The following is a 57,671-nucleotide window of genomic DNA, read 5'->3' as shown; positions in this document are numbered from 1 at the left end:
AGCACGACGCTCTTGTAGGAGCGATCTTGCTCGCGAAGACTGGCTCGACCCTTCGCCATTTGTGGCGCGCCCTGATGAGGCTACTCCAGGAATATTCGCTAGCGGCGAGATACCGATAAATCCGCTTTGTGGAACCTAACTCCGAAGACAAATTGCACGCACAGCGTCACAGAAATCCGGTATAGTACGCGCCGGCTGAAACACAGCCTGCGTTCAGGTACTGCAACACACGAAGCGCTGCTTCGGCTGCTGTCCGCTTCTCGCGGCTGTCCTTGACGATTCATCATTCATTACGTTTTCGCAAACCCCGCCGACCAGGCTGCCAGGGTGACCTTCGGGTTTTGCATGGCATGCGCAGCTTCGGAACATGGGTCTTTGCGGAGCATCAGGAAAAGACCCATGACCCAAGAAATCGGCGGCTTTGCCGCACTCGGTATTCATCCCTCCGTACTCGCTGCAGTCATCGCAGTGGGCTACGAAGAGCCTTCGGCAATCCAGAGCCAGGCTATCCCGGTAATTCTCGGTGGCCACGACATGATCGGCCAAGCCCAGACCGGTACCGGCAAGACCGCCGCCTTCGCGCTGCCCATTCTGTCGAAGATCGATCCCGCTCGTAAGGAAGTACAGGCGCTTATTCTCGCGCCAACCCGCGAACTGGCGCTGCAGGTTGCCACCGCGTTCGAAACCTATGCCAAGCAGATGCCTGGCTTGACCGTGGTCGCCGTCTACGGCGGCGCTCCGATGGGTCCGCAGCTTAAGGCCATCCGTCAGGGCGCGCAGGTCATCGTCGCTACACCTGGCCGCCTGGTCGACCATCTGAGCCGCAACAGCGCACTGCTCGGCACCATTCAGTACCTCGTACTCGACGAAGCTGACGAGATGCTCAAGCTGGGCTTCATGGACGACCTCGAAGTCATCTTCGAAGCCATGCCGGAAAGCCGTCAGACCGTGCTGTTCTCCGCGACCCTGCCGCACTCGATTCGCGCAATCGCCGAGAAGCACTTGCGCGAGCCGCAGCACATCAAGGTCGCTACCAAGACCCAGACAGTGACCGCCATCGAGCAGGCACACCTGATGGTCCATGCTGATCAGAAGATTGCTGCCGTGCTGCGCCTGCTCGAAGTTGAAGACTTCGACGCACTAATCGCTTTCGTGCGCACTAAGCAGGCAACTCTGGACCTTGCCGCCGCATTGGAAGCCAAGGGCTACAAGGCTGCGGCATTGAACGGCGACATCGCCCAGAACCAGCGTGAGCGCGTGATCGAGTCCCTCAAGGACGGTCGTCTGGACATCGTGGTCGCCACAGACGTTGCTGCTCGCGGCCTGGACGTATCGCGTATTACTCACGTATTCAACGTGGACATGCCCTACGATCCGGAGTCCTACGTACACCGTATCGGTCGTACTGGCCGTGCCGGTCGTGAAGGTCGCGCATTGCTGCTGGTCACCCCGCGTGAGCGCCGCATGCTGCAGGTCATCGAGCGTGTAACCAACCAGAAAGTAGCCGAAGCCCGCCTGCCGAACGGCCAGCAAGTGCTCGAGGCGCGGATCAAGAAGCTCACCAACAGTCTTTCACCGCTGGTAGCGGATGCCGAAGCCAGTCATGGCGAACTGCTCGACAAGCTGGTCGCGGATATCGGTTGCAGCCCGCGCGCACTCGCCGCTGCGCTGCTGCGCAAGGCCACTAACGGCCAGGCGTTGACCTTGGCTGAAGTGGAAAAAGAGCAGCCGCTGGTCCCGACCAGTAGCCCGCGTGAGCGCTCCGATCGTCCTGAGCGTAGCGGCGACCGCGAGCGTCGTGCTCCGATTCCCTTGGCCGAAGGCCGCGCCCGCTGCCGTACAGCATTGGGTGCCCGCGACGGCATCGCCGCGCGCAACCTGCTCGGCGCCATCCTCAACGAAGGCGGCCTGGCCCGCGAAGACATCGGCCGCATCCAGGTACGCGACAGCTTCAGCCTGGTCGAGCTGCCGGAAGAAGGTCTGGAGCGCCTGCTTGGCAAACTCAAGGACACCCGTGTCGGCGGTAAGCAACTCAAGCTGCGTCGCTATCGCGAAGATTGATGCTTGGATGTAGCGGCACGCGATGAGGCTGGGCCTCGTCAGAAATAGAAAGGGTGGACTTCGGTCCACCCTTTTTTTTGCGCTCAACTCGTTGAAGCGAGAACGGTAGGGTGGATCACGCTTCAACGATCCACCAAGCAAGTCGACGCCACCGCTGCGGCTTACGGTGAATTAAAAAAACGTCACCCACCCTACGGTAATTGCCCGGTTTTCGGCTGGCTTGTGCCACGCGAATGAACCCGTCGCCCCCGGAACGACTTGTACCGCTAGCGGAAGGGTAGGGTGAATCGCGCTTCACCCTACCGCGAGCCAAAAGCTAAACGTCCGAACCCTACACCGTATTCAAAAACCTGACCCAAACGTTCAGGCTGTTCAAACTCTGAACAACATGCTACAAACGAGCGCAACCTAATTGATCTAGCCGCTTGAAAACGAAGGGAAAACCATGACCAAGTCGGAGTTGATCGAACGCATCGTCACCCAACAAGGCCTTCTTTCGTCCAAGGATGTTGAGCTGGCCATCAAGACCATGCTCGAACAGATGGCCCAGGCACTGGCCACCGGCGACCGCATCGAAATCCGCGGCTTCGGCAGTTTTTCCCTCCACTATCGCGCCCCCCGCGTCGGCCGAAATCCCAAAACCGGCCAATCCGTCCCGCTTGACGGCAAGTTCGTCCCGCATTTCAAGCCGGGGAAGGAGTTGCGGGATAGGGTCAATGAAGAAGAATAGTTCTTGTTAAATGGAAGTGTTCATTCGCTAGCTTATATAAAAATGCCGCAGGTCAGCGTCTTAACAATAATTCGCTGTTTGGTTTGGCAATTTTTACTCTCCGTGGCAGTATGCGCCGTTTTTATTTAGCGCGTCCCTTGGAGGGGATTCATGCAGGAAACAGGAAGCTACGCCGCCCACACCCGAGATGACGAAATCGACCTAGTGGAGTTGGTCAAAGCGCTATGGTCTCAGAAACTCATCATTGTCTGCGCCACGATTGCAGGCGCAGCGATAGCCTTGGCATACGCGCTGTTTTCAACGCCTGTTTACGAGGCAAAGGCTACCGTCCTTCCCCCGTTGCTCTCTGACATCGCTTCCTACAACGCCGGCAGAACGGAGTCTTCAGAGAATCAATCCCAGCTCAAGCCGTTCACAGTCGATGAGGTTTATGCGGTATTCACTCGTAATTTAAGATCTCTTTCTCTTCGGCGAGACTTTTTCAAGGACGTTTACATTCCCTCGTTACCAGAAGGTGCTCGGACCGCCCCACGAGACCAGCTTTGGTCAAAGTTCAACGAGATCGTGTCGATCAGGACGCCCGATAAGCAGCGTACTGAACTAGTCGAGGTCGCCGTACAACAAAGTGAACCGGACCAAGCAGCTGCCTGGGCGAATGAGCTGATCAGCCGCGCCTCAGAGGCCTCTGAGCGTGACATGCAACTTAACGTGTCGAGCGAGCTGGACATTCGTATTCGCTCCGTCGAACGCCGAATTGCGTCTTTGCGGAGCACCGCTCAGCAGCGGCGTGAAGACCGTATCGCTATTTTGAAAGAGGCATTGGTCGTGGCTAGGGCAGTCGGTATGGATAGCCCACAGGTAACCGCTGGCCGAACATCTTCAAACGAGGAGCTTTCAGAGTTTATCGATGGCAGCTTGACCTATATGCGGGGCGCTAAAGCAATCGAAGCAGAAATGAAGGTGCTAGAGGCCCGCGAGTCTGACGACCCCTTTATCCCCGAGTTGCGTAGTTCCCAGGAGCAGCTCTCTTTTCTAAAGACAGTAGAGGTGCGACCAGAGAACGTATCAGTGTTCACCTTGGACAGCGTCGCGGAAGTACCTGAAACGCCCATCAAGCCAAAGAAGTCGTTAATCGTCGCGCTTGGAATCGTTCTCGGTGGGATGCTCGGGGTGTTCGTTGCGCTGATTAGGGTGTTAATCCGTCGCGGCAGGTGAAGTTCGCTTCATTCCTTCAAAGAATCGGGTTAGCAGTTCGCTCACAGCTAACGCAACGTTAATGGAATAACTATGTACTATCCTCAAATAGAACATCACGGCGCCAAGGAAGGCGTTACCGGCTCCTGTCATCAACTGCGCATGAATGCCGGCACCAGCCTGCTGATCGACTGTGGCCTGTTCCAGGGCAAAGACGCTTCGATTCCTGATGACCCTGGCGCGGATCGCCTCTCCATAGAGTTTTCGCTGGACACTATAAAAGCGCTGGTGGCCACCCATGTGCACATCGACCACGTCGGGCGCATCCTCTACCTGCTGGCGGCAGGCTTCGATGGCCCCATCCTATGTAGCGAGCCTTCCGCCAAACTCCTGCCGATCGTGCTGGAAGATGCCTTCAAGTTAGGCTTCAGCCGTGACCGGGCAAGGATCGAGAAATACATCCAGCTCGTAGAGCAGCGGATCATCGCGCTGCCTTATGAACAGTGGTTCACCCTGACGGATACGGACGAGCTGCTGGCTCGCATACGGCTGCAGCGTGCAGGGCATATTCTGGGCTCTGCCTACGTCGAGGTCGATCTGGCCTACCCGCTAACAGGAGAGAGCAAGCGCGTCGTTTTTTCTGGCGACCTCGGCGCGCCGCACGCACCGTTTCTGATGCCGCCCGAGCCACCGGAGCGCGCCGACATTCTGGTATTGGAAAGCACCTACGGCGACCGCCTCCACGAAGACCGCAGCAACCGCCGCCATCGGCTCGAAGCCGTCATCGAGAAAGCGCTGGAAAATCAAGGCACCGTCCTGATCCCTGCTTTCAGCATCGGACGAACTCAACAACTGCTATACGAACTCGAAGACATCATCCAGAGCAAGCAAAGCGCCAAGCCCGCCCCTGTAGGGGCGACCTCGCTCGCCAATCACGCCGCAACGCCGTCTGACGAACCCAACTGGCCCGAACTCCCCATCATCCTCGACTCGCCCCTCGCAAGCCGCTTCACCGAGGCCTACCGAAGTCTAAAATCCTTCTGGAACGAAGAGGCCCGCGAACGCATCCAATCCGGACGCCGCCCGTTGGCCTTCGAACAGCTCATTACAATAGACAGCCACGGTGATCATCAGCGCATCGTTAAACATCTGGCCCAGACTGCACGCCCAGCCATCGTCATTGCCGGTGGTGGCATGTGTAGCGGCGGTCGCATCCTCAATTACCTAAAGGCCATGCTGGGGGATAAGCGGCACAACGTATTGTTCGTTGGTTACCAAGCCCAAGGGACCCCCGGACATGCCATCCAGACCTACGGGCCGAAGGGCGGCTATGTAGACCTGGATGGCGAACGCATCGACATTCGCGCTGGCATTACCAGCATCGGCGGCTATTCGGCACATGCGGACCAGAAAGGATTGGTGGAGTTTGTGACCGGGATGCAGCAGTGGCCGACAGAGATAAGGGTGGTGCATGGGGAGCAAAATGCCAAGCAAGCGCTGGCCGACACGCTGAAGGCTCGCTATGCAGAGACCGAAAATCAGATGAAGCTACAGCTGTGAGCGTTTAAGGACAAGTCACTCGCTGAGTGGCTCTTTACCCAGCGTCGTTTGTGGATAGTCTTGTTAGTCGTCAAAGGAAATTTGAATAGTGAAGATTCTCGTAACCGGCGGAGCCGGTTTTATCGGCTCGGCTTTGATCCGATACATCATCGGCAGGACGAACGTCTCGGTAGTCAACCTTGACAAGTTGACCTACGCCGGCAACCTCGAGTCCTTAGACGATGTCTGCGATAACGAGCGCTACGCCTTCGAGCACGTCGATATTTGCGACCGTGCCGAACTCGACCGGGTTTTCCTCGAGCATCAGCCTGACGCAGTAATGCACCTTGCCGCTGAGTCTCATGTTGATCGCTCCATTGATGGTCCGGCAGCTTTTATCGAAACTAATATCATTGGTACGTATACCCTGCTGGAAGCCGCCCGCCTGTATTGGCAAGAGATGAACGACAGCCGAAAGGCAGCCTTCCGCTTCCACCACATCTCCACTGACGAAGTGTATGGAGATCTGGAAGGCCCGGAAGACCTTTTCACTGAGTCCACGCCATACGCGCCAAGCTCACCGTATTCAGCGAGCAAAGCAAGTTCCGATCATCTGGTCCGGGCCTGGCAGCGTACGTATGGCTTGCCGGTACTGATCACAAACTGCTCTAACAACTACGGACCGTACCACTTCCCTGAGAAGCTCATCCCGTTGATCATCCTCAATGCCTTAGAGGGCAGGCCGCTTCCGGTTTACGGCAAAGGAGATCAGATACGCGACTGGCTCTACGTCGAAGACCACGCTCGTGCTTTGTACAAAGTGATCACCGAAGGGCAGGTTGGCGAGACCTACAATATTGGCGGCCACAATGAGAAACAGAACATCGAAGTTGTCCAGATACTCTGCAGTCTACTTGATGAACTCCGCCCTGTAGCGGGGAATACATATGCCAGCCACCTAACCACCTACAAAGACCTCATCACCCACGTCCAGGACCGTCCCGGCCATGACCTGCGCTACGCCATTGACGCCAGCAAGATCCAGCGTGAACTCGGTTGGACGCCGGAAGAAAGCTTCGAGACTGGCATTCGCAAAACAGTTGAATGGTATCTGGCAAACACCGGCTGGATTGAGCACATCAAGACTGGTGCTTATCAGGGATGGCTTGAGAGAAATTACAGCCATAGGCCTGCAAACCCATGAAGATCCTCCTTCTCGGTAAAAATGGGCAGGTAGGCTGGGAGTTACAGCGCGCGCTCGCGCCGATAGGTAGAGTGGTGGCGCTTGACCGCGAGGGCGGAGATGGCCTCTGTGGTGATCTGGCGGACATTGAGGGGTTGCGCCTTACCATTAAAAGTGTGCAGCCAGACATCATTGTCAACGCAGCAGCCTATACCGCAGTCGATAAAGCCGAAAACGAGGAGGCTAAGGCGCTGCAGATAAACCATGAGGCGCCCAAATTTCTCGCCGAAGAAATGCTACAACTCAATGGTTGGCTTGTGCATTATTCGACCGATTATGTTTTTGATGGAAGTGGTGAAAAACCTTGGCGCGAAGACGACGCTACTGCCCCATTGAGTATTTATGGCAAGAGTAAGTTGCTCGGCGAGCAGGCTATAGAATCATCGGGCTGTAAGCACGTGATTTTTCGCACTAGCTGGGTGTACGGCGCACATGGAAACAACTTCGCTAAAACCATGCTGCGCTTGGCGGGTGAGCGGGATCATCTTCAAGTGATAGATGACCAGATTGGAGCACCAACAGGCGCTGATCTCCTAGCCGATGTAACAGCTCACGCGCTGCATCGCGCGGTGGCCATGCCCGAGTTGGCGGGGCTTTACCATCTTACCTCCGCTGGTGAAACCTCCTGGTATGACTATGCGCGCTTTATCGTGAGTAGCGCTCTAAGTCATGGAATAAAGCTCAAGATAGAAAATATTTCACCTATTAGCACCAGCGAATATCAAACCTGCGCCCAGCGGCCGCGAAACTCCCGTTTGGATACCCGAAAATTAGTATCTAATTTCGGATTGCATCTACCGATGTGGCAAGACGGCATAACGCGGCTCTTAAAAGAAGTGAGTGGGAACAGACAATGACCCAGCGTAAAGGCATTCTTCTCGCCGGTGGCTCCGGCACCCGACTGCATCCGATCACTCTCGGTGTCTCCAAGCAGCTATTACCAATCTATGATAAGCCAATGGTCTATTACCCTCTTTCTGTGCTGATGCTAGCAGGAATCCGTGAAATTCTGATTATCAGCACTCCGGATGACTTGCCGAGTTACCAGAAGCTGTTCGGTGATGGAAAGCAGTTTGGCATCAATCTCTCGTATGCGGTGCAGCCATCACCGGATGGATTAGCGCAGGCATTCCTTATTGGAGAAGAATTCATCGGTAATGACGCCTGCTGCCTGATTCTCGGAGATAATATCTTTTACGGGCAACACTTCTCTGAAAACCTGAAAGCTGCCAACTCTCGCATCGATGGCGCAACAGTATTCGGTTATCACGTATCTGACCCTGAGCGATTCGGTGTAGTCGAATTCGATCAGCAGGGGCGGGCGATCAGTATCGAAGAGAAGCCCACAAAGCCAAAGTCGAATTATGCTGTTACTGGCTTGTATTTTTACGATAACCGTGTGGTTGATATCGCCAAGTCAATTAAGCCCTCTGCTCGTGGTGAGTTAGAAGTAACCGATATCAACCGCTTTTATATGGAAAATCAAACTTTAAGGGTAGAAATGTTGGGGCGCGGCTTCGCGTGGCTGGATACCGGAACGCATGAGGCCTTGTTAGAGGCGGGACATTTCGTTCATACCATCGAGCAACGCCAGGGTTTAAAGGTCGCTTGCCTGGAGGAAATAGCCTTTCGCCAAGACTGGATAGGCTCAGACCAGCTGGCTGACCAGGCAAGACGTCTAGAGAAGACAGCTTACGGAAGATATCTTATGACATTATTGTGCGAGCCTTAATAAGTTAAAGCGATGGCGTATCTGACACAGCTAGATAGAGTGATTGGATATCGTTTTATATGTGGTCAAGAAGAATAACGGGCGTCAACGTATATAACACGGCCTGACATGTGTCGGTTTCTACAAACACTAGTCTGGCGTTAGGATTTAAAATCACCTATGATTAACACTAATGAATTCCTGGTGACGGTTGTTGTTCCTACCCATAACCGTTCTAAATACGCGATTTCATGCATAAAGAGCGTCCTTGAGATCGCTTCGGAACAGCTACAGATCGCAGTGCACGATACAAGCGATGATGAGGGTTTGTTAAGGCAGTGGGCTGAAAAGCAAACTGATCCGCGGTTGAAATATGTTCACTGGAAAGAACGGCTTTCAATGACGGATAATCATGAGCGGGCTCTGGATTTAGCTGATGGTTTATATGTCTGTTTAATTGGTGATGACGACACTGTGTCAAGTAAGATCATCGATGCTGCCATTTATGCTGAATCGAAAGGGTTGACGGTACTATCGCCAATAATTAAAGCCTCGTACTATTGGCCAGACTTTCGCTCACGATTTTATGGAGACGCACATGCTGGTCGTATCTATGTCGAGCCCTTTGATGCGCGTATACAAAGCTTCAGTGTAGCTAACCATCTGCATAGAGCTCTTTTATTAGCGTGCCAAGGTACCGAATTTTTGCCCAGACTATACCATGGGCTAGTCTTGAGGCAGACATTAAATGAGTTGCAGAGGAGCTACGGCAAAGTGTTTTTTGGCACGAGCCCGGATGTTTCCGCCGCACTGTTGTTATCTCTTAAAGGGGGCACTTATCACGTTGTTGACTACCCATTTACGATGCCGGGCGGCGCAGGCGGCAGCAATAGTGGACGCAGTGCAAGTGGCCAGCATAAGGGGAATCTGAATGAGGATGCTCATATAAAGCCATTTCGTAATCTTGTGTGGCCTGACGTCATCCCTAAATTCTTTAGTGTCGAAACGGTATGGGCTCAAGCAGCATGGGATACGCTATTAAATACACAAAATGACGCGCTGCTTGAAGAGTTTAATCTGGCAAGATTGTATGTGCTGTGCCTCTTTAGGCACCCCGCATATTGGCGTCTAACTACCTCCTCCTGGAAAAGAGCTAGGAAGTCTGAACACCCCAAGGCACAGGTGAACAATTTTATTAAAGAGTGCTTCAAATTTATATTGGAGCGTACTCGCGCGCTTGCTCTACGATTTAAGGACCCATCTCCGCGTAACGGCAAAAGGGTTCTGGCGGTTGTTGAAGATGTTCAACTTGCACGAAAAGAGCTTGACGATTATCTTTCTGTCGAAGCAAAAAGAATCGGAGGATAGTCGTGCTGGGAATTTATAATGCGACGAAATAGCCTTAGAAAGTTGTTATTGGCCAACTTTTCGGGGCGCATTGTTTATGCAATCTCTAGTCTTGCTGCGCTGCCGCTTTTGGAAAAATATATTGGAGTAGAAGGCGTTGGGCTAGTTGGATTCTTTAACACGCTCCTGATGGTTATCATGGTTCTCGAAGGAGGGTTGACGAGCAATGTCATAAACTTAATCGCTAAGGTAAATTCCAAAGCTGCGCTATCAGCACGTTACGTGTTGTACGGTTTTCAAATCACAAACTCGTACCTTGTAGCCTTCTTGATTTTAGGTTTGATATGTGTGATCGGCGTTCACTTTAGTTCGTCGTTCTTAGCTACTAAATGGCTTGAAGTAGATAACGTTCCTGTTTCGGAGGTTGTTGCTTCAGTGAGGTGGATGGGTATATTCATAGGAGCAAATTTCATCGTTATTGCCGCCCAGGCTGTATTGATAGGGCGTGAAATGCAGGTGCCTCTGAATGTTCTTTATATAGTGTTTTCGTTATCTCGCACTCTCGGTATGGTGGTGTTCTTTTGGGCTGTTGAAAATTCTGCAGGTCCGTTAGCTTATTTCAAGCTTCAGGTTTTATGTCAATTCGCTTACTTAATTGGTTTGCTAGCATTGATCTATGGCCGGGAGCAATGGCGAGTTTTCCTTCAAGCAAAACCTAGTTTTCGCTTTTTTGTAGATGGTTCCAGTTACAGTAGAGATATCTTATTGCTGTCGCTGACATCTATGATCGTCGTTCAATTTGACAAATTTTACTTGTCCGGCTCTGTGCCCCTTACAGAATTCGCGGCTTACACTTTGGCAGCGACGATGGCGAATTTCCCATATGTCATATCTTCGTCACTGTATTCAGTTTTGTTTCCGAGATTTACCGTGCAGCTTGATATAGGGTGCTATCAAAAAGTAGATGACTTATACAGGGCGGCGCTATGTGGTGTTGCAATAATAATGTCGGTCCTATGTGTGTCAGTTTGGCTTTTTTCTATTCACCCCTTAAGGTTAATGTTCAGTCGTGACTTGGCGAACGACATTTATAACGTATTGCCGGTGTTAATCTTGGGGGTCTCGATACAGTCCTTATTGATGGTACCGTTTGCGTTACAGCTAGCTAGTCGTTGGAGTGCGCTTGCACTGCGCATGAACTTGTTCCTGGTTCCAATCTTTATAGCTCTACTGCCGGTTTTGGTAGAAAGATATGGTGCGCTAGGTGCCGCCTATGCTTGGCTGTTTTACAATATCTCGTCGTTAATTGGCATCAATTATTTTATGTTTAAGCGGTTCAGGTATCTAGCTAGCTCGTACTGTGCCCTTTTTAAAGTTTTGGGTTCTGTAGTTCCTGTGGCGGTAGGATGTTTTGTTTTGGTGAAGTATTTCATCGGCATTCAAGGTGATTTTGCTGCGACTGTTTTTGTATTCGCGGTATCGTTGGTATTGGTAATGATAGGCTTTGGATTCTTTAGAAAAGAACTGCTAAAGTTTTCTTGATTAAGTAAAATAAAAGGTGGCAAATGAAAATATTGATACTGGGTGTGAGCGGCATGCTAGGTAGCGCGGTGTATCGTTACTTGTGTTCTAATACTATCCATACCATATTTGGCACAATGAGAAGTGAAGGTGGCAAATACTTAACACCATTTAAAAATGGTAAGATTTTTGAATCCGTTGATGTTCTTCGCTCAGATGAGCTTATTGGCTGCATCAATAAAGTCCAGCCCGATGTTGTTATCAATTGCGTCGGCCTGATCAAGCAGGTCCAGAAAGCTAATGATCCGGTACATGTGTTACCTATAAATTCTATATTTCCCCACAGGCTAGAGAAAGTTTGTATGTTAGCTCGGTCAAGGCTAATACATATAAGTACGGACTGTGTTTTCTCGGGCAAGAAAGGTGCCTATCAAGAAACGGATGTTTCTGATGCCGAAGATCTTTACGGGAAATCCAAGTTCATCGGTGAGTTACGAGAATTTGACCACAGTGTGACACTTAGAACATCTATAATAGGACATGAGCTAAGGAGTGGGAACTCATTAGTCGAATGGTTTCTGTCTCAGTCTGGCGAGGTTAAAGGGTATAAAAACGCGATATTTTCAGGTGTTCCGACTATCGAGTTGGCGCGAATTATCAGTGACTTTGTGATCGATAAGCCAGAGCTATCCGGGCTTTACCATGTATCCGCTGATCCGATAGATAAATATTCGCTTCTAAAGCTAATTTCTGAAGTGTACGGCAAGGATATTGAAATCGTAGCGGATACCGAGCTTTGTATAGATAGGTCGTTAGATTCATCCCGCTTTAGGCTGCTGACTGGCTATAATCCCTTAAGTTGGAAGCAACTCATCCATTCGATGTATTTAGATTTCTGTAAAATGTCAGATACTAAGGTGTCAAAAAATGTTTAATAACAAAGTGTTAATGATTACTGGAGGTACGGGGTCTTTCGGCAATACTGTTCTTAACCGTTTCTTAAGTACTGATGTTAGAGAAATTCGTGTCTTCAGCCGAGATGAAAAAAAACAAGAAGATATGCGTCTGGCTTTATCTAATGATAAGGTCAAATTCTATATTGGTGATGTTCGTGATTACCAATGCCTGTCGCAGGCTACTATAGGCGTAGACTATATCTTTCATGCTGCCGCCCTCAAGCAGGTCCCTTCATGTGAATTTTTTCCTATGGAGGCTGTAAAAACAAATGTTATAGGTACGGAAAATGTACTGAATGCAGCTATCAATAACAATGTAAAACGTGTAGTGGTCCTAAGTACTGATAAAGCCGTTTACCCTATCAATGCAATGGGAATATCTAAGGCGCTGGCTGAAAAAGTATTGATAGCGAAGTCACGTATGATTCCGGAAAATGCTGATACGGTTATATGTGCTACCCGCTACGGCAATGTAATGGCATCTAGAGGGTCGGTTATCCCGTTATTTGTTAATCAAATAAAAGCCAAAGGGGCTTTAACAGTCACAGATCCGCTCATGACCCGTTTTTTGATGTCGCTTGAAGAATCTGTGGATCTGGTTCTGCACGCATTTGAGCACGCTGAGCAGGGGGATATATTCGTTCAAAAGGCTCCGGCATCAACCGTTGGCGATTTAGCTCAGGCCCTTCAGGAAATTTTTTTGGTTAGTAATGAAATAAAGATTATCGGTACGAGGCACGGGGAAAAATTATATGAATCCTTGATTTCCCGAGAAGAAATGGCTAAGGCTGAGGATATGGGCCGTTATTATCGTATACCTGCTGATAATCGAGATCTTAATTACGAAAAATACTCTATGAGTGGGGAGCCAAGCGTTTCGAGTCTCAGTGATTATACATCTCATAACACAAATCAACTTGATGTGGTCGAAGTCAAGAAACTTCTTCTCAACTTGGAATATGTGCAAAATGAGCTAGTTGGCTGGCGCACTTGACCTTTCTAAATCCCAACGGTTTTGGTTGGAAGGATGCCCATCCAGCCAACCAAACCACAGCATCCTAGATGGTGAAAAATTGGCGTTCTATATTATTCCTTATCTTTTCTTGGTTGGGACGTTCTGGTCAGGGCTTTTATTGAAGGTGAAAGTTAGAGACTTGCTGTTGCTATGTTCCGTTCCTGCCGTTGTCCTTGTAGTAATTAGGGGGGATGTGGGCACAGATACAGCAAGCTATATTCAAATTTTGGACTCTATGCAAAATGTTTCCGGCAACCTGTCGGGGTATGGAGTTGAATTCGGTTTTTATATTTTTAAAGTTTTTTTGTATTTAGGCCTTTCGCCTCGTACGGTTGCGCTTTTTATTTCAGGACTTGTGTGTGTGCTCGCTTTGTTTTCATTTTCTAGGCGGCGGGACGATGCGATAGTTTTCACCTTTTTGGTTTTCCCGGTTTTTTTTTATGATATGAGTATGAACGGCCTTCGATACGGTATGGCGTTTTGCTTCGCTAAGCTGGCTGCCGACTATCTCGACGAAAAAAAACTTCCCTTAGCTGTCTTGTTTTTTGTGCTTGCGTTTTCTTTTCACGTTTCTTCATTGCTGGTTTTCGTTCTTCTGGCTATTAGGAAGATTAGTCGTAATGCTTTAGTGGCTTTTGGTGCTCTTGCGCTTATTGGAGCTGCTGTTTCTTCTGATCAGATTCTCTTGAAGATGGCTGCATATGAGTCACTTGAGTCTCCGGACGGGTTGTCAGGTCTTGCTCCGTTAATGATTTCAATTTTGATATTTATGGCTTCGCTTTTTTTTTCTCCCAAAAGCTATATTTATTTGACGTTCCTGCTTGTTTCCGAGCTCTCTTCCTTCGTGTTGGCGAAGTATAGTTATGCTGGCTTGCGACTTCAGTTCTTGATTCTTTTCGTCATGTGTTGTGGTGTTCCTGCTCTGGATGTAATGCACGCTCGGCGGCGGCCTTTTTTTATGTTAAGTCTTATGCTTATCGGAGTGGTCGGTTTCGCCGCATCGATGAGAAATATGGTTAATGGGCAGGGGGAAGGTGAATCACCATTCTTGCCCTATCACTTTTTCTGGGAGGTAAAGTGAAGGCTAGTGTTTCGGTCGTCATGCCACATTTTAACTCGGAGGCCACAATCTGCCGAAGCATTGATTCTGTCGTATCGCAGTCGTTAGCTGTTCAGGAGCTTATAATTGTAGACGACGGTAGCAGATGTACCGCTGACTTAAAAAACTTGGTCGATATGTATTCTGATAAATTAAGCATTCGCTTGATTTTGTCGGATCAGAACAAGGGCGCTTCTTATGCTAGGAACCTGGGGGTTTCGCTGGCCATCGGTGACTATATTGCATTTCTAGATTCAGATGATGTTTGGCATCCGGATAAAATAAAGATTCAATATTATTTTATGTTGGATAATGATTTTTCATTATCTGCTCATGGATATATTGCAAACTTGAATGATCGCGCGTTTCCGGCTATTGGTGCGGTTGCTTACAAAGTCTTAAAAAGACGTCGGTTCGTGCTTGGGAATCCTATTTTCACTCCTACTGTCATGGTTCTTCGAGCCGGGTTCTTTAGTTTCGATCAGCGGTTCCGTAGAATGGAAGATTATAAGTGTTGGTACGAAAACTTCCATCGCACCCGAGTTGCTTCTATTGACCTATTGTTAGCAGGTGGGTTTAAACATCCAATAGGCGCCTCGGGGTTATCTGGCGCTGTTGAGTTGATGCATAAAGATTACGTTGCTGTGCTTAAGAGCTTGTATGCTGAAGATAAGATGGCCTTATATATTTATATGTTCGCTCGATTCGTGGAGTTTTTTAAATATCCAGTTCGTGTTTTTCTACTGAAAATTAGGCGACTAATGTCAGTAAGTTAGTTACGCATTAATTTGTTCGGTGTCTAGAAATAACTATCAGCGTAATCTACAGTTAGATAACTGGCTGCGTATCTAAGATTGTCTTTTTCCTGGCTTGATTGGAGTGTATATGTCACTTGTTAATTACAAGCCCCATGTTGCTGTCCTTCTCGCTGCCTACAATGGTATGCGTTGGATTGAAGAACAGATCGCATCTATTCTTTGTCAGCGCGCAGTTGATGTTGTTGTATACATAAGCGTTGATTTATCATCAGATGGTACTTTAGCCTGGTGTCAAGAATTATCTCAAAGAGATTCAAGAGTTATAGTGCTTCCGGATACCGGTGAGCGATACGGTGGTGCCGCAAAAAATTTTTTCCGCCTAATTAAGGATGTAGATTTTAGCAATTTTGACTATGTATCATACGCTGACCAAGATGATATTTACCTTGAAGATAAGTATCGTGCGGCACATGAAACTATTATTTCGCGTGGCTGTGCAGCTTATTCAAGTAATGCTACTGCCTATTGGCCGGACGGGCGGAAAGTCCTGCTCGTAAAGTCGCAACGTCAGCGCAAGTACGATTTTTTATTCGAAGCAGGTGGCCCTGGATGTAGCTATGTACTTAGAGTGGCTGAAGCCTTAGAGTTCAAGAATTTTTTACTTCACAACTGGCAAAAGACCAATGAAGTCGGTCTGCATGATTGGCTGACTTATGCGTGGTTTCGGTCTGCTGGTAAAAAGTGGCATATTGATAAGCGGTCCTATATCTTGTATCGCCAGCACGGTGGGAATCAGATAGGCGCAAATAACGGAATTTCGGGTATCAGAAGCCGTTTGGCTTTGCTGTCTTCGGGATGGTATCGGAGCGAATTTATGAAAATATCTAATCTAGTGGGGCGTGATGTGCCCGGTCTGCCGGCTAGCTTTTTGGATGAAGGTGCTTTTCCAAAACGCTTTTTAATTTTCAACTTTAATGAGTTTAGACGATCCGCTCGCGACCGTTTGGCATTTGGTTTTTTAGCGTTTTTTGGGTTCATGTAGATGCACACCGTTTTGCTTACTGGAGCAACCGGTTTCTTAGGTCGGGGATTGGTGCGTCAGCTAGGAAATTCCAGTCGATATCACGTCGTAGCTGCGGTGCGTAGCCCTTGCCGCATTGCCGGTTGCAGCCGTGTGCACGCTATAGGTGCGTTCACCAGTACCGTTGACTGGACTGATGTGCTGGCTGGAGTAAATACCGTTATTCACGCAGCTGCACGCGCTCACGTTACGTATTCTGCTGAGTCACACGCTGAATTTCGTGATGTAAATGTCGACGTTACGCTTGAATTAGCAAAGCAGGCATCTACAAACAAGATTAATCGCTTCATCTTTATTAGTTCGATTGGAGTCAACGGTAGTACCAATACTCGGCCATTTTCAGTGTTCGATCAGCCTAGCCCTGCGGAGCCCTATGCTCAATCTAAGTGGGATGCCGAGCAAGGACTCTGGCAGATTCAGGAAGAGACGGGGATGGAAGTCGTGATTATTCGCCCTCCTTTGGTCTATGGCCATGATGCACCGGGCAATTTTGGTAGTCTGGTGCGCTGGGTTGAAAAAGGTGTTCCTCTTCCGCTTGGTTCGGTCTACAACAAGCGCTCCTTAGTGGGAATTGACAACCTGGTTGATCTAATTGTTCGCTGCATTGATCATCCCGCCGCAGCCAATAAGGTATTGCTTGCTGGCGATGGGGAGGATCTTTCCACCACTGAGCTTTTGCGTGCAGTGGGCGAAGCGATGGGCAAGCCCGCACGGCTGATTCCTGTACCGGCTGGCGTGCTACAGCTCGGCGCTACTCTGCTTGGCAAGAAAGCGATGGCCCAACGGCTGCTTGGTTCTTTGCAGGTTGATATCAGCAAGACCTGCGAGCTGTTGGACTGGAAGCCGCCTTATACCGTGCAGGAAGGGCTCCGACGCTGCTTCGAGCGTTCTAATTGATTTATTACCGGGTGCACCCGTGATTCGACTTTTCGACTTTGTTTTTTCGCTAGTGGGCTTGGTGATTGGCTTCCCGGTGTTGCTTGCGCTGACGGTCATCGGTCTGTTCGATACGGGCTCGCCAATCTTTCGGCAAGTGCGCGTTGGTCGCCATCAGCAGCCGTTTACGCTGGTCAAGTTCCGCACGATGCGCGTGGATACCGCATCGGTTGCCACACATCTGGCCAGTAGCGCGTCCATTACCCGCTTCGGCCATTTCCTGCGCAAGACTAAGCTGGACGAGCTGCCGCAGTTGTGGAACGTGCTGAAGGGCGATATGAGCCTGGTAGGGCCACGGCCAGGGCTGTTCAATCAGGAAGAACTGACTGCGGAGCGTGCCACGCGTGGCGTGTTTGATGTGCGGCCAGGGATTACAGGGCTGGCGCAGGTGAGCGAAATCGACATGTCTACGCCGGCACTGCTGGCCGAGACGGATCAGAAGATGATACGCAGCCTGACGCTGGTCGATTACTTCAAGTACATCTTTATGACCGTAGCGGGCAAGGGCGCGGGGGACCGGGTCGTGAAGCGCTGACCTCAGCTGTTTTCGAACTTTTTGTTGTCGAGCGTTGGGTCAGTTAATGAGCAAATGGACTGGGTAACCGAGGCGGATTGCCGTCAGCTCTGGGAAGGGTGGCTTTGTGTTGAGATTGGCTGAAAAACTTCGTGCACGTTTGGTGCGATTGCCCAGGCGCTATAAGCGATTGATTCAGGTATCGACAGATGTCGTGTTGGTCTGGGCTGCGCTTTGGCTGGCATTCTTGGTACGCCTCGGCAATTTTACCTTTGTCGACCCGCTTGGTGGTCACGCCTGGCTCTTTGGTATTGCACCGCTGATTGCAATTCCGTTCTTCATCCGCTTCGGTATGTATCGCGCTGTGATGCGCTATTTCGGCAATGACGCGCTGATGGCCATCGTCAAGGCCGTTACGCTTTCTGCGCTGTTGTTGGCGCTGGCTGTTTATTGGCGTACCGATGCGCCCAAGGTCATCCCACGCTCGATGGTGTTCAATTATTGGTGGCTCAGCCTTTTCCTGATCGGAGGCTTGCGCTTGATGATGCGCCAGTACTTCATGGGTGACTGGTTTTCGGCAGATTCGCTCACCAAGTTCAAGGGCCGCGATGCGAGTTTGCCAAAGGTGGCGGTTTATGGCGCCGGGGCGGCCGGCAATCAGTTGGCGGCGGCGTTGCGTCTGGGGCGGGGAATGCGTCCGGTTGCGTTTATCGATGATGACCCCAATCTCTACAACCGGAGCATTGCCGGACTGCGGGTGTATTCGCCCAAGCATATCCAGCAGATGATCGATGAGATGGGGGCCGACGAGATCCTGCTGGCCATTCCGTCTGCCTCGCGTGCGCGGCGGCGTGAGGTGTTGGAGACGCTGGAGCACTATCCGCTGCACGTACGCAGCGTGCCGGGCTTCATGGACCTGGCTAGCGGACGGGTCAAGGTCGAGGATATTCAGGAAGTGGACATCGCCGACTTGCTCGGGCGCGATGCTGTGCCGCCGCAGCAAGCGTTGTTCGAGAAGTGCATTCTCGGCAAGGTAGTGATGGTGACGGGAGCGGGCGGCTCGATCGGGTCGGAGCTGTGCCGACAGATTCTCTTGAATAAGCCTCAAACGCTGCTGCTGTTCGAGCACAGCGAGTTCAATCTCTACAGCATTCACATCGAACTGGAGCGCACAATCGAGCGGGCCTCTTTGCCTGTGAAGCTGGTTCCGATCCTGGGGTCCATCCGCAATCCTGAGCGGCTGCTGGATGTGATGCGCACCTGGCAAGTGGAAACGATCTACCATGCGGCGGCCTACAAGCATGTGCCCATGGTGGAGCACAACGTGGCCGAAGGTGTGTTGAACAATGTGCTAGGCACCATGAACACAGCCCAGGCGGCAGTGCAGGCGGGTGTAGCCAACTTCGTGCTGATCTCCACCGACAAGGCCGTTCGGCCAACCAATGTGATGGGCAGCACCAAGCGGGTCGCGGAGATGATCCTGCAGGCACTGAGCCGCGAGACGGCTCCGGTGGTGTTCAATGCGGACGGGGCGGTGCATTACGTTAACAAGACACGGTTCACCATGGTCCGTTTCGGTAATGTGCTGGGCTCGTCGGGGTCGGTAATTCCTCGGTTCTATCAGCAGATTCGCAGCGGTGGACCGGTAACGGTGACCCATCCGAAGATCACACGCTATTTCATGACCATTCCCGAGGCGGCGCAGCTGGTGATTCAGGCGGGCTCCATGGGGCAGGGTGGCGAAGTCTTCGTATTGGATATGGGCAAGCCGGTAAAGATCGCTGAGCTGGCCGAGAAGCTGATCCACCTGTCTGGCCTGAGCGTGCGTTCGGAAAAGTGCCCGCATGGTGATATCGCTGTTGAATTCACCGGACTGCGCCCTGGTGAGAAGCTCTACGAAGAGCTGCTGATCGGCGACAACGTGAGCCCTACCGAGCATCCGATGATCATGCGGGCTGATGAGGAGTACGTCACCTGGGATGCGCTGCGTGGCGTATTGAAAAAGCTGCTCAAAGCCGTGGAGCAGGATGATTATCCCCAGGTTCGGGTGCTGCTGCGTGAAGTGGTGAGCGGGTATGTGCCGGAAGGGGAGATCGTCGATCTGATCTATCAGCAGCGGCGCTTGGGGGCGACTGAATAGCGGCTTTGGTGGCGTGTTCGCCCGCGTTCGCTACGGAGCGGGCCTCTCACTTTAGCTGAAGCGGTGCGGCCTTCTTTGGCGAGCCACAAGCATTCAATCTTCCTACGGCCCTACGATGCGCTAGCTTGCTGCCTTGTAAAATAGCTTCCCGACTCGGTCGATGTGATCGATGAGCTGCGGATTGTCGAGTTGGTAAGTGGGGATAGATCGATCTTGTAGGGCAGCAGTAGGCCATCCAACGCCAGCTCTATATCGAGTAGATCCTGATGTGAGAGCTCGTTGCCTATCAAGGTCGATATCTGATCCGGGGCGGTAGTTTCCTTTAGCGCGGGACCCGTAGAGGATCGCTTCGCTGATTCTTGGGAAACGTCGAAGCGTTTGTTAGACCGAATTAACATCATCTCGGGAGAGCCCAGTGCTCTCCAGCATCATGCGGTTTGCTCGGTTCGGCTGTGCATGGTTTGCTCAAGCTCCTTGAGCAGCAGGTGGTGCTTCAATCGGATATTGCTCAAGATTGCTTCGGCGGTTTCCTCGTTGTATGTATGCGAGGTGCGGTTGTGGTCGGTGAGCATTTGCATCTAGGCGTGACCGTCGCTGATTAGGCCCTTGCTGAATGCCTCGCGAATGGTGTCGCGAGAGCCTACAATCCCATCGATACCTTGCCAGACGAGGAAGTCTTTCAGCGTATTCCAACCAAGCTCATAGCAATATTCGAAGCCTTGGATAACGCCGTGCTTTTCCATAAACAGACATGAGGCGGTGGGCTGAAGCCCACCCTACGACCTGCTTGCAGACCGGTAGGATGGATGAAGCGCCACCCATCCTCCGTTACCAAGGCTGATGGTTGGTGCGTTGGCCATCGCATTTTTAAGGCTGTCACGGTGGATGAAAAAAGCGTCATCCACCCTACGGGGCGGCGTGTTAGATGACTCCCCTTTCGCGCAGCCCTTGAACCTGTGCGTCACTGAGCCCAAGTCCAGCTAGGACATCTTCAGTGTGTTCGCCCAACTTTGGACCGCCCGTGCCAAGACGGCCAGGGGTGCGGCTGAGCTTGGGGAGCACGCCCGGCACCTTGAGCGGCCCAGCAGACGTCTGCACCTGCTCGATCATTTGCCGCGCCAGGTAATGTGGATCCTTGACGATATCGGCAGCGGTGTAGGGATAGCCGGCCGGGACGCGCGCTGCCTTCAGCGCCTCGATGACCTCGTCGCGACTGTGTTGAACGGTCCACTCGCCAATCGCCGCATCGATCAACTCAGCGTGCAAGGCGCGACCATCGTTGTGGGCGAAGCGTGGGTCGTCGGCTAGGTCCTGGCGGTCCATCAGTGTCATCAGGCGCTTGTAGATGCTGTCGCCATTGCCAGCAATGATTACATAGGCGCCGTCGTGGCAGAGGTAGGAGTTGGACGGCGTGATGCCGGGCAGTGCGCTGCCGGCCGGCTCGCGGATGTAGCCGAAGGCGTCGTATTCTGGCACCAGGCTTTCCATCATGGCGAATACCGATTCGTAGAGCGCCACGTCGATTTCCTGGCCTTTACCGCTGCGGTTACGCTCTAGCACGGCGAGTAGTACCCCGATCACGCCATACAGCGACGACAGCGAATCGCCAATGCTGACGCCCACTCGCACTGGGGGCTGACCAGGGTAGCCAGTGAGGTGGCGCAGGCCGCCCATGGCTTCGCCAATGACGCCGAAGCCGGGCAGGTCACGATAGGGGCCGGTCTGGCCGTAGCCGGAGATGTGCAACATGATCAGGCGCGGGTTGAGCGCCGACAGCTCGTCCCAGCCAAGGCCCCAGGCTTCTAGCGTGCCGGGGCGGAAGTTCTCCACCACCACATCGGCTTCGGCGACTAGCTGACGGACGATCTCCTGGCCTTCTGCGGCTTTCAGATCCAGCGTCAGGGACTGTTTGTTGCGCGATTGGACGTGCCACCAGAGTGACGTCCCGTCCTTGAGTTTGCGCCATTTGCGCAGCGGGTCGCCAACGCCCGGCGGCTCGATCTTGATCACCTCGGCACCGAACTCGCCGAGCATCTTACTGGCGAAGGGGCCAGCGATCAGCTGGCCCATTTCTATGACCTTAAGGCCATGAAGGGGCAAGCTGTTCTCATTCTGCTCGTTCATCGCAACACCTTATGCCCGGTCGTTTTGTCTTCGAAGGATGACCGAGCGGCACCCTGGGGGCAATTGCGGAATAGCCATGGAAGGTTTTCGAAACGGAGGAGAGACGATTGGCACATCGCGTCGCTTGCAGACCGGTAAACGGGCAAGTCGGTCCGATCTGACTAGGTAGCCGAAGAGGCCAGCCAGGCGCAGTGACTACCCCGCCTGCCGCACCGGCCACTCGCTCAGTTCGCGGAGCTCCAATACCAGCCTTTGACACTGGCGTCCGCCGAGCCGAGCCAGGCTGTGCTAGTCAGTTGGTCTCGTTTGGCGCTCCCGGTCGATCGGGAGAAGCGCTACGGCCGGTTGTCTGATCTGAAGTTCCACCACGCGCTCGATCACTTCGTTTACCGCTTGACGGTCAAGCGGGTTTCCCACCTTGGCATCGGCGTCGTCGCGCAGGGCTCGAATTTCGTCATGAAGCGCTTCCCGCTGCGCGTCGCTTGGGTTGCCATGCAGCGCGTTCCTGAGACACTGCAACAACGTGACCAACACCTGCGGGTCATGGCCACCGTAGATGCGGATCGGCGCGATGATGGTCTGCAGCATGCGGGGCATCTCGAGCTGCGGATAGAAAAGCCGTGGACGACCTCCATCGCAGCAACCGACGTCAAACGGGGGAACGCCGCCAAGCCGTTTTAGCAACACGCCGAGCAGATTGATTGCCCGTATCGCCGTGCCCGGATCGTTGATCGCTGGGCTGATCGCTTTGACCGCTATTTCCGAAATCTGCCGCATGCCGTAAGAGACGTTGGCGCCAGCGAATTCATTGTCGTGAAAGTCGAAGCAGTCGAGCACTTCGTTTGCCTCTGTGTCGCTTAGCCGGGTGCTGAGCTTGATCAGTGGATGCCCTTCGATCAGGAAGAAACCCGGTTCTACCTGAATCATTGCGGTCAGGTTGTGCTTGCGCAACACCTTCCCCAGGCGGCATTCGTTTACCTCGCGCAGGTAACCCGGTCGAGCTGCGGGCAGGCACCACCAGTCGGTGGCGTCGGGAATGTCAGCGACGCCCGCGATGCGGTTTTTGCGCTTCTTTAGATTGGCCGATGCGTCGTTGTAGAGCTGGCTGAGGATCCATTCGACTTGAATTGATTGCGAGACCGAGCGAATGAACACGACGAATAGCGCCATGCAAAACATGCCGAACACCAGTGCCAGCAGTAGCCCGAGTGCAGGCACGCTTGCTGGAGCTTTGCCGTTCAGCGTGCCGATCATCATCAGGCAATAGACGATGCTGCCCAGATAGATGCCCAGTATCACTTGGTTGCGCAGATCGCTAACGAGGCCGGGCAGCACTCGGGGTGACAGGCGCGCCGCGGCACCATTGAGCACGACCATCACCATGGAGAAGCTGAAGACGGTAAGGGAAATGATGCCGGTAATGAGCGTGCTTAGAACCTCCCGGCTGTTGTCTGCATCGACCAAACCGGGTGGCAGCCTGTCGCGAAGGGCGGGAGCAAGGCTGGTCGACTCGAACGCGAGGACCAAGACGGCCAGCACCGCATAAACAGCGGGAATCAGGACCGGGTAAAAGGCGATGCTTTCGGTTACGCGTTTGACCGAACGAAAGAACTTATTAGCTGGCGCAGACATGACTGAGACCTGGCGTGACGGGCGTTTGGCCCTGGCAGGTATATGACCACGGAGCGGGAGGGAGTACGCCTTGGCCGAAGCGTCTATGCTCTATAGCAGCGATGTGTTCCGCGACGGCTTAACGTCTTTGGAACGCTATTTGCCCTGTGTAGCTCGAACGTGAAGTCGCTCAGGCGCTTGGTTTGGTTCGTATGGTTCGCCTGTGAGGCAGGGTTATTCGAGACGATAACAAGACCGACGAATGAGGTGTTCGCCATGAGTGCTGCGTCCCTGTATCCGGTAAGTCCAGAGGTGGCGGCCCAGTCGCTGACCGATGAAGCCACCTACAAAGCCATGTATCAACAGTCGGTGGTCAACCCTGACGGCTTCTGGCGCGAGCAGGCTGAGCGTATCGACTGGATCAAGCCGTTCACCCGCGTCAAACAGACGTCCTTCGATGATCACCATGTCGATATCAAATGGTTCGCCGATGGTACGTTGAACGTCTCGGCCAACTGCCTGGATCGTCATCTCGAAAGCCGGGGCGACGAGATTGCGATCATCTGGGAGGGCGATGATCCGGCAGATCACCGAGAAATCACCTACCGCGAGTTGCACCACGAAGTAAGCAAGTTCGCCAACGCCTTACGCGGACAGGACGTGCATCGGGGCGACGTGGTCACCCTCTACATGCCGATGGTTCCGGAGGTCGCCGTGGCGATGCTGGCTTGCGCGCGCATCGGCGCTATCCACTCCGTGGTCTTTGGTGGTTTCTCGCCGGAAGCCCTAGCCGGAAGGATTATCGACGGCAATTCCAAAGTAGTGATCACGGCCGATGAAGGGCTCCGTGGTGGGAAAAAGGTGCCGCTGAAGGCCAACGTGGATGAGGCGTTGACCAACCCGCAGACGCACTGCGTGCAGAAGATCATTGTGGTGCGGCGCACTGGCGGCGACATCCGCTGGCACCCGCATCGCGACATCTGGTACGAGGACCTGATGCGCGTGGCTGGGGATGTTTGTGCGCCGAAGGAAATGGGCGCGGAAGAACCCCTGTTCATCCTGTACACCTCGGGTTCCACCGGTAAGCCGAAGGGCGTGCTGCATACATCCGGTGGTTATTTGCTCTACGCGGCCCTGACCCACGAGCGGGTATTCGATTACCGCCCTGGTGAGGTCTATTGGTGTACCGCCGACGTCGGTTGGATCACCGGGCACAGCTACATCATCTACGGTCCACTGGCCAACGGTGCCACCACCCTGATCTATGAGGGTGTACCCAACTATCCGGATGTCACGCGAATCGCCAGGATCATCGACAAGCATCAGGTGAATATCCTCTACACCGCGCCGACTGCGATTCGTTCGATGATGGCCGAAGGCCCGGCTGCGATGGAGGGGGCCGACGGGTCGAGTCTGCGCTTGCTCGGTACTGTGGGGGAACCGATCAACCCTGAGGCCTGGCATTGGTATTACGAGACGGTCGGCAAATCGCGTTGCCCGATCGTCGATACCTGGTGGCAAACCGAGACGGGCGGCATTTTGATCAGCCCGCTGCCAGGCGCGACCGCACTGAAGCCAGGCTCCGCAACTCGCCCCTTCTTCGGCGTAGTGCCCGGCCTGGTGGACAATCTCGGCAACCTGCTCGAAGGGGCAACGGAGGGCAATCTGGTCATCCTTGATTCCTGGCCTGGGCAGATGCGCAGCATCTATCGAGACCACGATCGCTTCGTCGATACCTACTTCAAGACCTTTCGCGGCATGTATTTCACTGGCGATGGTGCCCGCCGTGATGAGGACGGCTACTACTGGATCACCGGGCGAGTCGATGATGTGTTGAACGTTTCCGGACATCGCATGGGCACCGCTGAAATCGAAAGTGCGATGGTCGCCCACCGCAAAGTGGCCGAGGCGGCGGTGGTTGGCGTACCGCATCCGCTCAAAGGGCAAGGCATCTATGTGTACGTGACGCTGGTGGCGGGAGAGGAGGCTTCGGATCAGTTGCGCCAGGAATTACAACAGTGGGTCCGTAAGGAAATCGGGCCGATTGCGGTGCCCGATGTCATCCAGTGGGCGCCGGGCTTACCCAAGACGCGTTCAGGCAAGATCATGCGCCGCATCCTGCGCAAGATCGCCACAGACGAACACGACGCATTGGGGGATATTTCGACCTTGGCTGATCCCGGCGTAGTGCCGCAGCTGATCGAAACCCACAAGCAAATGCGTCCGATGAATTGAACGGTCGGCGGCGATCGGCTCTCGGCCGGTCGCCGCCACCGACTGTCAGCCGTTTGTCAGCGAGCGTTGCGACTCCTCGTTGGCGGCCGGTTTTTCCTTCGGGACACCGGCAACCTTCACCTCGGGAAAGCTGCCACCGATGAACTCGACACTGCGGGTCGGGAAGGCAAATTGCAGGCCCATCTCACGGATGCCGTCGAGTAACTGCAGGTTGATCTCTTGCTGGGCGTCCATGTAGGCGTTGTAGTCCGAGACCTGCATGATGTACACGACTTCGAACGTCAGCTGGCTGTCATCGAAGGCAAGGAAATGCGCCCGGTCAAAGTTTGCGTTCTCCACCCCCTCAACGATCCGCCTCACCAGCGCTGAGACTTCGCGCACCTTGTCCGACGGCGTGTTGTAGGTAATGCCAAACTTGAACACGATACGGCGCGTGTTCATGCGCTTGTAGTTGTGCAGGGTCTGCTTGAGCAGATCGGCATTGGAACAGACGATCTGTTCGCCGCTGAGGGCGCGAATTCGTGTCGTCTTCAGCCCGATGTGCTCGATATTCCCCGCGACTGCACCAAAGACGACGAAGTCGCCGATCTCGAAGGGCTTGTCGACGCCGATCGACAGCGAAGCGAAGATATCGCTGAGCAGCGTCTGTACCGCAAGGGCAATGGCAATACCGCCTACGCCAAGACTGGCGACCATCGCCGTGATGTCGACGCCCAGGTTCGCCAAGATCGAGAGCAGCATCATCGTCCAGATCACGATCCGGATCATGATCCCGATGATCGTCGTAGTGACTGGGTTTCGAGCTTTGCCGTCGTGAGTCAGGCTTTCCATCCACAGGCGAACGGCCGTATCCATCCACAGTGCAAGCTGGAACGCGAGCGCGATGAACCAGCCGTGGGACATCGCCGTTTCCCACCGCTCTGGCAGCTCAACGACCTTGAGGGCGATCAGCAGCGATAGGGCAATCAGTAGTATGTGGCTGGTGCGGCTGAGCATCTCCGCGGCAAGGCCAACGAAACCGCTTCTGGAGCCTTTTGCCATCTTGCGAAGGCGGTTGGTTATGATCCGCAGGATGGTCTGCAGGATGAGATAGCTGGCAATCGTGATGCCAGCAATTATGGCGATGTTGATCCAAAGGCCTTCGTTCAACACCACATCCCAATTGATCAAGTGGTTTCCTCCCGGTATGCGCGACCAAGCGCTTAAGCAGTGGCTCCTTTTTCAGTAGCCACTGCGGCGCATTAGTTCCCACGATAAGGGTAGGCCAAACGAGGATGGGGCGCGGTGAGGGCGCGTGCTCTCAGCGAAGCGGCACGAGCCCGTTCAGATCCTGATAACCGCCAGCGTTGATCACTTGGCTATAGCCCAGTTCCTGAAGCAGATCCTGCGCGGCTTCCGCTCGGCGGCCGCTACGGCAGTAGAGGACTACGGGAGCATCTTTGTCCGGAGCAATCGCGGCAATGCGCTCAGCAAGATTCTCTGTCTCGATACGTGTTGCACCGGGTAGGGCACCTTCGGCGAACTCCTGTTCGGTGCGCACGTCGATCAAGACGGTGTTCGCGTGCTGCAAGGCTTTCAACGCGGCAGACTGATCGACCTGGGCAGCAATGGCTGCAGTGGTCGTTACCGTTGCCATCAATGCAATCAACAGTCGGTACAGGTTTTTCATTGGTTCCCTCATTCTTGCAGTCTTAGCTGATCAGTCGAGTGAGGTTCGGCAGGATCAGAATCACCGCGGTGGCGAACAGGATCATCGTAGCCTGCCTGACCTTTTTGTGTTTAAACATGATGGCGGCCTTTTGATTTTTCTGATTGTTCTGGCGGAGCAACTTAGCTGTTACAGAGCGGGCGCTAGCTTGGCGAGTTCTGGTCTAAGCTTCAGCTTAAACAAAGCAATATGCGGGCCATGAAAAAATGATGAGGATGTACCGAACGTTGTCGTTCGGGCGACGGTTCGCGGGCGAGCGGGCAGGTGGCCTGGTTTCGCCGCGGGGCACTCTGCCTGTCAGGGCGGTTCGGTTTAGAGCGCTGGTGCACCTGGTCTGCCGCTGACGCTGGTTTTATTCGGGGGCGTCGTCGGGACGAGGCTTTTGCTCCATGGCCTGGCAGAAGCCACTCGGGATGTTCGCTTGCCGCATCGCCAACTCAAATGGCTACTGACTCGATTGGAAACGTCTATTTTTTTGCAGCTTCAAATACGGGTGGAATCGAAACACTAAGGTAGCGGTGGGGCCGTTCAGCGCTGCGCTCATCCTGGTGAAGGACGTGGCCTATGACCGGCAGCTGAGCGCGATTCTGGACGGATTCTTTGCGGCAGAAACGACAAAGCCCCGACAGGCGGGGCTTTGTGTTTGATCTGGCGGTGAGGGTGGGATTCGAACCCACGATACGATTTCTCGTATACACACTTTCCAGGCGTGCTCCTTCAACCGCTCGGACACCTCACCGGGTCTCGAAAGACGCGATGTCCTTCGAGGCGCGCTAATGTAGCGGAAGAGCATGCGGATGGCAAAAACTTTTTTAGTTTTTTCATGCGCTTAAGGGCTTGTTGGAAATCCCGACAGGCGCGCGTGGCAATGAACCTATCGTTGCTCTAGGGTTCGAACTACAAAGAAATGCTGTGCCTGTGCGCAATCATGCGTGGTGAATATTGAGAGCCAGGAAAGGCTTTGATGAAGTTATTCAAAACAAAGCGTAAACGGCCGGAGGTGGTAGAGATCGCCACCAAGCGTCGTCTGCACGTCAGCCACTTAGAGCTCGGGATGTATATCTGCGAGCTGGATCGCCCGTGGCGGCAGACAGACTTTCTCTTTCAAGGCTTCCCCCTGCTTAAGCTGGAGCATATCCACGCGGTGCGCGAACGCTGTGATTACGTGTTCGTTGACGACACACGGCGCGTGCTGATCGATCAGGGCCAAATGATTGTGCCAACGGCGACTCCGCTGCGCGTGACGCGCAAGATGGCCCGCATTCCGCTCTCGCTTGAGGTGCAGGAAGCACGAGAGGCCTATCTCAGCAGCAGCTTGGTTCTGGACCAGGTGCTACTGGACGTCCAGCAAGGGCGGGCGATCGATACTAAGGCCTGTCAGGCACTGGTTAAGCGAAACCTCGAAAGCATGCTTCGTAACGAAAGCGCCATGCTCTGGCTGACGCGCCTGAAGTCACAAGATCTCTATACAAGTCTGCATTGCCTTTCTGTATCCATTCTTGCCATGGGATTTGGCACGCACCTTGGATTGGCCGACGATAAGATTGAGCTATTGGGCATCGCTGGGCTGCTGCACGACGTGGGCAAGATGAAAATCGACCCGACGATCCTGAACAAGCCAGGCAAGCTGACCGAGGAAGAATTTCAGCACATCAAGCTGCACCCGACGTTTGGTTATCAGGCCTTGTGCAGCCAGGAAGACATTCCTGCCGCTGCGATTCAGGCGGCGCACGGCCATCACGAACGGTTGGATGGAAAGGGTTATCCGCAAGGGCTCGCGCATTACCAGATCCCGTTCACGACCCGGGTGATCACCATTGTTGACGCCTTCGATGCGATTACCAGTCATCGAGCTTATGACGACGCACGCCCGATCCAGACGGCGTATGACGTGTTGCGCAGCAGTGCCGGGCAGCAGTTCGACGAAGCATTGGTGCATGAGTTCATCCGCTGGCTCGGCGTGTTTCCGGTCGGAACTTTGGTGGAACTGCACACGGGTGAGGTTGGGTTGGTGCTTGAGAAACACCCACATTTGCACCTCAGGCCGAAGGTGGTCGTATTACGGAGCTCGAACAAGACGCCTTGCGAGCCTCGATATCTGGATCTGTCCCAGTTGACTGTCGATGCCGATGGGACGCCATATCGGATCAGTAGCGGGATCCCGGATGGGTCCTATGGACTGTTTATTGCTGATCCGCAATTGCAGCGGATCCTGCATCCCGAGCTGCTTGCCGTCCTTGAGCTCGAGCCGGAGTCGGTCGACGACTAACCGTGCTCGCTTTTCCCGCTGACGCCCGTCCAGCGAAGGTTGCGAACCATGACTTGTCGGTCAGTCACGATGCTTTACCTCTTGAGTTCTGCTGGGTAACGTCTGCGAACTTTTAACAAGGAATATTCATCATGAGTGATCTGGTTTCCTACGAACTCGAAGACGGTATCGCTACGCTGACGCTGAATAACGGCAAGGTCAACGCGCTGTCTCCGGCCATGTTCGACGCGCTCAATGCGGCTTTCGACCGTGCCGAGCAGGACCGCGCCGTGGTGATCCTCACTGGCCAGCCGGGCATCCTGTCCGGTGGCTATGATCTCAAGGTCATGACCTCAGGGCCAGAGAACGCCATTGCGCTGGTGACCACGGGCTCGAAGTTCACGCTGCGAATGCTGGCTCATCCTTTCCCGATCGTCGCGGCCTGTCCGGGGCACGCGATTGCCAAAGGCGCCTTCCTGCTGCTCTCGTCGGATTACCGCATTGGTGTCGAAGGCGCGTTCAATATCGGCCTCAATGAAGTACAGATCGGTATGACCATGCACCATTCGGGTATCGAACTGGCTCGAGACCGTTTAACCAAGCCTGCCTTTCAGCGATCGGTGATCAACGGTGAGATCTTTAATCCGCAAGCTGCAGTCGAGGCGGGTTTCCTCGACAAGATAGTCCCAGCCAGTGAGCTGATGGATGCCGCCAAAGCGGCGGCGGCCCAGTTGAAGAAGATCAACATGACCGCGCACAAGAACACCAAGCTCAAGGCACGCAAGGCCTTGCTCGAAACCTTGGAACGGGCCATTGAGCTCGACCAGCAGCATTCAGTCGTGTCCTGAAGAGAATTTTCGCCGGGCCGCCCATTGCTGGCGGGCCTGCGTTTAAACTGCGCATGCAACGCCCCGCTATGGCGGGGCGTTTTATTTCCTATTCGTGTCGCCTCCCAGGAGAGTCCTGATGTCCGCCCCGCACACCCCGGTAGAACGCGCTGATTTCGACCAGGTCATTGTTCCCACTTTCGCACCCGCCGCTTTCATTCCCGTGCGTGGCCAGGGTTCACGAGTGTGGGATCAGAGCGGGCGAGAGCTGATCGACTTTACCGGTGGCATTGCCGTCAATGTGCTCGGACATGCCCATCCGGCGCTGGTAGCAGCGCTGACCGAACAGGCTGGCAAGCTCTGGCATATCTCCAACATCTTCACCAATGAGCCGGCGTTGCGTCTGGCCAAAAAGCTCACTGCAGCGACCTTTGCCGACCGGGCGTTCTTCGCCAACTCCGGCGCCGAGGCCAACGAGGCGGCCTTCAAGCTGGCGCGCCGCTTCGCGCATGACAACCACGGGCCGGAGAAATGCGAGATCATCTCCGCAATCAATAGCTTCCACGGCCGGACGTTGTTTACCGTGACGGTGGGCGGCCAGCCGAAATATTCCGATGGGTTCGGGCCCAAGATTCAGGGGATCAGCCACGTCCCCTATAACGATCTTGATGCGCTCGCCGCGATGATTTCGGACAAGACCTGCGCCGTGGTGCTGGAACCGATTCAGGGCGAAAGTGGTGTTGTGCCCGCTGATCAGGCTTATTTGGAAGGTGCTCGCAAACTGTGTGACCAGCACAACGCGTTGTTGATCTTCGATGAAGTCCAGACCGGTATGGGCCGTACCGGCGAGTTGTACGCCTACATGAACTATGGCGTCACGCCGGACATCCTGACCAATGCCAAGAGCCTTGGCGGCGGCTTTCCGATTGGCTTGATGCTGACCACCGATGAGATCGCTGCGCATTTCAGCGTGGGTACTCATGGCACCACCTATGGCGGCAACCCGCTGGCGTGCGCCGTGGCCGAGGCGGTTGTCGATATTGTCAACACGCCGGAGGTGCTGAATGGCGTGAAGGAACGGCACGAGCGCTTCAAGCGTGGTCTGCTGGAGATCGGCCAGCGGCATGGCCTGTTCAGCCAGGTCCGCGGCATGGGCATGCTGATCGGCTGTGTACTTGATGACGCTTGGAAAGGTCGCGCGCGCGAGATCTTCGATGCGGCTGAGCGCGAAGCGCTGATGATCCTGCAGGCCGGACCCGATGTGATCCGCCTGGCCCCGAGCTTGATCATCGAAGAGGCCGATATCGCTGAGGGGCTGGCCCGTTTTGAGCGTGCTGCGGCAAAACTGAGCCAGGCCTGAGGCATAGACTTTGAAACCGGCAGGGCAGTGATTTGTCTTGCTTTTTTTTCCTTATCGAGAGTGTTGAGTATGAGCGACAGCCTGCAATTGATCCTTGAAGACGTAGACGGCACCCAGCTTGAGACGTCGTGCACCCGTTTTGCCGTGATGTGGCAGGGTCGGGAGGTCTGGATTCAGCAAGTCGGCAACAACCAGCTGATGATCGGTGTTGACGTGGAGGACGGCGACACTGAGTACGCCAATCTGCTGCTGCGTCCGCTGGCGACCAACTTGGTCAGCCTTGAGCTTGAGATGGAGCCGGTTGAGTCCGGCGAGGATGAGCACGTTCATGGTCCAGACTGTAACCACGACCACTGACGGCTCCGAAATGCCGACGCTGGGTCGGCTATTGGCGCTGACGGTTTCGGGTGAGGTGCCGGCGGAGAGCGTCCAGTTCACTGATGGCGGGGCCCGGCTGCAATGGCTGGGAGAGGGTGCCTTAGAGGTCACTCCGGCGCGCGGTCAGGATGTGGGACTTGATCTGGTGCTATCGGCGGGCGTGCATGGCTGTGAAGTCATTCCGATTGAGCTACTGGATCGCTTGATACGGGCGATCGCGCGCAACGAGATTCGCCCCCGCGCGCGGCTGTTGTTGCTGTTCTGCAACCCGCCCGCCATGCGGCAGGGCGTGCGTCGTTTAGGTCAGGATCTGAATCGGCTTTTTTGTGGCAAGCACGCGGCGAGCGAACCTGGCGACGAGACGCGCCGCGCGGCGCAGCTGGAGGAGTGGGTTGCAGCGTTTTTCCAAGAGCCTGGCCGTCGGCGCTGGCATTACGACCTGCACTCGGCCATGCGTGCATCGGTGCTGCCGCAGTTCGCCGTCTGCCCTTGGGTAGACGGTCGCGAAGTCGCCCCGCAAAGCCTGACACGTCTTCAGCACGCTGCGGTCGATGCAGTGCTATTTCAGGAAAAGCCTTCCGGTACCTTCAGTGCTCACACGGCGACGCGACATGGAGCTGAGGCTTTTACGTTGGAAATGGCCGAAGCCCCAGAGGGCGTATGGCCTCAGTGTCTAGACGAATTCCTGCAGACCGCTCGGGGCTGGATCGAAGCGGTTGAACCGGTACGGGACGAGTCGCACCATCGGCCCTTGCTGAAGTTTCGGCTGGCGCGTGAAATCATCAAGCAGAGTGACCAGTTCGTTCTGCGGCTCCCTGCTGATATCCAGAACTTTGCCCCGCTGTCGCCCGGCACTCTGCTGGCGGAGGACGAGCAAGGCGTGCGCTGGATGGCGGACGAGCAGGATGCGCGGATCCTGTTTCCGTTATCGGATGTTGCGATCGGCGAACGTGCCGGGCTGATCGTCGTTCCACGTGACTGAGCTGCGATCTATTTGATCTCTTTACGGCGTAACTGTCTCAACGCGAAGCTTTGGCTTTCGCTTCGAATTGGCGGTAGCCGCTTTGAAAAACCTACCGCCCCAGGGCGCGCCTTTTACACCGGGCTCTGGAGCGGTTCTGCTTTTTGATTAGTGTGGGGGGATGCTGGCTCGGGGCGCCGCTTTCGTTTTTGGCCAGCAAGACGGCCCGCTTTCGCTAGCGGGGCGGGCTTCCCGTGCGAGCGGGTTTGGAGCAATTACCGCTCGCGTAGCAGAAGCCCGATCAGACGCCCGCTCGCGGATTGTCGAGCGAGTCGTTGCCGGTCACTGTCGCAGTGCCGGTGGCCGCCTGGGCATTGGTTTTCAGGCGCACGTCATCTGCCTCACTGCGCTCGAGCGGCATGCTTCGTGAATTGCCCTCGGCCATTCTGGCTTGTTCGTTCACCTCACTGAGTATGCGCTTGGCTTCGCACTGGCCGGAAACGCCTCTCGCCAATGCCATCCCGCCTACCGCCAGCTGCAGGACGCCACCCAAGCCGCCGCGCCCAAGGCCTTTACCAAGGAAGTACAGGCCGCCGATAATCGATGCTGCGCGCTCCCAGCCGTGCACGTTGTGTGAAGCTTGGTCAGATGTCCTGCTCATGGGTAATCACTCCGAAACGATGGTGTGATAGATGACCCCTGCGCGCGGGTCTCGTTCCGACCGCAAGTCGGCAAGGCCGCGCCGCCAGCAAGGAGCGGGCGGCAGCCGTGCAGCACCGCTGCTAGCGGGTTGTCATGTCGAAGACCTTGAGCACAAAGGCATATTCCAGCGCCACGTCCTTCAACGCCTGATAACGACCGCTCATGCCGCCGTGTCCGGCACCGAACTCGGTTTTCAGTAGCAGTAGGTTGTCGTCTGTCTTTTGGGCGCGCAGCTTGGCGACCCATTTGGCAGCTTCCCAGTACTGCACGCGGCTGTCGTTGTAGCCAGCGACCGCAAGGATTGCCGGGTAAGGCTGGCTGCCTACGTTCTCATAGGGCGCATAGGCCTTGATGCGCGCATGCACCTCGGGCTGATTCGGGTCGCCCCACTCGTCGTACTCGGTCACTGTCAAAGGCAAGTCGGCGTTGAGCATGGTGTTCAGGACGTCGACGAATGGCACTTCGGCGATCGCCGCACCGAAGAGGTCCGGCCTCAGATTGAGCACGGCGCCGATTAGCAGACCGCCGGCGCTCCCGCCGCTGACGGCGAGTCGAGCCGGTTCGGTGTAGCCGTCGGTTATCAGTTTCTCGGCGCAGGCAATGAAATCGCTGAAGGTGTTCGGCTTGTGCTCCAGCTTGCCAGCCCGGTACCAGGCCTCGCCAAGGTCACCACCACCTCGGACATGGGCAATGGCGAAGATAAAGCCGCGATCTAGCAGTGACAGTCGGGCGTGGGAAAACCAGGGGTCCAGGCTGTGGCCGTAGGCGCCGTAGCCATAAAGATACAGGGGCGCGGGTTTGCCAAATTGCTCTCTACGACCGACCAGGCTGATCGGCACCTGAGTGCCATCGTCGGCTGTTGCCCAGATACGTCGGCTCTCATAGGCATCGGCATCGAAGGGGCCTTCGACCGGAGTCTCCTTGAGTACCTCCTGCTTACCGTCGGAGAGGTTCAGCTGGCGAATCTGAGCCGGGCGGTTCAGTGCTTCGTAGCGCAGCCGGATAACCGGGCTATCGAATTCAAGCGTGTTGTGTACATGGAGGCTGTAGGCTGCATCCGGCAGTTGCAGCCGGTAGGGCGCGCCGGTTGATGGGCGAACCTCGATGATAGGAAGCCCGGCCTCGCGCAGGCTCAGCGTGACCGCGTCGGCGTTCAGGCTGACGTCTTCCAGCATCACCGAGTCGCTGTGGCCGATCAGCTCTTGCCAGTGCTCGCGTTGCGGGGTGCGCTCCGGTGCCTGATGCAGGGCAAAATTAATACCGGCCTGGTTGCTGCGGATCAGCCAGCTCCATTCGTCATCGAGAAGGCCATGGTCGGGGTAGTACTCGTGGTCGTCTTGGCGGGGAGCAAGACAAATCCAGTTTCCGTCGGGCTCATCCGCTGACAGCACCCAGGCTTCGCTGGTTGTCTTGCTGTTCGAAAGGATCACCAGTTGGCGTTCGGAGCTGGTCCGGTAGCAGTGCACGAAATAGCGCCCGTCCGGATCGTGGTAGACCTCCGTGCGCTCCTTGTCGCCCAGCCGGTGGCGGTAGATCTTGTGGGGTCGATGGGTGTCGTCCAGCTCGCCGAAGAACAGAGTGCTGCTATCGTTAGCCCAGGTCATGCTGCCGTCGCAGTCATCAAAGGGCAGGGCGGTCACTTCGCCTGTGCTCAGATCCTTGACGAACAGTTGATAGATCTCGTCGCCCTGAGTATCGAGGCTGTAGGCCAGTTTGCAGTGATCTTGGCTGACACTGAACGCACCTAGCGAGAGGAAGCCACCTGCCGCCAATTCGTTGGGATCAAGCAGCAATTGCTCCTGATTTTCATCGACGTTGAATGAGCCATCTGCCGGCCGTGGGCATCGGTAATGACGCGGATACTCATCACCCGCCGTGGTGCGCTGGTAATACAGCCAAGGGCCCCAGGGCGACGGCAGCGAAAGGTCGGTCTCACGGATACGGCCTTTAATCTCTTGAAACAGCGATTCACGCAGTTGAGCTTGGTCAGCCAGCTGTTCTTCCAGATAGGCGTTCTCTGCCCTCAGGTATTCCAGCACCTCGGGTGCGTCGCGGTTTTCCAGCCATTTGTACGGGTCCGGGCCTGTATCGACGCGGGCAATGGGGGCGGACATGCATAACTCCTGAAGCGCGGCTGCGAACTTGCGCAGCTGTACGAAATTTGGATAACAGCGCCGAGTGTACAAGGTGCCCAGACAGTTGTGACGGTGCGTGAAGGCGGTGGTCTATCAACGATGTGGCTGGCGATCAGCTGCATGAATGACCGTCCATGCAATAAAAGCTGGGCCTGCTGGCCGCGCGCGAGCCTGGTCTTAGCTAGGCTTATTGGTCTCGTTCGGGGTGAAGCGTCTTTGCAGCTTGGCCTGTCGATTGACATTCCGGTGCTTTTCAAAGAAGGTGTGCTCACCCAAATCAAACGGGCGTATGAATCGAGCGTTTGCCACGCAAATGCCGTCAGCCCGGTTTATCGTGTCGGTGGGTGTCGTTTCACCGGTAACGGTGACGGTCTTCGGACCGATGACGTGCGACACGTAACGTTCAGCTTCCATACCGTGGAGATCAGTTGATGATTTACGAAGGTAAAGCCATCACGGTTAAGGCTCTTGAGAGCGGCATCGTCGAATTGAATTTCGACCTCAAGGGTGAGTCCGTCAACAAGTTCAATCGCCTCACCCTCAACGACCTTCGCCAGGCAGTCGACGCCATCAAGGCCGACGCTTCGGTCAAGGGCGTCATCGTCACCAGCGGCAAGGATGTATTCATTGTCGGTGCGGACATCACCGAATTCGTCGATAACTTCAAGATGTCCGATGAGGAGCTGGTCGCCGGTAACCTCGAAGCGAACAAGATCTTCAGCGATTTCGAAGACCTCGGTGTCCCGACCGTCGCGGCCATCAACGGCATCGCGTTGGGTGGTGGTTTCGAGATGTGCATGGCCGCTGATTACCGCGTCATGTCCACCGTCGCCAAGGTCGGTCTGCCGGAAGTGAAGCTGGGCATCTACCCGGGCTTCGGCGGTACCGTTCGACTGCCGCGTCTGATTGGCGTGGACAACGCTGTCGAGTGGATTGCGTCCGGTAAGGAAAACCGTGCCGAAGATGCGCTCAAGGTTCGCGCCGTAGATGCCGTGGTTGCCCCCGAGCAGCTGCAAGCCGCCGCGTTGGATCTGGTCAAGCGCGCCATTTCTGGTGAGCTGGACTACAAGGCCAAGCGCCAACCAAAGCTGGACAAGCTCAAGCTCAACGCTATCGAGCAGATGATGGCTTTCGAAACCTCCAAGGGTTTTGTGGCTGGTCAGGCGGGCCCGAACTATCCGGCGCCGGTCGAAGCGATCAAGACCATTCAGAAAGCCGCCAATTTCGGCCGCGACAAGGCGATCGAAGTTGAGGCCGCTGGCTTCGTCAAACTGGCCAAGACCTCTGTTGCGCAGAGCCTGGTTGGTCTGTTCCTGAGCGATCAGGAGCTGAAGAAGAAGGCCAAGGCGTATGACAAGCAGGCCCGTGACGTGAAACTGGCTGCCGTGCTCGGCGCCGGCATCATGGGTGGCGGTATCGCCTATCAGTCGGCTGTCAAAGGCACGCCGATCCTGATGAAGGATATCCGCGAAGAAGGCATCCAGATGGGGCTGAACGAGGCCTCCAAGCTGCTCGGCAAGCGCGTCGAAAAAGGTCGCCTGACTCCGGCGAAGATGGCCGAAGCCCTCAATGCCATTCGTCCCACCATGTCCTACGGCGACTTCGGTCACGTCGACATCGTCGTCGAAGCCGTTGTCGAAAATCCGAAGATCAAGCAGTCCGTGCTGGCTGAAGTCGAAGGCCTGGTGCGTGATGATGCGATCATCGCCTCTAACACCTCGACCATCTCCATCAGCCTGCTGGCCCAGGCGCTCAAGCGTCCGGAAAACTTCTGCGGCATGCACTTCTTCAACCCGGTGCACATGATGCCGCTGGTGGAAGTGATTCGTGGCGAGAAGACCAGCGAAACCGCGATCGCCACCACCGTTGCCTACGCCAAGAAAATGGGCAAGAGCCCGGTCGTGGTCAACGATTGCCCGGGCTTCCTGGTCAACCGCGTGCTGTTCCCGTACTTCGGCGGCTTCGCCCGTGCCATTGCTCACGGTGTGGACTTCGTCCGTGCTGACAAGGTGATGGAAAAGTTCGGCTGGCCCATGGGCCCGGCGTATCTGATGGACGTCGTCGGCATGGACACTGGCCACCACGGCCGTGACGTGATGGCTGAAGGCTTCCCGGATCGTATGAAGGACGACACTCGCACGGCTGTCGACGTCATGTATGACGCCAACCGCCTCGGCCAGAAGAACGGCAAAGGCTTCTACGTCTACGAGATGGACAAGAAGGGCAAGCCGAAGAAGGTGGTCGATCCGCAGTCCTACGAGCTGCTCAAGCCGGTGGTCAGCGAGACTCGCGAGCTATCCGACGAGGACATCATCAACTACATGATGATCCCGCTGTGCCTGGAAACGGTCCGCTGCCTGGAAGACAACATCGTCGAAACCGCTGCCGAAGCTGATATGGGCTTGATCTATGGCATTGGTTTCCCTCCCTTCCGTGGTGGTGCACTGCGCTACATCGATTCGATCGGTGTCGCCGAGTTCGTGGCCTTGGCCGACAAGTACGCCGACCTGGGCCCGCTGTACCAGCCGACTGCGAAGCTGCGTGAAATGGCTGCCAACGGCCAGAGCTTCTACGGTTAATTGAGGAATAAAGAGATATGAGCCTTAATCCGAGAGACGTCGTCATTGTCGACTTCGGCCGTACCCCGATGGGTCGTTCCAAGGGCGGCATGCACCGCAATACCCGCGCCGAGACCATGTCCGCGCACCTGATCGATGGCTTGCTGGCACGCAACTCCAAGGTCGACCCGGCCGAAGTGGAAGATGTGATCTGGGGCTGCGTCAACCAGACCCTAGAGCAGGGTTGGAACGTGGCCCGCATGGCCTCGCTGCTGACCCGCATCCCGCACACCAGTGCCGCGCAAACCGTCAGCCGCCTGTGCGGCTCCTCCATGAGCGCATTGCACACCGCCGCTCAGGCGATCATGACCGGTAACGGTGATGTCTTCGTCGTTGGCGGTGTCGAGCACATGGGCCACGTCGGCATGATGCATGGTGTCGATCCGAACCCGCAGCTGTCGCTGTATGCCGCGAAGGCGTCCGGTATGATGGGCCTGACTGCAGAAATGCTGGGCAAGATGCATGGCATCACCCGCGAGCAGCAGGATGCCTTCGGCGAGCGCTCGCATCGTCTGGCGCACAAGGCCACCGTCGACGGCATGTTCAAGGATGAAATCATCCCGATGGAAGGCTACGACGAAAACGGTTTCCTCAAGGTCTTCGACTACGATGAAACCATTCGTCCCGAGACCACCCTCGAAAGCCTGGCGGCACTGAAGCCGGCGTTCAATCCGAAGGGCGGTACTGTGACTGCGGGCACGTCTTCGCAGATCACTGACGGTGCGTCCTGCATGATCGTCATGTCCGCTCAGCGCGCACAGGATCTGGGCATTCAGCCGATGGCGGTGATTCGCTCCATGGCCCTGGCAGGCGTGGACCCGGCGATCATGGGTTACGGCCCGGTACCGGCGACTCAGAAGGCGCTCAAGCGTGCTGGTCTGACCATGGACGACATTGATTTCGTCGAGCTCAACGAAGCCTTCGCCGCTCAGGCGTTGCCTGTGCTGAAGAATCTCAAGCTGCTCGACAAGATGGAGCAGAAGGTCAACCTGCATGGCGGCGCCATCGCGCTGGGTCACCCGTTCGGTTGCTCGGGCGCTCGTATTTCGGGCACCCTGTTGAACGTGATGAAGCAGAACGGCGGTACGCTGGGCGTTTCCACAATGTGTATCGGCCTTGGCCAAGGCATCACCACTGTGTTCGAACGCGTCTAAGCTAGTTGGCGACACGAAAACCGGGGCCTCGTGCCCCGGTTTTCATTTTGATGAGCGACTTTTTTTCAGAGGCAGCCGAGATGCACGTCACGCCAGGCCGTTACCGCCATTACAAAGGCCCCGAGTACCGCGTATATGCAGTGGCTCGGCACTCCGAAACGGAAGAGTCGCTAGTCTTCTACCAGGCGCTATACGGGGATTACGGCTTATGGGTGCGTCCGCTTTCGATGTTCACCGAAACGGTTGAGGTCGACGGTGAAACGCTTCCCCGTTTCGCCCTGATCGAAGCCGAGCCCAGCCGTTTTTAGGCGTCGCCCGGACGAGCTGGCTTAAGCCCTGCGCTTGACCTCGGCTATATCGCCACTATATATAGCGGTGCTTTCGAACCGAGTGAAGACGACTCCCCTCGGTTTCGGACGATAAAACCCCTGCCAGGCAGTTAGGCTGCCAATGGATTTGGGTACGGATGATTTCTGGAGCAATTGATTGCTCTTCGCAGGCTGGCTAGGCTGCTTCGCTTCTTAACCGGCAGGCCGGGTGGCGTTTCGACGTCGGGCTGCGGCCGGTTCAACACTCTCAGTTCACCTCTCGATTCAGGAACTCTCCTCTCCATGGGTAAATCGCTGGTCATCGTGGAATCACCGGCCAAGGCCAAGACAATCAACAAGTATTTGGGCAACCAATACGTGGTGAAGTCGAGTATCGGCCACATCCGCGACCTTCCCACCAGCGGCTCTGCCAACAAGGAGCCGGTCAAGCGCGGCAAGGCCGCAGCGGCCGAAGCCCCGGCGCTTTCGCCGAAGGAGAAAGCCAAGCGTCAACTCTTCACCCGCATGGGCATCGATCCCGAGCACGGCTGGAAGGCGAAGTACGAAATCCTGCCCGGCAAAGAAAAGGTCATCGACGAGCTTCGTCGCCTGGCCAAGGAAGCCGACACTATCTATCTCGCGACCGACTTGGATAGAGAAGGGGAGGCCATCGCTTGGCGCCTGCGCGAATCCATTGGCGGCGACGACAGCCGTTACAAGCGCGTGGTATTCAACGAGATCACCAAAAAGGCGATCCAGGAGGCCTTCTCCAAGCCGGGCGATCTGGACATCAACAGGGTCAATGCGCAACAGGCGCGGCGCTTTCTCGACCGGGTGGTGGGCTACATGGTTTCCCCGCTGCTCTGGGCAAAGATCGCTCGCGGACTCTCTGCAGGACGCGTGCAGTCGGTTGCGGTGAAGCTGGTAGTCGAGCGGGAGCGCGAGATCCGTGCGTTCGTGCCTGAAGAATATTGGGAAGTACACGCCGACCTCAACACGAGCGGCAATGCCAAGGTCCGCTTCGAGGTTGCTCGCGAAAATGGCGAAGCCTTCAAGCCGCTCAACGAAGCGCATGCAATGGCGGCGCTCGAGCAGCTCAAGGATTCCACTTACAGTGTCACCAAGCGTGAAGACAAGCCGACCAGCAGCAAGCCGTCCGCGCCGTTTATCACATCGACCCTGCAGCAGGCCGCAAGTAACCGCCTAGGCTTCGGCGTGAAGAAAACCATGATGATGGCGCAGCGGCTCTACGAAGCCGGCTACATCACTTACATGCGTACCGACTCGACCAACCTGTCGGCTGATGCCCTGAGCATGGTTCGTGGCTTTATTGAAGACGAATTTGGCGACAAGTATCTCCCTGAGAAACCGAACTTCTATTCCAGCAAGGAAGGCGCTCAGGAAGCGCACGAGGCGATTCGTCCTTCGGACGTCAATTTGCGCCCGGCACAGCTGACCAGCATGGAACGGGACGCCGAGCGCCTCTATGACCTGATCTGGCGCCAGTTTGTCGCCTGCCAAATGCCGCCGGCTCAGTATCTTTCAACCAGCGTCACAGTGACCGCCGGAAATTACGAGTTGCGCGCGAAGGGTCGGATCCTGAAGTTCGACGGTTACACCAAGGTCATGCCGCAGCAGAGCAAGAGCGGTGAAGACGACGTCCTGCCGGACATGAATAAGGGCGACGGGATGAAGCTGATCAAGCTCGACCCGAGCCAGCACTTCACCAAGCCACCTGCGCGCTTCTCCGAAGCGAGCCTGGTCAAGGAGATGGAAAAGCGCGGAATTGGTCGGCCGTCGACCTATGCGGCGATCATCTCGACGATCCAGGATCGCGGCTATGTCTCTTTGCATAACCGCCGTTTCTATTCCGAGAAGATGGGCGACATCGTTACCGAGCGCCTCTCTGAAAGCTTCAACAACCTGATGGACTATGGTTTCACTGCCGGCATGGAAGAGAACCTCGACGATGTCGCACAGGGTGAGCGCGAGTGGAAACATGTACTCGACGAGTTCTACGGCGACTTCAAGAAGAAGCTGGAGGTCGCTGAGGCGAGCGAGAACGGGATGCGTGCCAACCAGCCCACGCTGACCGACATTCCGTGCAAGGTCTGCGGGCGTCCGATGATGATTCGCACAGCCTCCACTGGGGTCTTTCTCGGTTGCTCCGGCTACAGCCTGCCGCCTAAAGAACGTTGCAAGTCCACAGTCAACCTCATCCCGGGCGATGAGATTGCCGCTGATGACGAAGGGGAGTCCGAATCTCGCGTGCTGTTGGGCAAACATCGTTGCCCGATCTGCAGCACGGCGATGGATGCTTACCTGCTCGACGAAACCCATAAGCTGCATATCTGTGGCAACAACCCCGATTGCACGGGTTACGAGATCGAAGAGGGCCAGTACCGCATCAAGGGCTACGAGGGGCCGAGTCTGGAGTGTGACAAGTGCGGCAGTGAAATGCAGCTCAAGACGGGCCGCTTCGGCAAGTTCTTCGGTTGCACCAACGCAGAATGCAAGAACACGCGTAAGTTGCTCAGAAGCGGAGAGGCGGCTCCGCCGAAGATGGATGCGGTGAAGATGCCTGAGCTTAAGTGTGAAAAGGTCGACGACACCTATGTACTGCGCGATGGCGCTTCCGGTTTGTTCCTGGCTGCCAGCCAGTTCCCTAAGAATCGCGAGACCCGGGCACCGTTAGTGCTGGAGCTGATTCCTCACAAGGACGAGATCGACCCGAAGTATCACTTTTTACTGAGTGCGCCTCAGAAGGATCCGGAAGGCCGCCCGGCTGTGATCCGCTTCAGCCGCAAGACCAAGGAGCAGTATGTGCAAACTGAGGTCAACGGCAAGCCGACTGGCTGGAAGGCGTTCTTCGATGGCAGCAAGTGGAAGGTAGAAGACAAGAGCACCGGTAAGTAACTGGCAGCCACGGGTCGGAGCCAGGTTTTTCGCGAGCTTCGACCTGTAGCGTTTCAAGTCTTGGGAGACCGTCGCCATGGCTCATGAGCTGTACACCCGTACCAACCAGAAAATTTATTTCGCCGGACTCGCACTTGAGAACTGGCGGCGGGCCGAGGAGAAAGGCGCTCTGAATGCGCCAGGCCTGATCCAGGCCGAGCGCGAGGCTAGTCTTTTTCATCTGTATGGCGCGCTGCTGGGGCTATGTCACGAGATTGCTGGCTACTACCGCCTGCCTGGTGCTAGCGCACCGCGTCCAGAGCTATTGCTGGTGCCATCAGCGCAGGGCTCGTCATCGAGCCCGGAGCTCGCCGAGCTGATTGAGTTGGCCGAGCAGCCTGAAACCTGGCTGGCACGACTGCTGAAAGCGTACTCAGCGCTCTTCGAGCCGCCTCGTGCTCCCGCCAAGGCCAAGACTGATCCAACCATGCCGTTGATCGAGGCGGTCAGTGTGGATGCGCAAGTGCCGGCGCTGGCGCGTGAGGAGCTGGAGGTTTGGCGGCGCAGCCTGAAAGAGCTGGCCTTACGCTTTCGCGAGTCGCTTACCGAGTGGTAAGCGAATAGACGTGCGACGTTGCTGTGTCTGGTAGTGGATCAAGTACTTGGTTTAAGGCGCATGACCAGCGCAATGCCTCCAAGAATCGCAAGGCCGGCGGCCAGCAACTTCCCGGTCAAGGGTTCCCCTAGCAGCAGGCTCCCCGCCAAGGCGGTAAGAAGTGGCACGCTCAGTTGCACGCTGGCCGCCTGGATGGCCCCCAGGCCGGGGAGCGCTGCGTACCAGATGGCGTAACCGATGCCAGAGGCCAAACCGCCAGACAGCAGGGCATAGCTCAACCCGGCGCTGTCCCACTCCAGCGTGTTCAACGTAAGCAGGCATAACAGGACGGCGATTGGCAGGGTGCGAATGAAATTGCCCGCAGTAGCGGCAAGTGAGTCCGGCGTCCCTTTACCCAGTAGCGAATAGGCCCCCCACGCCGCTCCTGCCAGCACCATCAGAAGTGATGCCGATAGCGGCGGTGTGTTTGTTCCTGGCAGCAGAAGCACAAGCAGCCCTGCTCCTGCCAGGAGCATCCCGGCTGTCTGCACCCGATGCAAGCGTTCACCGTGCAGCATCCCCCAGGTGATCATGCTTAGCTGCACGGCCCCGAACAGCAGCAGCGCGCCGGCGCCAGCGTCAAGCTTGAGGTAGGCATAAGAGAACGAAGTCGCATAGGCGAAGAGTGCGAGAGCGCCCCGCCAGCTGCCTGAGTTAGAAGAAGACTTCCCACGCAGGCACAACAAAAGCCACAACACCAGTGCACCGGCAAATAGGCGCAGCGCAGTGAAGCTGGCCGGATCGATCTGGCTGTCCCGCAGAGCTGCGCGACAAAGCAGCGAATTGCCGGCGAAGGCGAGCATGGCCAGCGCGGTCAGTAGCAAGGTTCTTATGGTCATCCTGCGGTCCGGTCTCAATAGGCAGCCATCCTACTGTGCCGTCGCGTTAACGCGCATCTGCTTCCTGCCTGCGCGAGACTACGTAGCAGTTCAGCATCGTGTTTTGGCAGCTAAACCCAAAGGCTGCCGCCTGGGCGGTCGGCTGTTACAATGCCCGGTTTCAAGGGGAGCATGCCAATGCCAACGTCTTTTCTGGAAATCGTCGAGCTACCCGACGGCAGCATTGTGCTGCGTCGTGCCGAGGACGAAGGCGTGTTGGTCACGCTGGATTTTTCTGATGATGCCAAGGCGTTCCTGCAAGGTCAGCATGTTGAGGTCGCTAAGGCCATGTTCAACATTGGCGTGCAGATGGCGGGGCGCGTATCGGAGGGTGATTTCGAGCGGGAGGAAGAAGGGCCGCGCGTGTTGCATTGAGGGGTAAAGACGCCTGGTCGCCTTTGCGGCTCCTGGCGGGTTTCGGCACATCCTTATGCCAACCGGTTGGGGCGTATTAGCTACCCAGACGTATGTTCAAGCTCTGTGCATTGCCCTGGGCTGCCGCCACGCGCAGCTTCAGGCGGCCCGCCTTGTCGATGCGTGGGAACCAGGTAATGACCGTGTGGCTGCAGCCTGATACCAACGCCTTGCATGCCAGCTCAAGCGCAGTCTGGCTATCGCGGGCCTGGAGCAACAGAATGCGGTCACGATTCAGTCCGGTTTCTCGCAGCCAACTCTGTGAAAGCGATACAGGCGGTGCGATCAACGTGAGCCAGCGAGTATCCGCTGCCTCACTGAGCTCGCGCAGCATGGGAGCCAGCAACTGGCGGCAGTGATCCCCGCTACCGGTCAGGGTCATTTCACTCAGGCAGTCGTCGGCGGGCTGTGGGGCGTGCGTTATCTCTGCGAAGGGTGTCAGGCGATGCGCGATCAGCCCTTCGAACAAGGAAAGCTGCGGTGGTTTGCCTGCGGTGGGTTGGGGATGGTACTGCATGAACCTCTCCTTAGCGGCGAATTACGCCGACGCTCAAACCTTCGATAACCAACTCTTGCTGTTCAAGATCAACTTCAATAGGCGCAAACTCAGCGTTTTCGGCAAGCAGCCAGACCTTGCTGCCTTCACGTTTAAAACGTTTAACAGTTACTTCGTCATCGATTCGGGCCACGACTATCTGTCCATTCCGTGCTTCACGCGTGGTATGGACCGCTAGCAGATCCCCATCAAATATGCCGATATCCTTCATGCTCATACCGTGGACGCGCAGTAGGTAATCAGCCTTCGGCTGGAAAAATGAAGGATTGATCTGGCAAGATTCTTCGACATGTTGCTGCGCCAGAATTGGCGCACCGGCAGCAACCCGGCCGATTACCGGAAGGCCGTTGTCCTCGGTAGCCGGTTCGAAGCCTGGAATACGTATCCCGCGAGAGGCGCCGGGCGTCATTTCGATGGCGCCTTTGCGAGCCAAAGCTTTGAGGTGCTCCTCTGCGGCGTTGGGAGATTTGAAACCCAGCTCCTGAGCGATCTCTGCACGTGTCGGCGGGTAGCCGTTGTCTTCAAGGCAGCGCTTGATGAAGGCGAGGATTTCCGACTGGCGAGGGGTCAGCTTGATCATCAAAAGGGTCTCTGTTCTTTTATACAGTGACTGGGATTATATACAGTACCGAATGCTTGGCAATCGTTGTTTGATTGGGCGACAGGTAGGCTGTGCGCGCGCAGTAAAGGGGCGCCGAAGCATTTCGGCGCTATGTCGGTTGACTTGGTGTAGGTTGAAACGTAAGTTTCAAACAGATGTTTGTCGGGGGAGAGGGCATGGCGCAGTCCGAAACAGTCGAGCGTATCCTGGATGCGGCGGAGCAGCTATTCGCTGAGAAGGGGTTCGCCGAGACGTCGCTGCGTCTGATCACCAGCAAAGCCGGCGTCAACCTGGCCGCAGTGAACTATCACTTCGGTTCGAAAAAGGCACTTATTCAGGCAGTTTTCTCGCGTTTTCTAGGGCCGTTCTGCATAAGCCTTGAGCGGGAGCTGGATAGGCGCGAAGCGCAGTCTGACCGGAAGGAAAGCCTTGAAGAGTTGCTGGAGATCCTGGTCGAGCAAGCGCTGGCAGTGACGCCGCGCAGCGGTGATGACCTGTCCATCTTCATGCGTCTGCTGGGGCTTTCCTTCAGTCAGAGCCAGGGGCATCTACGTCGCTATCTCGAAGACATGTATGGCAAGGTGTTCCGCCGTTACATGCATCGAGTACACGAGGCCGCGCCGTCGATCCCGCCGATCGAATTGTTCTGGCGTGTGCATTTCATGCTGGGCGCTGCGGCTTTCAGCATGTCGGGTATCAAAGCGCTAAGGGCTATCGCCGAGAACGATTTCGGCGCAAGAACCTCGATTGAGCAGGTCATGCGCATGATGGTCCCGTTTCTTGCGGCGGGTATGCGGGCCGACTCGGGTGTCGCAGATCCAGGCCTGGCGCAGGCCCATCCAATTGCCCGACGCAACGCCTTGGCAATGCCAGCCAAGGGCTAGGGTGCATCCTCACGGGGCGATCGGCTAAGCTAGCCGCCCATGAATGACCTCGATTTCCTCCATATCTCGATCGCTGACCAGACGCTCTACGGGTTTGCCAACTCCTGCCTGCGCCTCCGTTTCCCAGTTTCTACCGCGCTTAATGGTGCTGGTGAACGCAATGGCTCCGGTTGTACGCCGCGAGGCCTCCATCAGGTGCGCGTGCGCATTGGTGAGGGCTTGCCTCCGGGAGCCGTTTTGCGCGGACGGCGTTGGACCGGGGAGGTATGGGATGCCGATCTGCATGAACGGTTTCCTGGCCGTGACTGGATCCTGACCCGGATCCTCTGGCTCAGCGGTTGCGAGCCGGGGTACAACCGGATGGGTCCAGTCGATACTTTTCGCCGCTACATCTATCTGCATGGCACGCCGGATTCGGAGCCTATGGGAATACCGCTCTCCCACGGCTGCATCAGGTTACGCAATGCCGACCTGCTCGAACTTTTTCCCCGTGTGCCCGCTGGCTGTGCCGTGTATATCGGCGAAGCTGCATGCCCGGATTGGTCAAGCGCAACGCTGATATAAGGATTCGCTCACTAACATGCATGGCTCTTTGATGTTGGATATTGCCGGTACTTGGCTGACCGCCGAGGACCGACAATTGCTACGCCAACCGGAAGTAGGCGGGCTTATTTTATTTGCCCGGAATATCGAAAACCTGCTTCAGGTCCAGGAGCTTTGCCGAGCGATTCGAGCGGTGCGGCCTGATCTGCTGCTGGCGGTCGACCAGGAAGGGGGGCGCGTCCAGCGGCTGAGGCGTGACTTCGTCCGGTTACCGGCGATGCGCGAATTCGCCTCCCGTCCCAATGCGCAGGAGCTGGCAGAAATTTGCGGGTGGGTGATGGCGACTGAAGTGCTCGCAGTCGGTCTCGATTTCAGTTTCGCGCCAGTGCTGGATCTCGATTACCAGCGCAGCGCTGTGGTTGGTTCGCGTGCATTCGAGGGTGACCCACAACGCGCCAGTGAGCTGGCCGGCGCTTTCATCAGGGGCATGCACAGCGCCGGAATGGCGGCCACAGGCAAACACTTTCCCGGTCATGGTTGGGCCGAAGCGGATTCTCATGTCGCAATACCGGTCGATGAGCGCGGGCTGGATGAACTGCGCGGCCAGGATCTCGTTCCTTTCCGCAAGCTGGCCACCGAGCTTGATGCCGTGATGCCCGCCCATGTTATCTACCCGCAAATAGATGACAGGCCCGCTGGTTTTTCTCGGCGTTGGTTGCAGGATGTTCTTCGCGATGAGTTGGGATTCCGCGGCTTGATTTTCAGTGACGACCTATCGATGGCTGGTGCGCATGTCGTCGGTGATGCGGCGAGCCGCATCGAGGCGGCGCTGATGGCGGGTTGCGATATGGGGCTGGTGTGTAACGATCGCGGCGCTGCTGAGCTTGCATTGTCGGCGTTGCAGCGGCTCGGGGCGCAGCCATCACCGGCTTTGGGCAGGATGCGCAACCGGGCTTGCGGCTCCCTGGAATACAAACAGGATCCACGCTGGCGCGCATCCGTCGCTGCACTCAAAGCGGCCGAACTGACCGCTTGACCAAGGAAACACAGATGACTGTCCATGCCATTATCGGCGGCACAGGGCTTACCGAGCTGCCTGGGCTGACCCTGCTTGAAGCGATACCCATGGAAACGCCCTACGGTCCGCCGTCGGCCGAAATCTTGCGTGGAGAGTACGCCGGTCGCGAGGTGCTGTTTCTCGCGCGGCATGGTCACCCGCACCGGGTTCCGCCACATCAGGTCAACTATCGCGCCAATCTGTGGGCGCTGAAGCGTGCCGGCGCGCAGGCCGTTATCGCAGTGAATGCAGTCGGAGGCATCCATTCGGCCATGGGGGCCGGTCACCTCTGCGTGCCGCATCAGTTGATCGACTACACCTACGGCCGCGAGCATACGTTCTTCGAAGGCGACATCGAGCATGTCACCCATGTCGACTTCAGCTATCCCTATGACGAGCCCTTGCGCCAGCGCCTGATCGCCGGTCTGGCTGCTGAACGTTACCTGTTCAGCAGTCATGGTGTGTATGGCTGTACTCAGGGGCCGCGGCTGGAGACGGTCGCTGAAATCGCCAGGATGGAGCGCGATGGTTGCGACATCGTCGGGATGACTGGTATGCCCGAGGCGGTGCTTGCGCGTGAACTGGAGCTGCCGTACGCCTGTCTGGCGCTGGTGGTCAATCCGGCTGCGGGCAAAAGCAGTGGGATCATCACCATGGCGGAAATCGAGGCTGCGCTGGCTGAAGGGATCGTGAAGGTACGTGCGGTGCTGGCTCGCGCGCTGGCTGGTTGAGTGCAGTCCGCCAGCTAGTGCCGTGGCTAGCCAGTGGCATGCTGGCGGTAACGGGGGTGATGGCTTCGCCAGGAGTCGTCAGGGCGGTCGCAAAGACGTAGCACGTCGCTGCTAGTTTCGCCAAACAACCCATTGCGGGCAATTCGCTGCTTGCTACACTTGGCCGTCCTTTGGAGTACCGGAATGCTTTGCCACGCACCCATAAGAAGAATATCCAGAACGGTGATGTTGTTGAGTCTGCTGGCCGGCCTTGCAGGCTGTTCCACCTGGTTCAGCAGTGATTTCCGGGATCCCCGTGTCCAACTTAAAAACGTCGAAATCATCAAAGCCAGGCTGCTCGAACAGCAGTTCATGCTGCGCTTTCGCATCGACAATCCCAACGAGCAGAGCCTGCCAGTTCGCGGTTTGGTGTATACCGTCCACCTCAACGACATCGAGCTGGCAAGCGGAGAGTCCAGCGGCTGGGCAACCGTTCCCGGAAACGGCTACGAGTATTACGAGGTGCCGATACATACCAATCTCTGGCGGCACATGAAGTACATTGTGCGTCTGTTGGAAAAGCCGGATCGCCCGATTGCCTATCGTCTGGATGGTGAGTTGAAAACCGGTCTAATGCTCGGACGGCGCGTGCACATCTCAACCAATGGCGAGATAATCCCCGGCAACTTTATCCCGGAGTAGCAGTACCGATGAACCATGAAACACACGTGCACGGTCCCGATTGCAATCATGATCATGATCACGCACACCAGGACCACGGGCATGTACACGGCCCGCATTGCAACCACAGCCACGATCCGGTGCGTAATCCGCTGAAGGATGTCGGTCGGAACGATCCCTGCCCATGCGGCAGCCAGAAAAAGTTCAAGAAGTGCCACGGAGCCTAATCCGCGCATGACACCCTTCGCCATAGTGTTGCTCATAGTTGCCCTTCTGCTGATCGCGGCCCTGGCGGGATACGCCCTGCATCTATGGCGCAGGGTATGGCGCAGAGAGCAACAGCTAGCGGAGATGCAGGCGCAGCAGCGCGCAGCGCTTGCCGCAGACCTGCGCGTGCTCGCGAGCAGCCTGCTCGAAGAACAGGTCCCTCTGATCGAAGGTGCTATCCGGATCAAGGTGCTGCTGGATAACTTCGATTCCGCGCTGGGTCAGGACCCGCGCTGTCAGGTTTTTCAGGTGCTCTTCGAGGAGACCTCGCAAGTCCCTACTCATGACGCCTGGAAAGCGCTGGATCGTTCTGAGCGTCGCCACCACGAGGCACGCTTCAGTGCGCTCGAACTGCAGCACAAGGCCGAGGCGCGCCGCTCCGCCCGCTGGCTGCTTGATGAAGCACTGCCAAAGAATCACCGAGCCGCCTGAGCGCGACGGCAGACCACATCCTTTTTCATATCTCTACTGCCTTGCCCGCAAGGAGCCGTTGATGCCACTGCGCCTGCCGTTTTTTCTGGTTCGCCTGACGTTGGGCGCCGTATTTGTGGGCGGAGCCCTTAGCGGCTGCCACGCCTATCTGGACAGTCGCTACAGCGACAGTCTGCCGCCTGCCCAGGGCGTCCAGGCGATTACGGGGCTGGACAAGAGCGTAAGCATCCGTCGCAACACGCTGGGTATGCCGCTGATTGAAACGGCGAGTTTTCATGATGCGCTGTTCGGGTTGGGTTACGTACATGCCACTGACCGCCTGAGTCAGATGGTCAGCATGCGGCTCATGGCCCAAGGGCGCTTGGCTGAAATGGCCGGGCCCGGGGTGCTTGAGGTCGACCGCTTCATGCGTGCGGTAAACCTTCGGCAAAGCGCTGCGGTGCTGTATCGGGAAAGCTCGCCGCGGATGAAGCGCTTCTTCGAGGTGTATGCCAGAGGCGTTAACGCCTACCTGTTTCGTCATCGCGACAAGTTGCCGATGGATCTTGCTGTCACAGGCTATACGCCTGAGTACTGGAAGGCTGAAGATTCGGCACTGGTGTTCTGTCTGTTGAACTTCGGCCTGGCGGTCAATCTTCAGGAAGAAATCGCATCGCTGGTCATGGCGCAGAAAGTCGGTGCGGACAAGGTCGCCTGGCTGCTGCCCACCTACCCAGACGAGGCGTTGCCGTTTGAAGAGGCCGACAAGCTCAAAGGCTTGAGGCTGAGCGGCGATATTGCTGGGCTTGCAGCGCTTGAGAGCGCTGCCGCCCAAGTTGCCTCGCTCAACATGCTGGGGGTCGCCGCTTCGAACAATTGGGCCATTTCCGGCAGCAATACGCGCAGTGGCAAGCCGATCCTGGCCAATGACACGCACTTGCCGCTGTCCATGCCGTCGTACTGGAACTTCGTGCAGATTCGCTCGCCGAAGTTTCAGGCTGCGGGCGTGACGATTGCTGGCGTGCCTGCTGTGGTCGCCGGTTTCAACGGCAAGCTGGGGTGGGGCATGACGATGGTCATGGGCGATACCCAGGACCTCTTTCTCGAGCAGGTGCGGCGCGAGGGTAGCCGTTTGCTGTATCTGGCCGATGGCAAGTGGGTGCCGGCTCGCGAGCGAAATGAGACCTTCTTTATCAAGGGTGCGCGCCCTGTCCGAGAAACGATCTATGAGACGCGCAACGGGCCGTTGCTCAATAGCGTTCTAGGGGAGCGCAAACATCCCTTGCAGCCGCTGCAGTTGAGCAGTGGTTACGGGCTGGCTCTGAAGACCAACCAGTTCGAGGCTGATCAGACGCTGGATGCATTTTTCGACCTGACCCGTGCGCAATCCGTTGACCAGGCGTTCGAGGCGACCCGCGACATCCGTGCCGTGGCGCTGAACATCGTGTTTGCCGATCAGCAAAGTACCGGCTGGCAGGTCACCGGACGCTATCCGAACCGGCGCGAGGGGTTGGGCCTGCTTCCGTCGCCCGGTTGGGAAGGGCGTTATGACTGGGACGGTTACGCCGATCCCATGCTTCACCCCTATGATCAGGATCCGATACAAGGCTGGCTGGGGACCGCCAATCATCGCACCGTGCCTAAGGGCTATGGCATGCAGCTGTCCAATTCCTGGTACTACCCGGAGCGTGCCGAGCGTATTGCCGAGCTGCTTGGTCTGGGCAAGCAGGACACCCGCAGTGTGATCGCAATGCAGTATGACCAGACGACAACCTTTGCGGCCAAGCTGCAGACCATGCTGCAGGCGCCGGGAATGGCGGAGCCGCTGAAAGCCGCCATCGATACGCTTGCCGAGCCTGAGCAGCGCCGGGCACGTGAAGCGCTTTCGACCCTTCTGCGCTTCGATGGCAGGCTCGCTGCTGGCTCTGTGGACGCAGCGCTGTATGAAACCTTCCTGATGGAGGCGGCACGCCAGACCTTTCTCGACGAGCTGGGGCCGGAGGGTAGCGCCGCTTGGAAGGCCCTGGTCGAGGCCGCAAACGCCTCCTATTCGGCACAGGCCGATCATCTGCTCGGCCGGGACGACAGCCCGTTCTGGGACGATATCGGTACGCCCCAACAGGAAGACAAGCCGGCCATTCTGGCGCGCTCACTTGCCGCTTCGGTCAGTCGTATGGAAACTGCCCTGGGTGCTGACCGAAGTGCCTGGCAGTGGGGGCAGCTGCATACCTACACCTGGAAAAGCGGCACTACTCAACTGGCGCCTTACATGTCGCCCAGCCAGCGTGCCGGCATCAATGCGATCAACGGCTATCTGGATCGGGGGCCGGTAGCGGCTGGTGGCGATCACAGCACGCTGAACGTGTCGGCCTACCGCTGGGGCGACAATTTCGATACCTGGCTGATCCCAGCAATGCGGATCATTGTCGACTTCGGTCGTGATGAGCCGATGATCGGGCTAAACAGCACCGGTCAGTCGGGCAACCCGGCCAGCCCCCACTACGCAGACGGCATCGAGGCCTGGTTGAAAGGCGGCTACATGAGCTTCCCATTTAAATCGGAGAATCTCGACAAGGTCTACGGCACCCAGCGATTGCTGCTCACGCCGGCGCCTAAATAGCCCACTGATCGGTGGACGAAGCAGTACTGGTGCTGTTTCGGGTCAGCTGTTCTTGCGCCAGTCGAAATCCATCTGTCGGGCGGTGGCTTCGGCCAGTTCGCTGCCAGCGATACGCTCGACCAAGTGCAGGCTCATGTCGATACCGGCCGAAATACCTGCCGAGGTTACGTAGCGGCCGGTATCAACCCAGCGGCAGCCTTCGACCACTTTGAGCAGCGGGAACATCGCTTTCAGTTCGCTGATGTCTTCCCAGTGCGTGGTCACCTTATGCGCGTAAAGCACGTTGGCTTTCGCCAGCAGGAAGGCGCCGGTGCACACCGAGGCGGTGAGTCCGGCCTGCGCGGCGGTTTTCTCGATCCACCGCACCACCTCGGGGTTCTCCAGTTCGTTAGTGACCACTCCGCCCGGAACGATCAGCAGGTCGATGGTGGGGTGGTTGGCAAAGTTATAGTTGGGTTGGACGACCAGGCCCGCCCTGGCGCGCACGAGCCCCTTGCGCGCAGCGATGGTCGACGTCGAGAAGGGCGGTGGCTGACCGTCACGCAGCGCCAGCCGCGTCGCGGTGGTGAACACTTCGTAAGGCCCCGTAAAATCGAGCACCTCGACGTCGGGGTAAACGTAGATACCGACGAATGTGGGCATGACGGGCACCTGTCGTATGCGCTGAGCTTAAGAGGCGATTATTCGAGCCGGTATGCAGGATATTCCTGAATGGTCTTGCGAAGGTCTAGGTCAGCCTAGCTGGCTGCTCGTGTCACTTCCAATACCGTGATGGTTGATGGCTCTGGGTAGTGCCATCGGACCTCGACATCCCAGAGCCGGGTGCCGTAGCGGCGTTCCGGTGCTGGCGTCTGATAGGCCGGTCGTGGGTCCTGTGCCAGGCACTGTTCGATCAAGGCTTGCAGCGGCTCGCCCAGCCGTGCCGCTTCGCAATGCGCCTGTTGCAGGCTGGCCTCGGTCCAGCTCACTGCAATGAGGTTGGGTGCGTCCTCGGCCAAGCCGTTATGGGCATCCGTCACCACGTCGGCATAGGGGACATAAGGCTTGATGTCCAGCACCGGTGTCCCATCGAGCAGATCGATTCCCGACAGATGAAGACGCCCTGGCTCGATCCGGTCCAGTTTCACCACCGACTGCCCGATGCCGTTGGGCCGGTGCGTCGCCCGTGTCGCGAATACGCCAACCATTCGGTTGCCACCTAGACGTGGCGGCCGTACGCGCAGACGGGGTTCGGCCTCCAAGGCTTGATGAAAAAGAAACAGCAGCCAGACATGGCTCACCTGTTCTAGCCCCTCCAGCGCATGAATCTGATCGAACGGTGCGACCAGTTCCAGTACGCCTCGAGCCGCGGGTGCCAGTTGCGGCTGGCGTGGAATGGCGAACTTTTCCTTGAAACAGGAGCGGACGAAGCCGACGGGGGAAACTGAGTAGGACATGGTGATTAGCCAGGCGCGGAGGGGCGCCATCTTACCCGTTGCGGTGGCGGATCGCGCCTACGCGCAAGGCTGGCGCAGCGATCTGCAATAGCTTCAAAGCCCGACGCGTGCGTACGCATGTTCGCCCTTTGCGCCCGCTCGCTATCTGCGGCCCCATGCAGAGTTTCGATAATTCGTGTAGGATAGCCGCCCTTTTTTCGAACATAGGCTACGTTTGTTTTACGGCTGTACGCTTCACTCTTTTCCAGTGCCGCGCTCGCCAGAGCTTTACGGCAGTTTTTGGCGCGTCGCCCCTGACGCAGCCCCGCATACAGGCAGCAGCAGTGCAGCCGCTTTGGCAGTCGCAAAACGTGGCAGCCGCGTTTCGTCGCGTCGCGATGTCCTAAAAGCCAGAACAAGTTCAGGAGATAGAACTGATGAACGAGGCTGAGCTCTCACCCAGTCACACTGACCCAACCCGAGATCGCATCAATCCGGTCGTTTTCTACAGTTCGGCGGTTGCCATCGTACTGTTTGCGATCTGGACGATGTTTTTCACGGAGCCATCCCTGACGGTCATCAATACCGTCCTAGGCTGGATTTCAAACACCTTTGGCTGGTTCTACTTTCTAGCCGTACTGGTATACCTACTGTTCGTGATTGTCATTGCAACCACGCGCTACGGCAAAATCAGGCTAGGCCCTGATCATTCGAAACCGGAATTCAATGTCGTTACTTGGGCGGCGATGCTGTTCTCCGCCGGTATCGGCATCGACTTGCTGTTTTTCTGTATCGCTGAACCGATCACCCAGTATCTGGAACCGCCGATAGGCGTAGGCGGCACCGCGCAGGCGGCGCGGCATGCCATGGAGCTGACGTTCCTGCACTGGGGGCTGTCTGGCTGGGGTGTCTACACCCTGGTGGGCATGTCGCTGGCCTATTTTAGCTTTCGCCAAGGGCTTCCCCTTTCGATCCGCTCGTCGCTGTACCCGATTTTCGGCAAGGCCATCTACGGCCCCATCGGGCATACCGTGGACACGGCCGCGGTGCTAGGCACCGTGTTCGGAATCGCCACAAGCCTCGGCATTGGCATCATTCAGCTCAATTTCGGCCTCAACTACATTTTCGGCGTGCCTGAAAGCACGCTGACCCAGTCGGTGTTGGTCGTGTTGATCGTGGTGTTCTCCGCGATATCGGCGGCGACCGGGGTGGAGCGGGGTATCCGTCGGCTCTCCGAGTTCAACATGCTTCTCGCAGTGTTGCTGCTGCTATTCGTGTTGTTCGCCGGCAAGACCACCTTTTTGCTGAACGCGTTGGTGATGAACATTGGCGACTACTTTTCCAATTTCATCAGCCTGTCGTTCGATACCTACGCTTACGACCAGCCCACCGATTGGCTGAATGCCTGGACGGTATTTTTCTGGGCCTGGTGGATTGCATGGGGCCCCTTCGTCGGGCTGTTCCTGGCGCGTATCTCGCGGGGGCGCACCATCCGTGAGTTCGTGATTGGTACGTTGCTGTTGCCCCTGGCTTTCATGATGGCGTGGATGTCGATCATGGGTAACAGCGCCATCGACATGGTGATGAACGGTGCCGTTGAGTTCGGCGCGCAGGCGGTGAGTAATCCGGGATCTTCGATCTACCTGTTCCTGCAGAGCCTGCCCTGGGCCGGCCTGACGACTGCCGTGGCGACCATCCTTGCCATTGTGTTCTTCGTGACATCCGGTGATTCGGGCTCGCTGGTGCTGTCCAATTTCACCTCGATTCTCAAGGATGCCAATAGCGATGCGCCGGTCTGGATGCGCATACTCTGGGCCGCGATCATCGGCGTGCTAACCCTGGCGCTGCTGATTGCCGGCGGGCTGAGTGCGCTGCAGGGCACCGTGGTCATCATGGGGCTGCCGTTCTCCATCGTCCTGTTGTTCATGATGGTGGGTCTGTTCAAGGCGCTGCACGTCGAAGGCGTGATGGCAGACAGTTATCAGAAGAGCCTCTCAGGACAGCTGTCCGGCCGTGCGACGCTTGAACATGCCCACATGAACTGGAGTCAGCGGCTCTCCCGGGCGATGAGTTTCCCGAGCCTGTCGCAGATCCGCCGCTATCTGAAAGAGACATGCCGGCCAGCGATGGAGGAGATCCAGAAAGCGCTCGGCGAGAAAGGCGTGCCGGTGGAAATCATCGAAGGCGAGACGGGCAACGAGCACCTGATCCTCAACGTGAATCTTGGCAGCGAAATGGACTTCACCTACCAGATCTGGCCTGTTCGCAGCTCGATGCCGTCTTTCGCGGTGCGCACATCGAGCAGCAGTGCGCACTATTACCGGCTTGAAGTGCACCTGCGACAGGGGAGCCTTGGTTACGACCTGATGGGTTACTCGAAGCGCCAGCTGATCGAAGACATCCTCGATCACTACGAGCACCACATGCAGTTCCTGCACTTGCAGCGCGAGAAGGGTAGCTTGGCGGACGGCTCGTCCGAACCCGGTACCGCAAGCGCCACCTGACTGCGACCACGACGGACCTACAGGTTCGTCGTGGTACCTGAAACGTGGCAGTGGCCTATCCGGTCGTTGCCACCTGGACATTCGAAGAGGTAAATCATGGCCCGTTATCCACGGCAACAACTCTATATCGATGGCGCTTACGTCGAGGCCAGCGGTGGAGACGTCTTCGAGAGCGTCAACCCGGCCAACGGCGAGGTTCTCGCCGAAGTGGCGCAGGCCTCGCGTACCGATCTTGAGCGTGCGGTGGTCAGCGCTGAGAAAGGTCAGAAGATCTGGGCAGCACTGACCGGCATGGAGCGCTCGCGTGTGCTGCGCAAAGCGGTCGACATCCTGCGTGAGCGCAACGATGAGCTGGCGCTGCTGGAA

50 protein-coding genes, 1 tRNA gene and 3 pseudogenes (1 of these 54 running past the window's edge) are annotated in these 57,671 nt (G+C 56.4%); 39 read left to right on the top strand and 15 right to left on the bottom strand.

Going from position 1 to position 57,671, the window contains the following annotated elements; all coding sequences use genetic code 11:
- The first annotated feature begins 367 nt into the window (after positions 1-367).
- From RT21_RS18165 to RT21_RS18090, 17 genes and pseudogenes are all read left to right on the top strand, one after another.
- Positions 368-2,061: pseudogene (locus tag RT21_RS18165) on the top strand (DEAD/DEAH box helicase).
- 445 nt (positions 2,062-2,506) lie between these two features.
- Positions 2,507-2,791, top strand: coding sequence for an integration host factor subunit beta (ihfB, locus tag RT21_RS18160; RefSeq protein ID WP_045164450.1), 285 nt, complete (start codon positions 2,507-2,509; stop codon positions 2,789-2,791).
- A gap of 150 nt (positions 2,792-2,941) precedes the next feature.
- Positions 2,942-4,006 (top strand): LPS O-antigen chain length determinant protein WzzB, encoded by a 1,065-nt coding sequence (locus RT21_RS18155; protein WP_045428488.1) that lies wholly within the window; start codon positions 2,942-2,944, stop codon positions 4,004-4,006.
- Positions 4,007-4,078: 72 nt separating this feature from the next.
- Positions 4,079-5,545 (top strand): MBL fold metallo-hydrolase RNA specificity domain-containing protein, encoded by a 1,467-nt coding sequence (locus RT21_RS18150; RefSeq protein WP_046163830.1) that lies wholly within the window; start codon positions 4,079-4,081, stop codon positions 5,543-5,545.
- A gap of 88 nt (positions 5,546-5,633) precedes the next feature.
- The gene (gene rfbB, locus RT21_RS18145; protein WP_046163829.1) at positions 5,634-6,728 is read left to right on the top strand and encodes a dTDP-glucose 4,6-dehydratase; all 1,095 of its coding nucleotides are present in this window, start codon (positions 5,634-5,636) and stop codon (positions 6,726-6,728) included.
- Positions 6,725-7,624: a dTDP-4-dehydrorhamnose reductase gene (gene rfbD, locus RT21_RS18140; RefSeq protein ID WP_046163828.1), complete on the top strand. Its 900-nt coding sequence runs from the start codon at positions 6,725-6,727 to the stop codon at positions 7,622-7,624. Before rfbB ends, rfbD begins: the two co-directional genes overlap by 4 nt.
- Complete coding sequence (gene rfbA / locus RT21_RS18135) at positions 7,621-8,499, top strand: glucose-1-phosphate thymidylyltransferase RfbA (protein WP_046163827.1); 879 nt, start codon at positions 7,621-7,623, stop codon at positions 8,497-8,499. The genes rfbD and rfbA overlap by 4 nt, the downstream gene beginning before the upstream one ends.
- Positions 8,500-8,658: 159 nt before the next feature.
- Positions 8,659-9,846 carry a glycosyltransferase family 2 protein gene (locus tag RT21_RS18130; protein WP_046163826.1) on the top strand — a complete coding sequence of 396 codons (1,188 nt, stop codon included), beginning with the start codon at positions 8,659-8,661 and terminating at the stop codon, positions 9,844-9,846.
- Positions 9,847-9,864: 18 nt separating this feature from the next.
- Positions 9,865-11,367 carry a lipopolysaccharide biosynthesis protein gene (locus RT21_RS18125; protein ID WP_052724765.1) on the top strand — a complete coding sequence of 501 codons (1,503 nt, stop codon included), beginning with the start codon at positions 9,865-9,867 and terminating at the stop codon, positions 11,365-11,367.
- 23 nt (positions 11,368-11,390) lie between these two features.
- The gene (locus RT21_RS18120; RefSeq protein WP_046163825.1) at positions 11,391-12,281 is read left to right on the top strand and encodes a dTDP-4-dehydrorhamnose reductase family protein; all 891 of its coding nucleotides are present in this window, start codon (positions 11,391-11,393) and stop codon (positions 12,279-12,281) included.
- Positions 12,274-13,296 (top strand): polysaccharide biosynthesis protein, encoded by a 1,023-nt coding sequence (locus RT21_RS18115; protein WP_046163824.1) that lies wholly within the window; start codon positions 12,274-12,276, stop codon positions 13,294-13,296. Before RT21_RS18120 ends, RT21_RS18115 begins: the two co-directional genes overlap by 8 nt.
- On the top strand, positions 13,280-14,398 hold the full coding sequence (locus RT21_RS18110) for an EpsG family protein (RefSeq protein ID WP_082082180.1): 1,119 nt from the start codon (positions 13,280-13,282) through the stop codon (positions 14,396-14,398). Before RT21_RS18115 ends, RT21_RS18110 begins: the two co-directional genes overlap by 17 nt.
- A complete protein-coding gene (locus RT21_RS23060) occupies positions 14,395-15,192 on the top strand; it encodes a glycosyltransferase family 2 protein (RefSeq protein WP_052724764.1) in 798 nt (265 codons plus the stop codon). Before RT21_RS18110 ends, RT21_RS23060 begins: the two co-directional genes overlap by 4 nt.
- A 109-nt stretch (positions 15,193-15,301) precedes the next feature.
- Positions 15,302-16,216, top strand: a complete 915-nt coding sequence (locus RT21_RS23330) for a glycosyltransferase (protein WP_082082179.1) — start codon at positions 15,302-15,304, stop codon at positions 16,214-16,216.
- Positions 16,217-17,152 carry a UDP-glucose 4-epimerase family protein gene (locus RT21_RS18100; protein ID WP_082082178.1) on the top strand — a complete coding sequence of 312 codons (936 nt, stop codon included), beginning with the start codon at positions 16,217-16,219 and terminating at the stop codon, positions 17,150-17,152.
- Positions 17,153-17,171: 19 nt separating this feature from the next.
- Entirely contained in the window at positions 17,172-17,726 is a 555-nt protein-coding gene (locus RT21_RS18095; protein ID WP_046163822.1) for a sugar transferase, read from the top strand.
- A gap of 115 nt (positions 17,727-17,841) precedes the next feature.
- A complete protein-coding gene (locus RT21_RS18090) occupies positions 17,842-19,845 on the top strand; it encodes a polysaccharide biosynthesis protein (protein WP_156155730.1) in 2,004 nt (667 codons plus the stop codon).
- Positions 19,846-19,965: 120 nt separating this feature from the next.
- On the opposite strand, the pseudogene RT21_RS18085 reads toward RT21_RS18090, so the two are convergent.
- The 4 genes and pseudogenes from RT21_RS18085 to RT21_RS18070 all read right to left on the bottom strand — a co-directional run.
- Positions 19,966-20,211: pseudogene (locus RT21_RS18085) on the bottom strand (nucleotidyltransferase domain-containing protein); the annotation flags it as partial.
- Positions 20,212-20,273: 62 nt separating this feature from the next.
- A pseudogene (locus RT21_RS23325) lies at positions 20,274-20,588 on the bottom strand (HI0074 family nucleotidyltransferase substrate-binding subunit).
- 178 nt (positions 20,589-20,766) lie between these two features.
- Entirely contained in the window at positions 20,767-21,969 is a 1,203-nt protein-coding gene (locus tag RT21_RS18075) for a CaiB/BaiF CoA transferase family protein (protein ID WP_046163820.1), read from the bottom strand.
- Positions 21,970-22,257: 288 nt separating this feature from the next.
- On the bottom strand, positions 22,258-23,601 hold the full coding sequence (locus RT21_RS18070; protein ID WP_046163819.1) for a DUF2254 domain-containing protein: 1,344 nt from the start codon (positions 23,599-23,601) through the stop codon (positions 22,258-22,260).
- Between the two features lie 255 nt (positions 23,602-23,856).
- Here RT21_RS18070 and acs point away from each other — a divergent pair, with 255 nt between their 5' ends.
- Positions 23,857-25,815, top strand: coding sequence for an acetate--CoA ligase (gene acs, locus RT21_RS18065; protein WP_045428450.1), 1,959 nt, complete (start codon positions 23,857-23,859; stop codon positions 25,813-25,815).
- Between the two features lie 45 nt (positions 25,816-25,860).
- Here acs and RT21_RS18060 read toward each other — a convergent pair whose 3' ends face one another.
- From RT21_RS18060 to RT21_RS18050, 3 genes are all read right to left on the bottom strand, one after another.
- The gene (locus tag RT21_RS18060; protein WP_045431955.1) at positions 25,861-26,982 is read right to left on the bottom strand and encodes a mechanosensitive ion channel family protein; all 1,122 of its coding nucleotides are present in this window, start codon (positions 26,980-26,982) and stop codon (positions 25,861-25,863) included.
- Between the two features lie 133 nt (positions 26,983-27,115).
- The gene (locus RT21_RS18055; protein WP_045428448.1) at positions 27,116-27,484 is read right to left on the bottom strand and encodes a rhodanese-like domain-containing protein; all 369 of its coding nucleotides are present in this window, start codon (positions 27,482-27,484) and stop codon (positions 27,116-27,118) included.
- Between the two features lie 688 nt (positions 27,485-28,172).
- Positions 28,173-28,262, bottom strand: a tRNA-Ser gene (locus RT21_RS18050).
- 225 nt (positions 28,263-28,487) lie between these two features.
- On the opposite strand from RT21_RS18050, the gene RT21_RS18045 reads away from it, so the two are divergent.
- The 5 genes from RT21_RS18045 to RT21_RS18025 all read left to right on the top strand — a co-directional run bounded on the left by RT21_RS18045 (position 28,488) and on the right by RT21_RS18025 (position 33,318).
- The gene (locus RT21_RS18045; protein WP_045428446.1) at positions 28,488-29,792 is read left to right on the top strand and encodes an HD-GYP domain-containing protein; all 1,305 of its coding nucleotides are present in this window, start codon (positions 28,488-28,490) and stop codon (positions 29,790-29,792) included.
- A 131-nt stretch (positions 29,793-29,923) separates the two neighbouring features.
- Complete coding sequence (locus RT21_RS18040) at positions 29,924-30,619, top strand: crotonase/enoyl-CoA hydratase family protein (protein ID WP_045428444.1); 696 nt, start codon at positions 29,924-29,926, stop codon at positions 30,617-30,619.
- A gap of 118 nt (positions 30,620-30,737) precedes the next feature.
- Positions 30,738-31,958, top strand: a complete 1,221-nt coding sequence (locus RT21_RS18035) for an aspartate aminotransferase family protein (RefSeq protein ID WP_045428442.1) — start codon at positions 30,738-30,740, stop codon at positions 31,956-31,958.
- A 69-nt stretch (positions 31,959-32,027) separates the two neighbouring features.
- The gene (locus RT21_RS18030) at positions 32,028-32,315 is read left to right on the top strand and encodes a hypothetical protein (RefSeq protein WP_045428440.1); all 288 of its coding nucleotides are present in this window, start codon (positions 32,028-32,030) and stop codon (positions 32,313-32,315) included.
- Between the two features lie 10 nt (positions 32,316-32,325).
- Positions 32,326-33,318 carry a succinylglutamate desuccinylase gene (locus RT21_RS18025; protein WP_045431951.1) on the top strand — a complete coding sequence of 331 codons (993 nt, stop codon included), beginning with the start codon at positions 32,326-32,328 and terminating at the stop codon, positions 33,316-33,318.
- 280 nt (positions 33,319-33,598) lie between these two features.
- On the opposite strand, the gene RT21_RS18020 is transcribed toward RT21_RS18025, so the two are convergent.
- The 3 genes from RT21_RS18020 to RT21_RS23650 form a co-directional block, all read right to left on the bottom strand.
- A complete protein-coding gene (locus RT21_RS18020) occupies positions 33,599-33,958 on the bottom strand; it encodes a YgaP-like transmembrane domain (protein ID WP_045428438.1) in 360 nt (119 codons plus the stop codon).
- Between the two features lie 121 nt (positions 33,959-34,079).
- Entirely contained in the window at positions 34,080-36,113 is a 2,034-nt protein-coding gene (locus RT21_RS18015) for a S9 family peptidase (RefSeq protein WP_045428436.1), read from the bottom strand.
- A 198-nt stretch (positions 36,114-36,311) separates the two neighbouring features.
- Positions 36,312-36,548 carry a hypothetical protein gene (locus RT21_RS23650; RefSeq protein WP_156155729.1) on the bottom strand — a complete coding sequence of 79 codons (237 nt, stop codon included), beginning with the start codon at positions 36,546-36,548 and terminating at the stop codon, positions 36,312-36,314.
- 17 nt (positions 36,549-36,565) lie between these two features.
- Between RT21_RS23650 and fadB the strand changes: the two genes are divergently transcribed.
- From fadB to RT21_RS17985, 5 genes are all read left to right on the top strand, one after another.
- The gene (fadB, locus tag RT21_RS18005; protein ID WP_045428432.1) at positions 36,566-38,713 is read left to right on the top strand and encodes a fatty acid oxidation complex subunit alpha FadB; all 2,148 of its coding nucleotides are present in this window, start codon (positions 36,566-36,568) and stop codon (positions 38,711-38,713) included.
- Positions 38,714-38,730: 17 nt separating this feature from the next.
- Positions 38,731-39,906 (top strand): acetyl-CoA C-acyltransferase FadA, encoded by a 1,176-nt coding sequence (gene fadA, locus RT21_RS18000; RefSeq protein WP_046163818.1) that lies wholly within the window; start codon positions 38,731-38,733, stop codon positions 39,904-39,906.
- Between the two features lie 80 nt (positions 39,907-39,986).
- Positions 39,987-40,214, top strand: a complete 228-nt coding sequence (locus RT21_RS17995) for a DUF1653 domain-containing protein (RefSeq protein ID WP_046163842.1) — start codon at positions 39,987-39,989, stop codon at positions 40,212-40,214.
- 303 nt (positions 40,215-40,517) lie between these two features.
- Positions 40,518-43,130, top strand: a complete 2,613-nt coding sequence (gene topA / locus RT21_RS17990) for a type I DNA topoisomerase (protein ID WP_046163817.1) — start codon at positions 40,518-40,520, stop codon at positions 43,128-43,130.
- Between the two features lie 76 nt (positions 43,131-43,206).
- A complete protein-coding gene (locus RT21_RS17985; RefSeq protein WP_046163816.1) occupies positions 43,207-43,725 on the top strand; it encodes a DUF6586 family protein in 519 nt (172 codons plus the stop codon).
- A gap of 38 nt (positions 43,726-43,763) precedes the next feature.
- On the opposite strand, the gene RT21_RS17980 is transcribed toward RT21_RS17985, so the two are convergent.
- On the bottom strand, positions 43,764-44,603 hold the full coding sequence (locus RT21_RS17980; RefSeq protein WP_046163815.1) for a DMT family transporter: 840 nt from the start codon (positions 44,601-44,603) through the stop codon (positions 43,764-43,766).
- A 177-nt stretch (positions 44,604-44,780) separates the two neighbouring features.
- Here RT21_RS17980 and RT21_RS17975 point away from each other — a divergent pair, with 177 nt between their 5' ends.
- Positions 44,781-45,017 carry a hypothetical protein gene (locus tag RT21_RS17975; protein ID WP_045428419.1) on the top strand — a complete coding sequence of 79 codons (237 nt, stop codon included), beginning with the start codon at positions 44,781-44,783 and terminating at the stop codon, positions 45,015-45,017.
- Between the two features lie 76 nt (positions 45,018-45,093).
- Here the strand turns inward: RT21_RS17975 and sulA are convergent, their stop codons facing one another.
- Positions 45,094-45,573 (bottom strand): SOS-induced cell division inhibitor SulA, encoded by a 480-nt coding sequence (gene sulA / locus RT21_RS17970; protein WP_046163814.1) that lies wholly within the window; start codon positions 45,571-45,573, stop codon positions 45,094-45,096.
- Between the two features lie 10 nt (positions 45,574-45,583).
- Positions 45,584-46,192, bottom strand: a complete 609-nt coding sequence (gene lexA, locus RT21_RS17965; protein WP_045428414.1) for a transcriptional repressor LexA — start codon at positions 46,190-46,192, stop codon at positions 45,584-45,586.
- A 197-nt stretch (positions 46,193-46,389) separates the two neighbouring features.
- Between lexA and RT21_RS17960 the strand changes: the two genes are divergently transcribed.
- From RT21_RS17960 to RT21_RS17925, 8 genes are all read left to right on the top strand, one after another.
- Positions 46,390-47,097, top strand: coding sequence for a TetR/AcrR family transcriptional regulator (locus tag RT21_RS17960; protein ID WP_045428412.1), 708 nt, complete (start codon positions 46,390-46,392; stop codon positions 47,095-47,097).
- A gap of 39 nt (positions 47,098-47,136) precedes the next feature.
- Complete coding sequence (locus tag RT21_RS23320; RefSeq protein ID WP_082082177.1) at positions 47,137-47,661, top strand: L,D-transpeptidase; 525 nt, start codon at positions 47,137-47,139, stop codon at positions 47,659-47,661.
- Between the two features lie 16 nt (positions 47,662-47,677).
- Positions 47,678-48,676 carry a beta-N-acetylhexosaminidase gene (gene nagZ, locus RT21_RS17950; protein ID WP_046163812.1) on the top strand — a complete coding sequence of 333 codons (999 nt, stop codon included), beginning with the start codon at positions 47,678-47,680 and terminating at the stop codon, positions 48,674-48,676.
- A 14-nt stretch (positions 48,677-48,690) separates the two neighbouring features.
- Positions 48,691-49,428 carry an S-methyl-5'-thioinosine phosphorylase gene (locus RT21_RS17945; RefSeq protein WP_046163811.1) on the top strand — a complete coding sequence of 246 codons (738 nt, stop codon included), beginning with the start codon at positions 48,691-48,693 and terminating at the stop codon, positions 49,426-49,428.
- Between the two features lie 225 nt (positions 49,429-49,653).
- The gene (locus RT21_RS17940) at positions 49,654-50,109 is read left to right on the top strand and encodes an LEA/WHy family protein (RefSeq protein WP_082082176.1); all 456 of its coding nucleotides are present in this window, start codon (positions 49,654-49,656) and stop codon (positions 50,107-50,109) included.
- An 8-nt stretch (positions 50,110-50,117) separates the two neighbouring features.
- Positions 50,118-50,315 (top strand): SEC-C metal-binding domain-containing protein, encoded by a 198-nt coding sequence (locus RT21_RS23315; RefSeq protein ID WP_045428401.1) that lies wholly within the window; start codon positions 50,118-50,120, stop codon positions 50,313-50,315.
- A gap of 7 nt (positions 50,316-50,322) precedes the next feature.
- Positions 50,323-50,787, top strand: a complete 465-nt coding sequence (locus RT21_RS17930; protein ID WP_046163809.1) for a DUF2489 domain-containing protein — start codon at positions 50,323-50,325, stop codon at positions 50,785-50,787.
- Positions 50,788-50,848: 61 nt separating this feature from the next.
- Positions 50,849-53,386, top strand: a complete 2,538-nt coding sequence (locus tag RT21_RS17925) for a penicillin acylase family protein (protein WP_046163808.1) — start codon at positions 50,849-50,851, stop codon at positions 53,384-53,386.
- 42 nt (positions 53,387-53,428) lie between these two features.
- On the opposite strand, the gene RT21_RS17920 is transcribed toward RT21_RS17925, so the two are convergent.
- Positions 53,429-54,028, bottom strand: coding sequence for a DJ-1/PfpI family protein (locus RT21_RS17920; RefSeq protein ID WP_046163807.1), 600 nt, complete (start codon positions 54,026-54,028; stop codon positions 53,429-53,431).
- 95 nt (positions 54,029-54,123) lie between these two features.
- Positions 54,124-54,822: a tRNA (N6-threonylcarbamoyladenosine(37)-N6)-methyltransferase TrmO gene (gene tsaA, locus RT21_RS17915; RefSeq protein ID WP_046163806.1), complete on the bottom strand. Its 699-nt coding sequence runs from the start codon at positions 54,820-54,822 to the stop codon at positions 54,124-54,126.
- Between the two features lie 416 nt (positions 54,823-55,238).
- On the opposite strand from tsaA, the gene betT reads away from it, so the two are divergent.
- Together betT and betB are read left to right on the top strand one after the other, a co-directional pair.
- A complete protein-coding gene (betT, locus tag RT21_RS17910; RefSeq protein WP_046163805.1) occupies positions 55,239-57,305 on the top strand; it encodes a choline BCCT transporter BetT in 2,067 nt (688 codons plus the stop codon).
- Positions 57,306-57,401: 96 nt separating this feature from the next.
- Positions 57,402-57,671 carry the 5' end (the start) of a betaine-aldehyde dehydrogenase gene (betB, locus tag RT21_RS17905; RefSeq protein WP_046163804.1) on the top strand. Its footprint extends 1,203 nt past the window's final position, so the window shows 270 of its 1,473 coding nt (coding positions 1-270); its start codon is at positions 57,402-57,404; the stop codon falls past the right edge of the window.

The organism is Pseudomonas sp. 10B238 (assembly GCF_000970615.1).
Taxonomy (GTDB): Bacteria; Pseudomonadota; Gammaproteobacteria; order Pseudomonadales; family Pseudomonadaceae; genus Stutzerimonas.
Note: the sequence above shows the minus strand (reverse complement) of the source record. Positions and strands in the feature narration are given on the sequence as shown.

What these genes read in the sequence shown, in the direction of transcription:
- RT21_RS17945 (WP_046163811.1), top strand. Translation starts at nt 48,691, where the DNA reads ATGACTGTCCATGCCATTATCGGCGGCACAGGGCTTACCGAGCTGCCT.
- betT (WP_046163805.1), top strand. Translation starts at nt 55,239, where the DNA reads ATGAACGAGGCTGAGCTCTCACCCAGTCACACTGACCCAACCCGAGAT.
- RT21_RS23320 (WP_082082177.1), top strand. Translation starts at nt 47,137, where the DNA reads ATGAATGACCTCGATTTCCTCCATATCTCGATCGCTGACCAGACGCTC.
- fadB (WP_045428432.1), top strand. Translation starts at nt 36,566, where the DNA reads ATGATTTACGAAGGTAAAGCCATCACGGTTAAGGCTCTTGAGAGCGGC.
- RT21_RS18030 (WP_045428440.1), top strand. Translation starts at nt 32,028, where the DNA reads ATGAGCGACAGCCTGCAATTGATCCTTGAAGACGTAGACGGCACCCAG.
- ihfB (WP_045164450.1), top strand. Translation starts at nt 2,507, where the DNA reads ATGACCAAGTCGGAGTTGATCGAACGCATCGTCACCCAACAAGGCCTT.
- RT21_RS18045 (WP_045428446.1), top strand. Translation starts at nt 28,488, where the DNA reads ATGAAGTTATTCAAAACAAAGCGTAAACGGCCGGAGGTGGTAGAGATC.
- RT21_RS18075 (WP_046163820.1), bottom strand. Translation starts at nt 21,969, where the DNA reads ATGAACGAGCAGAATGAGAACAGCTTGCCCCTTCATGGCCTTAAGGTC.
- sulA (WP_046163814.1), bottom strand. Translation starts at nt 45,573, where the DNA reads ATGCAGTACCATCCCCAACCCACCGCAGGCAAACCACCGCAGCTTTCC.
- RT21_RS18035 (WP_045428442.1), top strand. Translation starts at nt 30,738, where the DNA reads ATGTCCGCCCCGCACACCCCGGTAGAACGCGCTGATTTCGACCAGGTC.
- RT21_RS23315 (WP_045428401.1), top strand. Translation starts at nt 50,118, where the DNA reads ATGAACCATGAAACACACGTGCACGGTCCCGATTGCAATCATGATCAT.
- RT21_RS17920 (WP_046163807.1), bottom strand. Translation starts at nt 54,028, where the DNA reads ATGCCCACATTCGTCGGTATCTACGTTTACCCCGACGTCGAGGTGCTC.
- RT21_RS17980 (WP_046163815.1), bottom strand. Translation starts at nt 44,603, where the DNA reads ATGACCATAAGAACCTTGCTACTGACCGCGCTGGCCATGCTCGCCTTC.
- RT21_RS18115 (WP_046163824.1), top strand. Translation starts at nt 12,274, where the DNA reads ATGTTTAATAACAAAGTGTTAATGATTACTGGAGGTACGGGGTCTTTC.
- acs (WP_045428450.1), top strand. Translation starts at nt 23,857, where the DNA reads ATGAGTGCTGCGTCCCTGTATCCGGTAAGTCCAGAGGTGGCGGCCCAG.
- RT21_RS18100 (WP_082082178.1), top strand. Translation starts at nt 16,217, where the DNA reads ATGCACACCGTTTTGCTTACTGGAGCAACCGGTTTCTTAGGTCGGGGA.
- RT21_RS18020 (WP_045428438.1), bottom strand. Translation starts at nt 33,958, where the DNA reads ATGAGCAGGACATCTGACCAAGCTTCACACAACGTGCACGGCTGGGAG.
- RT21_RS18040 (WP_045428444.1), top strand. Translation starts at nt 29,924, where the DNA reads ATGAGTGATCTGGTTTCCTACGAACTCGAAGACGGTATCGCTACGCTG.
- RT21_RS18025 (WP_045431951.1), top strand. Translation starts at nt 32,326, where the DNA reads ATGCCGACGCTGGGTCGGCTATTGGCGCTGACGGTTTCGGGTGAGGTG.
- RT21_RS17975 (WP_045428419.1), top strand. Translation starts at nt 44,781, where the DNA reads ATGCCAACGTCTTTTCTGGAAATCGTCGAGCTACCCGACGGCAGCATT.
- RT21_RS18070 (WP_046163819.1), bottom strand. Translation starts at nt 23,601, where the DNA reads ATGTCTGCGCCAGCTAATAAGTTCTTTCGTTCGGTCAAACGCGTAACC.
- RT21_RS17960 (WP_045428412.1), top strand. Translation starts at nt 46,390, where the DNA reads ATGGCGCAGTCCGAAACAGTCGAGCGTATCCTGGATGCGGCGGAGCAG.
- RT21_RS23650 (WP_156155729.1), bottom strand. Translation starts at nt 36,548, where the DNA reads ATGGAAGCTGAACGTTACGTGTCGCACGTCATCGGTCCGAAGACCGTC.
- tsaA (WP_046163806.1), bottom strand. Translation starts at nt 54,822, where the DNA reads ATGTCCTACTCAGTTTCCCCCGTCGGCTTCGTCCGCTCCTGTTTCAAG.
- RT21_RS18120 (WP_046163825.1), top strand. Translation starts at nt 11,391, where the DNA reads ATGAAAATATTGATACTGGGTGTGAGCGGCATGCTAGGTAGCGCGGTG.
- rfbA (WP_046163827.1), top strand. Translation starts at nt 7,621, where the DNA reads ATGACCCAGCGTAAAGGCATTCTTCTCGCCGGTGGCTCCGGCACCCGA.
- RT21_RS18055 (WP_045428448.1), bottom strand. Translation starts at nt 27,484, where the DNA reads ATGAAAAACCTGTACCGACTGTTGATTGCATTGATGGCAACGGTAACG.
- topA (WP_046163817.1), top strand. Translation starts at nt 40,518, where the DNA reads ATGGGTAAATCGCTGGTCATCGTGGAATCACCGGCCAAGGCCAAGACA.
- fadA (WP_046163818.1), top strand. Translation starts at nt 38,731, where the DNA reads ATGAGCCTTAATCCGAGAGACGTCGTCATTGTCGACTTCGGCCGTACC.
- RT21_RS18130 (WP_046163826.1), top strand. Translation starts at nt 8,659, where the DNA reads ATGATTAACACTAATGAATTCCTGGTGACGGTTGTTGTTCCTACCCAT.
- nagZ (WP_046163812.1), top strand. Translation starts at nt 47,678, where the DNA reads ATGCATGGCTCTTTGATGTTGGATATTGCCGGTACTTGGCTGACCGCC.
- RT21_RS18015 (WP_045428436.1), bottom strand. Translation starts at nt 36,113, where the DNA reads ATGTCCGCCCCCATTGCCCGCGTCGATACAGGCCCGGACCCGTACAAA.
- RT21_RS23330 (WP_082082179.1), top strand. Translation starts at nt 15,302, where the DNA reads ATGTCACTTGTTAATTACAAGCCCCATGTTGCTGTCCTTCTCGCTGCC.
- RT21_RS17930 (WP_046163809.1), top strand. Translation starts at nt 50,323, where the DNA reads ATGACACCCTTCGCCATAGTGTTGCTCATAGTTGCCCTTCTGCTGATC.
- RT21_RS17995 (WP_046163842.1), top strand. Translation starts at nt 39,987, where the DNA reads ATGCACGTCACGCCAGGCCGTTACCGCCATTACAAAGGCCCCGAGTAC.
- RT21_RS18155 (WP_045428488.1), top strand. Translation starts at nt 2,942, where the DNA reads ATGCAGGAAACAGGAAGCTACGCCGCCCACACCCGAGATGACGAAATC.
- RT21_RS17985 (WP_046163816.1), top strand. Translation starts at nt 43,207, where the DNA reads ATGGCTCATGAGCTGTACACCCGTACCAACCAGAAAATTTATTTCGCC.
- RT21_RS18125 (WP_052724765.1), top strand. Translation starts at nt 9,865, where the DNA reads ATGCGACGAAATAGCCTTAGAAAGTTGTTATTGGCCAACTTTTCGGGG.
- RT21_RS17925 (WP_046163808.1), top strand. Translation starts at nt 50,849, where the DNA reads ATGCCACTGCGCCTGCCGTTTTTTCTGGTTCGCCTGACGTTGGGCGCC.
- lexA (WP_045428414.1), bottom strand. Translation starts at nt 46,192, where the DNA reads ATGATCAAGCTGACCCCTCGCCAGTCGGAAATCCTCGCCTTCATCAAG.
- RT21_RS17940 (WP_082082176.1), top strand. Translation starts at nt 49,654, where the DNA reads ATGTTGTTGAGTCTGCTGGCCGGCCTTGCAGGCTGTTCCACCTGGTTC.
- RT21_RS18150 (WP_046163830.1), top strand. Translation starts at nt 4,079, where the DNA reads ATGTACTATCCTCAAATAGAACATCACGGCGCCAAGGAAGGCGTTACC.
- rfbD (WP_046163828.1), top strand. Translation starts at nt 6,725, where the DNA reads ATGAAGATCCTCCTTCTCGGTAAAAATGGGCAGGTAGGCTGGGAGTTA.